Source organism: Vibrio sp. 378 (assembly GCF_033339435.1).
Map to the genome: position 1 here is coordinate 1 of NZ_JAWOUO010000006.1, position 56348 is coordinate 56348.

Here is a 56348-nt window from a genome sequence, read left to right on the forward strand (position 1 = left end):
TGGTGCCGACTACCGGAATCGAACTGGTGACCTACTGATTACAAGTCAGTTGCTCTACCTACTGAGCTAAGTCGGCACACTTTATTCTTTGTGCTTTTGTCCGTGTTATAACATTTCGTTAAGACACCAACAAATCAAATTGTGGTGCCCGGAGGCGGAATCGAACCACCGACACGAGGATTTTCAATCCTCTGCTCTACCGACTGAGCTATCCGGGCAACGGAGCGCTATTAAACGGATTTTCCCGCGTTGCGTCAACCACTTTTTTTAAATAATTTCAAAAAAGTGGTTGTTCGAACGCTTTTTATTCAACTGTCACTACAAAGTTTGCTTCGAGTTAAATTCCTTTTTGAAATTTGTAACTTTTTCTAGGTAGCGACGCGCTTCTGCGTTCGGGTGTTTCTTGGTTAACGCCCAATAAACTTGGTTGGGTTGCAATGAATTAAGATCTTGCATTGCGCGTTTGCGATCACTGCGATGAAATGTGTTTAAAACTCCTCCAGTACCGCCATTGTAAGCTGAAATCATGCTGTACTCGAGAGAGGTAGGGTGGCGGACTTCTCTTAAATAACGATTTTTTAAGATATAGAAATACGCAGTACCAGTATCTATGTTGTTTTCTGGATTAAACAAATATTCAGGGCTTGGTTGGCCCGAGCGCTTTTTCACGAGTTTGAACACATCTCGTCCCGCGGTTTTAGGTACAACTTGCATTAGGCCATATGCATTTGCCCAACTTACCGCGTATGGGTTGAAACTGCTCTCGGTTTTAATAATGGCGTATATCAAGTCTTCTGGAATGTCGTATTTCTTGGAAGCTCGACGCACGATATCGGCGTATTGGTAGCTGCGTGTTGAAAAGTGGTCTTCAACCATGGGAATTTCGACATAATACGCTTTCTTGAAATCTACATTTTTGGTTTTTATTTTATTTGCGATGAGGTATTCCGCAAATCGGTTTGCCCGCCAAGACCATAGAATTGGCTTATTGTCTTGGTCGACAACTTGTTTATACAGGAATGGTTGCCCCTCTAACGTGATACCTTTAGAGGAGAATAAGTCGACGTGCGCGGGATCGTCTGGTGTTAATAAGGTGGTGACAATCGCGTCTTTTAGGTGTTTTTGGGGCTCGGTCGGTGATACGGTCTCTATCGTGATCACGCCTTTGCGAAAGTCGACCTCGGCGCGGCTAAGGTAGTTATCGATGTACTTAACGTAATTACTCTTGCCAGCGTACTTGATTTCTTTTTTACCCCAGCGCTTTTGAATATTGCCTGAAAAGCTATTGATTAAGGCATCTAGCGCCGCAGTATCTTTTTCAAATTGTCCTGGTAGCTCAGCTAAGTTATTGGCAAAACGGTTTGTTGGCTCGTAGTTGACGTCATAAATCTTTTCGACGAATTCACGGCTACAGCCTGCCATTAAAAGTGCGGCAGCAATAAAGACAATTTTTTTCATAAGTATCAGAGTTATTGAAGGTAATAGAAAAATGACACCACAAATGGTTGTGATGTCATTGTTTAACTCAAGCGACTTTATTCGCTCGGAGGTGTGTAACCTTCGATATGAACGTCTTTTCCTTCAAAGAGGAAATTTACCATTTCTGTTTCGATCAGTTTGCGGTGTTCTGGATCCATCATGTTGAGTTTCTTCTCGTTGATCAACATGGTTTGTTTGTGTTGCCACTGAGCCCACGCTTCTTTCGAGATGTTGTCGAAAATGCGTTTACCTAGTTCACCAGGGTAAAGTTGAAAGTCTAGACCTTCGCCTTCTTTCTTTAGTCGAGCACAAAATACAGTGCGGCTCATAATGACTCCTTGTATTCAATTAACGAAGTTCGTGGGGTAGCGTTTCCAGCAATAGTTTTACTGGCGCGGCTAAACCGACTTCTTCAGGTTTAGATAAGTTATACCAAAGACCTTTGTTGCCTTCCATTATCACGTCCGGTTGCTTTGATAAATCAATCAAAATTGGCGTGATATCTAGGTGGTAATGGCTGAATGTATGACGAAAGGTAATCAGTGTTTGCTTCTGTTTGATATTGCTGGCTTGAATGCCGCGTTGATCCAGTAGCAATTCAATGTCGCTTTCTGCATCCACATGTTCGGTTTGTGGGAAGCAGAATAAGCCACCCCAAATGCCTGTTTGTGGTCTTTGCTCCAACCACACCTCATGACCATTTTCGGTGTTGTGGTGAAGCATCACGAAACGAGTTTGCTTGATTGGCTTATCTTTCTTCGGTTTTTTGCCCGGGTAGTCGAGCACATTACCTTGTTGTTTTGCCACACACAGGTCAGCAACAGGGCAGAGGCTACATTTGGGTTTGCTGCGAGTGCAGACCATTGCGCCCATGTCCATCATTGCCTGGTTATACTTATCTACATCCGTTTGTGGGGTATGCGTTTCGGCAATTTCCCACAGCTGGTTTTCAACCTTTTTTTGTCCTGGCCATCCTTCGACTGCGAAACAGCGGGATAGGGTGCGCTTCACGTTACCATCAAGAATCGCGTGTGGTTGTTTATACACAGACGATAAAATGGCGGCAGCAGTAGAGCGACCAATCCCCGGTAGGGCGTTCATTTTCTCTATATCAAGAGGAAACTCACCATTGTATGTAGAGGCGACCTCTTGTGCTGCTTTGTGAAGGTTACGGGCTCGGGCGTAATACCCTAAGCCAGTCCAAAGGTGTAGGACTTCATCTTGCTCAGCATTGGCAAGATCGATCACGGTTGGAAAGCGTCCCAAGAAACGTTGGTAATACGGAATAACCGTAGTGACCTGAGTTTGCTGAAGCATAATTTCAGACAACCAGACACTGTATGCGGTCTTATTTTGTTGCCACGGAAGATCTTTTCTTCCATATGCGTCATACCATTCTAGGATGGCACTGGCGAAAGGTGTCACGACTTGCTCTGTATTCTATTATTGGTTAGGTGCAAAATTGCACCACATAATGGGCAAGAAGTACAACGGATAAACAGTAGGGATATAAAGAGGTGTTTCGTTGCTTTTGGGTTGCCATAGACCAAGAGCTCAACAAATACTTGCACCTAAGTAAATTCTTTGGATAATCCCCGCTTTGATTAATCAATGTGCAGGCAAAATCAATGAGTGAAGTAACCACTAACGAATACAACGAAGACGGAAAGCTGATCCGCAAAATCCGCAGCTTTGTACGCCGTGAAGGGCGTTTGACTAAAGGTCAAGAGAGCGCGATGAATGAATGCTGGCCTACGATGGGTATTGACTTCAAAGCTGAACTTCTCGATTGGAAAGAGGTATTTGGCAACGATAACCCAGTAGTGCTTGAGATCGGTTTTGGTATGGGTGCTTCATTGGTTGAAATGGCAAAGAACGCGCCAGAGAAAAACTTCATCGGTATCGAAGTTCATAGCCCAGGCGTTGGTGCTTGTCTTGCCGATGCTCGCGAAGCGGGAATTACTAACCTGCGTGTAATGTGTCACGATGCGGTAGAAGTATTCGAACACATGATCCCAAATGGCAGCTTATCGACACTACAATTGTTCTTCCCAGACCCTTGGCATAAGAAGCGTCACCACAAGCGTCGTATTGTTCAATTAGGTTTTGCGGAAATGGTGCGTGAGAAGCTTATCCCTAATGAAGGTATTTTCCACATGGCGACCGACTGGGAAAACTACGCAGAGCACATGATTGAAGTGATGAACCAAGCGCCAGGTTTCGAAAACATTGCTAAAGATGGTGATTTCGTTCCTCGTCCAGACGATCGCCCGCTAACGAAGTTTGAAGCTCGTGGTCACCGTCTTGGTCACGGTGTTTGGGATATCAAATATAAGCGTATTGCGTAACCAGAGGAGTTCATGGGATGTACCATTACGCGATATTAGCGAATCCGGGTCATAACCGAATTTACTTTGATAGCGCAATGACCATTGCCTGTTCTGAGCTAAAAGCAATTTTAGCTTCACAAGGTGTGGATGTGACAGAAATTGGTAGTAAAGACGTTGGCTTACCTGCTGCGTTGGTGTTTTCTTGTCAGGAAGCGCTAACCGATGAGCAGGCGCGAAGAATCGCAGCCTCTTCGATTTACTATGCGCTATTTGAAGTGCGCGAAGATGGTTTACTTCGACCAGTTCAATCGCCCGTATTTAACACTTTCCCGGAAAGTATGAGTCAGATTTTGCGCTACACCGGGAAAACAAATGAGCAGTTTACCCGTTTGATGGTGAATATCGGCATTAGTGCGTCCAATACGGGAAGTGAACAACTGACCTTAATGGATCCAATGTGTGGTAAAGGTACAACCTTATTTGAAGGCTTGATCCACGGTTTGAACGTGGTAGGGGTTGAGATCAACGCCAAGTGGGTGCAAGAGATCCAGACCTTTATTGTTAAGTTCATGAAGAATGGCCGCTTTAAGCACAAAGTGAGCAAAGAAAAGCGCACTGCGGGTGGCAAGAAAGTGGCGGATGGTTTCGTGGTTGAAGCTGCAGCAAATAAAGAAGATTACAACCAAGGCAATCTTCAGTTTATGAAGCTGTATTCGGCTGATACTCGTATCGCTGATCAAGTCGTGAAAAAGAACTCAGTTGATGTGATGGTGTCTGACTTGCCTTATGGCGTGCAGCACGGCAGCAAAAATGCCAAGGACAGCAAACTGAACCGTAGTCCACTAGAGCTTTTAAAAGAGGCTCTGCCTGCATGGAAAGTGGTATTGAAAAAGCAAGGTTCAGTGGTGTTGTCTTTCAATGAATTCACATTGAAATGGAAAGATGTCGCGGCATTATTTGAAGAGCAAGGTTGGAAGGTACTTTCAGAAGAGCCTTACATCGGTTATCTTCACCGTGTTGATCAATCTATCAACCGCAATATTATTGTGGCAGTAAAACCATAATCGACTTGAGTCGAACGAACCCTATGGAAAAGCCAACGACACGTTGGCTTTTTTTACCTCTGAGCTCAACGAGTTCTCTTGTAAATAGAAGGTAGAGAATGAAACCGACAGTGGAAATTTTGACAGATATTTTGGCGGAAGTACGCCCTTTAATCGGCCAAGGTAAAGTGGCTGATTACATTCCTGCTCTGGCAAAAGTACCCAGCAACAAGTTAGGTATTGCGGTATACACCAACGAAGGTGAGGTTATTAAGGCGGGTGATGCCGATGAACCTTTCTCTATCCAATCTATTTCAAAAGCATTGAGCTTGACGTTAGCGATGTGCTTGTACAAGCAAGAAGAAATTTGGTCTCGAGTGGGAAAAGAGCCTTCGGGGCAGGCATTTAATTCGCTAATCCAGCTAGAAATGGAGCAAGGTATTCCTCGTAATCCATTTATAAATGCTGGAGCGATAGTAGTGGCAGATTTGTTACAAACTCGCTTATCTGCACCTCGTCAGCGCCTGTTGGAATTTGTGCGTCAGCTTTCTGGTGATACCCATATTGTGTATGACAAAGTCGTTGCGGCATCCGAAATGATGCATGGTGATCGTAATGCGGCGATTGCATATCTCATGCGTTCGTTTGGCAACTTCGAAAATGAAGTGATTCCAGTACTACAAAACTACTTCCACGCTTGTGCGCTGAAGATGAGTTGCGTCGATTTGGCTAAAACGTTTAGCTATTTAGCAAACAAGGGCACATCGGTACAAACGGGTAAGCCTGTAGTTTCTCCTGTGCAAACCAAACAACTTAATGCACTGTTAGCAACGTGTGGCTTGTATGATGGCGCGGGCGAGTTTGCTTATCGCGTTGGAATGCCTGGTAAGTCTGGTGTTGGTGGTGGCATTATCGCGGTAGTACCTGGTGAAATGACCATTTCAGTATGGTCTCCAGAGCTTGATCCTTCAGGTAACTCGCTTGCTGGTACTAAGGCGCTTGAGCTGCTCTCAGAGCGAATTGGCCGTTCAATTTTCTAATGTTGGAAATGTGTCAACCTTATTTAGGACGGCACAGTTTCTAAATAAAAAGCCTCTCAATTGAGAGGCTTTTTTTGTTTTGGGGTTGCGTTACTCTTCGCTTTCTTCGGCCATAAAGGCTTCGAGCAAATCATTAAGGAAGAGCTTCCCTTTTTCAGTAATTTGCCAGTGGGTAGGCGTTTCACTCAGGTAGCCCATTTCTATCGCCCAGCTGATGGTTTCTTGAATCGTACTAAGCGGTAAGCCCGTGGTGTCCACGTAATCTTGCTTCGGACAGGCTTCGATTAAGCGGAATCGGTTCATAAAGAACTCGAATGGACGATCTTCATCCGCGACGACATGTTCTGTATGCAGATAAGGTTTGACCATATTTTGATAAGCCGCTAAATAGCCTCGCGGGTGTTTTACCTTTGTCGTTCGAATAATACGTCCGTCGGTAAAACTGAGTTTGCCATGAGAGCCACAACCGATACCAAGGTAATCACCAAAGCGCCAGTAGTTGAGGTTGTGCTGACACTGATAGCCCGGCTTGCTGTAACCGGAGATTTCATATTGCACATAACCCGCGGCTGCAAGTTTTTGGTGTCCGAGCTCGAAAATATCCCACAAGTCATCATCGTCAGGTAGCGTTGGTGGCTTGTAGTAAAACATGGTGTTTGGTTCGATGGTCAACTGATACCAAGACAAGTGCGGCGGTGCCAACTCAATCGCTTTGTCCAAATCTGCCAAGGCTTGTTCGATGCTTTGATCAGGTAAGCCGTGCATGAGATCGAGGTTAAAGCTGTTCAAACCGATTTGGTGCGCCAGCTTAGCAGCATTGACGGCTTCGTCTTGGCCGTGAATGCGCCCCAAACGCTCAAGCTTCTGCTGCTCAAAGCTTTGTACGCCGATAGAGATACGCGTTACACCAGCTTTGCGGTAGCCAACAAAACGCTCTGCTTCGATGGTGCCTGGATTCGCTTCCATGGTGATTTCGATTTCAGGCTTGAACGGAATACGCGCTTCAATGCCCTTAAGTAGACGCTCGATGCCTTCTGCCGAAATCAAACTCGGCGTACCACCACCAATGAAGATTGAATGCAGTGGGCGTGGCGCTTCGTTAAGGCGGTATTTCTCAATGTCGGTATCCAAATCTTCTAAAAGGGCACTGATGTACTCTTCTTCTGGAATCTCGGTTTTGAGCGCGTGAGAGTTAAAGTCGCAATACGGGCACTTTTGCACACACCACGGGATGTGTACATACAAGCTGAGTGCTGGGGGCGTTAACATGGTCTAATTCGCTCGTGATTACTGAGACACTTGCTCAGACAGTTGAGCAAACAACGACTTGAGCGCTTTACCGCGGTGAGACAGTTGTTTCTTACGTGCAGGTTCAAGTTCGGCTGACGCACAGTTATCTTCAGGAACAAAGAAGATTGGGTCGTAGCCAAAGCCATTTTCACCGTGTGCTTCAGTTAGAATTCGGCCTTCCCATTTACCGTGACAGACGATAGGCGTTGGGTCGTTCTCGTGACGCATGAGGACTAATACGCAGTGGAAACGTGCTGTACGCTCTGCTTCTGGTACGCCTTCCATTGCCGCTAGCAATTTTTCTAGATTCTCTTGATCAGATGCGCTCTCGCCTGCGTAACGTGCAGAGTAAATGCCCGGAGCGCCTTTTAAGAAATCGACTTCTAATCCAGAGTCGTCTGCAATGGCAGGAAGCCCTGTTTCTTGTGCGGCATGGCGAGCTTTAATGATTGCGTTTTCAATGAAAGTTGTACCCGTTTCAGCTACTTCCGATACATTGAATTCACTTTGCGCTAATACTTCAAAGCCGAAGTCAGACAACAAATCTGCCATTTCACGAACTTTGCCTTGGTTACCAGTTGCTAGCACAATTTTTTTCATGGGAATCTCTTTTAATAGTGATAGAGGAGAACAAATCGTTCTCCTCTAGATATTCTTTAACTAATAAGTGGTTTTTAGCCTGCTTAGATCCAAAAGCTTTTGGAACATCACAACCCAATTACTCTTCAACATAAAACTTCTGGGTGAATTTAAGCTTACCTGAGCCTTTGTTTCCAGCTTTTACGTCAATATCGAAAGTAAAAGTTTCTTCGTGGGTAATTGGCAGTTCGGCTAAATAGTATATCGCATTGCCTTCTTTGACTTCACGAAAGGTCAAGGTCTGAGTTTGGCCGATAAGGTTCTTCGCGCGTCCAGCAATTTTTGCTTCTAATGCTGGCTTACCCAATGAAGCTCTATCTAACACGCTAATATTAACCACAGCGAGGTATCCATTACGTTTGATATCGTAGCTACGTGCGACTTTGGGTGTTAGGAATGTTGAGTTAAACGCGACATAGTGTACTTCGATATCTTTCATATTTTTAAACTGATCGGCGAAGCTTGGTAACGACAACAGGCTAATCAGTAATGCGGTAATCCATTTGCTCATTGTTACTTCCTCAAAGCACTTGTTATAAAACAACCATAGCTGCAATTTTACCTTGGTCAGGGGGTAAAAAATGCGTACTCAGTCGTTGGTATTAGTAAGTGTGGTACAAAATCGTAAATAAAAAGCCATCATATGATGGCTTTAATTTCTATCGGTATCTGGGTAGGCGATTCTATCCGAATTTGTTTGTGCCGTCCTAATTCACCTTTTTCTATGTGAACCAAGCCCTTAGCGATTTTAAACTGCTTGGCTAAGAACTTAGTTAGGTGTGCATTAGCTTTGCCATCGACAGGTGGAGCAGTAATGGCGATTTTTAGCTCTTCACCATGCAAGCCAACGATTTTATCGCGGCTAGCTTTAGGTTGAATATAGAGCTTCAGGATGATGTCCTCACCATCTTGCCAAACTGCAGCTGACATTATAGCTGGAACCAAATTGGACCAATGATATCGCCCATTAAGAAGTTCGCGAACTGCAAGCCGATAAATAACACCAGTACGCTTAAATCAAGACCACCAATAGCCGGAAGAATACGACGGATTGGAGCGCACATTGGCTCGGTCAGTTGATGGAATACGTACTCGATAGGGCTGCGGCCTTGGCTTACCCAGCTCAAAATTGCACGGATCAATAGTACCCAGAACAATAGGCCACCTGCGGCTTTGATTAATGATAATAAGCCCAAGAATAAGAAGTCAGCGCTGAAAGAGACGGAACCGTTCGAAGCTATTAGGATAAGCACGACAAATTTAAGCACACACAACACGTAGGCAAACAACACGGTTGCTAGGTCAATATTCCCCACGGAAGGGATAACGCGGCGCAATGGACCAATGACCGGCTGAGTCGCTTTTACTATGAATTGCGAGAATGGGTTGTAGAAGTCTGCGCGCGCAGCTTGCAACCAAATTCGCAAAATTACGACCATGATGTACAGGTCAAATAGGGTTGAGATGAGAAAACTCATTGAATTCATAAGGTACCCTTAACAAGTGATGGATGATACTAAACGGAGTTCATCCAAATAATTAAAACAGTTTTTCCATTTCTTCCGCGCGAGCCACAGCAGCTTGCATGGCTTTAGCGACAATATCTGAAAGTTGATGTTCGTTGAATGTACGCAGTGCTTCTGCCGTTGTCCCACCTTTCGATGTCACGTTCTCACGCAGGGTCGATAGCTCAGTTTCTGGGTTGCTAACCACCATACTGGCCGCGCCCAATGCAGCTTGTTGAACCAATAGTCGAGCAGTCTCTTTATCAAAGCCTTGCGCAATCGCTTCTGCTTGCATCGCTTCCATAAACAGGAAGAAGTATGCTGGAGCACTGCCCGCTGCGGCAATCACATTATTGATGCCAGACTCTTGCTCAACCCAACATACTTTACCGACCGCTTCCATTAACTCTGCGGCAAAAGCTTTGTCGTGCTCGGTTACATGAGTTGGTGCGAATAACCCACTCATACCCAACCCAAGTTGTGATGGCGTATTTGGCATAACACGAACCAAGTTCAATTTGGTGGCTAGCATATCATCCAATCGTGAACAGTTGATGCCTGCGGCAATAGAAATCACCAGTTTATTAGTGAAATCGATCGATTGCAGTGGTTTACAGACATCAGCCATCATTTGCGGTTTTACAGACAATACCACCACATCCGCCTCGGTCGCAGCTTGGATGTTATCGCTGGTGGTACGGATGCCAAAATCTTGTTCTAGCAGAAGGCGGCGAGCCTCTGAAGGAGCCGTCGCGGTAATGTTTTGCGCTGGGTATCCGTTAGCAACCAAGCCTGAAACAATGGCTCTCACCATGTTGCCAGCACCAATGAAGGCGATTTTTTTATGTTCCATTTGTCTGATTTCCATCATGATATTTAGAATTTGTTGTGCGCCCAGGTGTATAATGGCGCCGCTGTTACTTACTGCTCCTATTGGCGAGTAAGATGATTGCGCATTTACGCTCTAACGATTGACGACATAACTTATGTCGCGAGTGAGCGTTTTGTTGATTTAGCTGTAGTCTCGTGCGCCGAAAATAGCGGTTCCAATACGAACCATTGTACTACCAGCTTCGATTGCAGCGGTCATATCACCACTCATTCCCATTGATAATGTATCGATTTCTGGGAACTGTGCTTTGAGTGTTTGCTTCAACGTAGCCAACTTCTGAAATTCACGGAGTTGTGATTCGTAGTCAGACACGTTGGCAGGAATCGACATCAACCCTCTTAAAGTGAGGTTGGGTAGGCGAGAAATCAACTCCGCCAGCTCGAATACTTCCGCTTCAGTGACACCAGACTTAGATGCCTCACCACTGGTGTTAACCTGAATCAGAACTTGTAGCGGTTTAAGTTCGCTTGGACGCTGATCATTCAGGCGTTGAGCAATCTTGGTTCGATCGATGGTGTGAACCCAATCGAAATGTTCGGCAACAAGTCGCGATTTATTCGACTGAATCGGGCCAATGAAGTGCCATTCGATTCGATTATCTGGATAATGCTCGGCAAAGTGCTGAACTTTACTGACGCCCTCTTGGACGTAGTTTTCACCAAAGGCGGTTTGTCCCGCTTGGTAGGCTTCGAGAATTGCCTCGACAGGTTTAGTTTTGCTTACCGCTAGAAGTTGCACTGACTCTGGAGTTCGACCACATTTTTGCTCGTCATATCGAATTTGAGAGGTGATATGTTCAATATTTTGTTGAATACTACTCATAGCTGTACTTTAGACTTAAGGATTTTAAATGGATATCACTGAGTTACTGGATTTTAGTGTAAAACATAATGCCTCGGATCTACATCTTTCTGCAGGTGTCCCACCAATGGTTCGTATTGATGGGGATGTAAGAAAACTAGGCATTCCAGCGTTTACACACCAAGAAGTGCATCGTTTGGTTTTCGAAATCATGAACGATGCCCAGCGCAGTGAGTTCGAAGAAAAACTCGAAGTCGATTTCTCTTTTGAGTTGCATAACGTTGGCCGTTTCCGTGTCAACGCTTTCAACCAATCTCGCGGTTGTGCGGCAGTATTCCGTACCATTCCAAGTAGCATTCCAACTCTGGAAGAGCTAGAAGCGCCAGAGATCTTCAAAAAAATTGCGAACGCTGAAAAAGGCTTAGTTCTGGTCACTGGCCCAACAGGTTCAGGTAAATCGACGACCTTAGCAGCCATTGTTGACTACATTAACCGTAATCACAACAAGCACGTACTCACAATTGAAGATCCGATTGAATTTGTTCACAACAACAATAAATGTTTGATTAACCAGCGTGAAGTTCACCGTGACACCCATAGTTTCCAAAACGCACTGCGCAGCGCATTGCGCGAAGACCCAGACGTTATTCTGGTTGGTGAGATGCGTGACAAAGAAACCATCAGCCTTGCCTTAACGGCGGCAGAAACGGGTCACTTAGTTTTCGGGACGTTGCACACCAGCTCGGCGGCAAAAACCATTGACCGTATTATCGATGTGTTTCCTGGTAGTGATAAAGATATGGTTCGCTCGATGCTATCTGAGTCCCTTCGTTCGGTTATCGCGCAAAAGCTTCTGAAGCGTAATGGTGGTGGCCGTATTGCATGCCATGAAATTATGATGGCAACGCCTGCGATTCGTAACTTGATCCGCGAAGACAAAGTCGCGCAGATGTATTCGATCATTCAAACAGGTGCGGCTCACGGCATGCAAACCATGGAGCAAAATGCTCGTCAGTTAATGGCGCAAGGCATGGTTGCTCGTGAAGAGGTCGATAGTAAGATCGGATTAGAAGTGCAGCAATTCTCGTAACGTTCATACAGATAATGGTGAATACGGAAGATGGATCTAGATAAATTTCTCGAAGGCATGCTGGCGCTGAAAGCGTCGGATCTTTACATCACGGTTGGAGCGCCAATTCTATTTCGTGTGGATGGCGAATTGCGTCCGCAAGGGGAAAAACTCACCGAGAGTGATGTGGCTGCATTACTCGATAGCGCTATGGAACCAGATCGGCGTCAGGAATTTCGTAAAAGTCGCGAGTCGAATTTTGCCATTGTGAGAGATTGTGGTCGCTTCCGTGTGAGTGCCTTTTTTCAACGCGAGTTACCAGGCGCAGTGATTCGTCGTATTGAAACTAATATTCCTACTTTTGAGCAGTTAAAGTTACCGTTAGTGTTGCAAGATTTGGCGATAGCTAAGCGTGGTTTGGTGCTGGTGGTCGGTGCTACTGGATCGGGTAAATCGACCACCATGGCGGCGATGACAGGCTATCGAAACAGCAATAAAACCGGGCACATTTTGACGGTCGAAGATCCGATCGAATTCGTGCATGAACACAAGCGCTGTATCGTGACTCAACGCGAAGTTGGGTTAGATACGGAAAGCTATGAAGTTGCGCTTAAAAACTCGCTGCGCCAAGCACCAGATATGATTTTGATTGGTGAGATCCGTAGCCGTGAAACAATGGAATACGCGATGACCTTCGCCGAAACGGGTCACCTGTGTATGGCAACGTTGCACGCCAATAATGCCAACCAAGCTTTAGAGCGCATTCTTCACTTGGTACCGAAAGATCAAAAAGAACAATTCTTGTTCGATTTGTCGATGAACCTAAAAGGCGTGGTTGGTCAGCAGTTGATCCGAGATAAAAATGGGCAGGGACGTCATGGTGTATTTGAGATCTTGCTAAATAGCCCACGTGTGTCGGATTTGATTCGTCGCGGAGATTTACATGAGTTGAAGTCAACCATGGCTCGCTCAAATGAGTTTGGTATGCTGACGTTCGATCAATCTCTCTATAAGTTAGTGATGCAAGGTAAGATCAGCGAAGAGGATGCACTACATAGTGCCGACTCGGCAAATGATCTGCGCTTGATGTTGAAAACGCAGCGTGGTGAAGCATTCTCTACGGGCAGTTTAGCGAACGTTAAGATCGATATGGATTAATCCAATCCAGAAACAAAAAAGGTTGGCAGGAGCCAACCTTTTTTCATTGTGCTTGAAGTGTTTACTCATCCCAAAGGGCTTCAAACCAGCTTTCTAGAATCACCACTGCTGACTGGCAGTCAACATTACCTTTCGATAGGGCTTTATAGCCGCCCATGCTGAACAACTCCGCACGAGCTTCTGCAGTAGATAAACGCTCATCATGCAGTTCAACAGGCAATCCGTATCGGCCTTGCAGACGCTTAGCAAATTTTCGTGCACGAGGGGTTATGGCCTCAAGGTCTTTACCATGCAGATCGGTCGGTAAACCGACCACTAGCAAATCTGGTTGCCACTCTTTGATTTGCTTTTCGATATCGTCCCAGTTTGGAATACCGTCATTGGCTTTAAAGGCTTTTAATGGGGAAGCTGTACCAGTAATTTCTTGGCCAATAGCGCTACCAATGCTTTTGGTTCCAAAGTCAAAAGCCATAATTGTGCGTGACATAAGGTGTCTCTATCTAATGTAACTGTATATTTGGACTAAGCATGTCCAGAGTCTGCTGAAAGGTGACTTGGGTCGATGCCCAGCTTTTCGACCGCTTTCTTCCAACGCTCGTTGATTGGTGTATTAAAGATAATTTCAGGCGTCGCTTCAATGGTGAGCCAAGAGTTTTCGACCAGCTCACTTTCTAATTGGCCTGCACTCCAACCGGAGTAGCCAAGTGCCACTAAGTAATCACTTGGTTCTGCTTCTGTTCCTAACACCGACAGAATATCACGCGAAGTGGTTACCGCGAGGTCATCGGTCATTTGGACGCTGGACTCGTAGTAATCTTTGGGTTTATGCAAAATAAAGCCACGATCTTCCGAGATTGGGCCGCCATTGTAAACTGGTCTATCTAGACTGGCTTCAAATAGGCGCGGGTGTACTGGCTGAACTTCCACCTGCTTGAGCATGTTGCCGACGGTGATATCAACAGGAGCATTGATCATCAGCCCCATAGCGCCGTCTTCGTTGTGCTCACAAACGTAGATCACGCTGTTTTGAAAGTACGGATCTTTCATCCCAGGCATGGCAACCAAAAAGTGATTTGTGAGATTCATACTCATATTGACCCTTAACTCTCGTAAATGCCCTTAAGCTAACATCATACAATTTACATCTAGGTATGTGCATGAGTTTGCTTAAGTTAATGTACTACGCTCTCTATTAACTGTAATACAGTTTGAGTTATTCGCCTTTTACTCGACGCTCAATCGCATCCATCAGCTTGCCTGTGATTGAGATATCAAAAGCTGCTTCAATTTCGCGAATACAGGTTGGGCTGGTGACGTTGATTTCTGTTAGCTTGTCGCCAATTACGTCAAGGCCAACAAAGATAAGGCCTTTTTCTTTCAGTGTCGGAGCAACGGTTTGCGCAATTTTGAGGTCGGTTTCGCTTAGCGGACGAGCTTCACCAGTACCACCAGCGGCTAGGTTGCCGCGCGTTTCGCCTTTAGCAGGAATGCGTGCTAGACAGTAAGGCATAGGTTCGCCATCTACCACTAGGATACGTTTGTCACCGTTGCTGATGTCTGGCACGAAGGTTTGTGCCATTGCGTAGTTTTGACCGTGGTTAGTCAATGTCTCGATGATCACAGAGACGTTTGGATCGTTTTCTTTCACACGGAAGATGGACGCGCCACCCATACCATCAAGCGGTTTCAGGATGACATCACCATGTTTTTCACGAAATTCTTTAATTTTTTCTGCTTTTCGCGTCACGATCGTTGTAGGTGTCAGCTCTGGGAACCATGCTGTAAACAGCTTTTCGTTACAATCACGTAAGCTTTGAGGCTTGTTAACGATCAGTGCACCTTGTTCTTCTGCACGCTCAAGGATGTAAGTCGCGTAGATGTATTCAGTATCAAACGGAGGATCTTTACGCATTAGCACAGCGTCTAGCTCAGACAGTTCAATAGTTTGCTCTGATTTGAACTCGTACCAACCGTTTGGATCTTCTTTTAGTTCCACCACTTTAGTATCTGCAATGGCAACGCCTTGATCGAGGTGCAGATCATTCATTTCCATGTAGTGGATTTCATAGCCGCGTCGTTGCGCTTCAAGCATCATGGCAAAGCTAGAGTCTTTTTTGATGTTAATGGACGAGATTGGGTCCATTACGATACCGAGTTTGATCATTATTTTTCTCCGTTTAACCAAGATCGCCGAAACGAACTTGTAAGGCTGTAATTGCTGTCAGAGCCGCTGTTTCGGTACGCAGAACGCGAGGGCCGAGTAGCGTTTCTTCAAATTGGTATTCTCGAGTCATCTCGATTTCTTCAGACGATAAACCGCCTTCAGGACCGATCAGTAGGCGCACTTTTTCAACCGGGGTTGGCAAAGTGTTGATTGAGTATTTAGCACGAGGGTGAAGGTTAAGCTTTAAACCATCGTACTCTTCTTTACACCACTCTTCCAAGCTCATAATTGGACGAATTTCGGGCACGACATTACGCCCACATTGCTCACAGGCACTGATGGCGATTTTCTGCCATTGCGCGAGTTTTTTCTCAAAACGCTTTTGGTCAAGCTTGACACCACAACGTTCAGAAATCAGAGGAGTGATGGTATTGACGCCAAGTTCAACAGACTTTTGGATGGTGAACTCCATCTTATCGCCACGTGAAATGACTTGACCAAGGTGCAGATCTAAAGGGGATTCAATACTGTTTTCTACGCGCTCGGTGATGTTAACCAAAACTGATTTCTTGCTGACTTCACTGATAACCGCTGGGAACTCTGCGCCACTGCCGTCAAAAAGGAGAACGTCTTGGCCTTCTTTCATGCGCAAAACACGACCGATATGGCCTGCTGCGTCGTCACTTAAAGCAAGTGAGCCAAGTTGATGAATGGTTTCTGGATGATAAATTCGAGGGGTACGCATGAGATTTCCAGCAAGAGAATAAACTTAAACCCTAACATGGATGCTTTGCACCGAAAAAACAAGGGGCAAGAAGCGTTTCAATATCAGTAATTGAAACGCTTCGAGGTCGGAGGTTACAGTGCGCGGCAGGCTTCTTGAACAAATGGGTTGTGATTGCCCTGTACTTTTGCAATGCGCTCGTCACGCTCACATTCCCATTTATCGACAGGATAGGTTTTGTTCCAAGCACTCATTAATTGCGTTTGCTGCTTCGACAGTTTGAAACCGTACTCTTTGCTCATGTATAGATAGGTGCGAGCAATTGAGCCACGCGCACGGTCTGGTGGCATGACTTTACGCTGCTTAAAGTTCACTTGCATCTCACAGCGACCATAACTCACGCCATCCATACCGTTCCATTGGCTGAAGTTGTAGTTCGAACGGTCACCGTTTACTTCACCAATAGCAGGAGTTAGGTTGTGTAAGTCTGCTTCCATCAAACGAAAAGTTTTGTCTTTTTTCTTACAGTTTTTACGTCCGCCATCTTGCCAGCATTGACGCTGGTGGCCAAATTGCCACGCAGGAACAACGTGCTCCCATTCGATTCGTGCAGCCCGTTTTTCTTGTTTACGGACTTGGTAACCGCAAGAGGCTAAATCGGGTAAGCCTTTCTTGCCTTGCCATTGAATGTTACAGCCACAGTAGAAGCTTGTTGGGTGGTCTTGATAAATTTTGACCGCCTCACGTTTGGCTGCAGAGAATGAGCTCGGTGGCGCGGCAATCGCAGTGCTAGAAAGCGCGATAAGCAACAGAGAGAGTAAGTATTTCATGATAAAAGTCTTTATAAAGTATGACTTTATTCATGATAACACGCATAAAATAGCTTTAGTGATGAGTAAGTTAACAATAGTTGGCGAAGGGAAGGTTTTGATCAACTCGATCTTTATTTTGGGAACGCAAGTAACACTATGAGGTAAGGGCTACGATAATTGAATACCGGTGAAGTTAAGTGGTTGGCGGCATTTTTGACAAGAGTACGTCGCCTCTTTGCGCAGCACTTTATTATGACGGCGAATCGATAGAGGGTAGGTCATACAACCACAACGATACTCAAAGGTTTTACCTTGAACGGATTTTACTTCAAAGCTGTGAGTGGTTTTGGCTGGTACGTTAAATACGGCTTCCATGACGCCTTTCCATTCTTTACCGTGAGGCCTAACTCGCCCGTAAACCTGATAAGTAATCAGGTGTGCTACTTCATGAGGAATGACTTCATCTAAGAATGCTTGGGTGTTTTCGCGAAATAAAACAGGGTTTAGGCGTACTTGATTTAATTGAAGGTAGGCTTTTCCTGCCGCTTTCCCACGGACGTCGAAGGTGATTGTTGGAATCGGGAAAGAACGTTTGAAAGCTTGTTCCGCCATCGCGATACAGCCCGCCATCACTTGCTTGGCTTTATAGCTGAGTTCTATATCCACAATTCACCTCGATAAATCAAATAAAAAAGCCCCCGCATTTGCGAGGGCCAGATCATAGCATCAGTTAATTATGGTGTGTGTTTTTTCTTGATGGTGGCATGGTAAGCGTGCCATGTACCGTAGCCTAGAATTGGCATGGTAAACAACATTCCGATCCCGTAGGTCGCAAAGCCGATAAGAATACCGCCACAGATGATCGCTGCCCAAACAATCATTGCTGGAATGTTGGATTTCACGGCATTAAAGCTGGTAAATACAGCGGTCATCATGTCTACGCGACGCTCCATCATGAGCGGAATAGAAAAGGCTGAAATACTAAACACCACACAAGCCAAAACAAAGCCAACTAAAGAGCCGATGACAAGGAAGGGTAGAAACTCACTTAAAGGTGCCCCTTGAACAGAAGGGTAGAGCGCATGAAGTAGAGCGGCAATGCGCATCCAAAATATCATACACACTGCGAGTAACACGGCGAACGCCCATTGAGATGTTGAGTTACGACCGATCGCTTTCATTGAATGGAACAAGCTTGCTTTGTGTCCGCGCTCTCTCTCCCAACTGGCATCATACAAGCCGAGCGCGAGAAACGGACCGATTAACATGTAAACAATCAAACTGGGCATGACGACCAAGTGTGTGCCTTGCCACTGTACGAGCAAAACAATGCCTATGGCTGCTGCCATAAAACAGATGCCATAGAAAGCACTAATAAGCGGCATTCGCACGAAATCATGCAGACCTAATGCGAGCCAATGAAAAGGTGCAGAAAGATTGACCGTATTGCACGGTATGGTTCTGGCGTATTCATTGTCTGGCACTTCCTTTCGCTTGTTGTGGAAGTCCGATGGATTAACAGTTCGAGGCATAACTCCTCCTTGATTTATTCCCACATTATCCGCTTATACCAACTGACAGCGGTTTTTGTTCAGTCAAACTTGAAGCGACTTTTTCAAGTTTACATCTGAGCATTGGCTTAGTTTGGTATCGGCCATAAAGATGCCTGACTCATGTCTTTACTTAAGTGTGCTTCCACAGTCGCCAGCATCCGACGTCTCTATTTAAATTGGAGTTAACAATATTTTAACTATTGGCGGAGATGGGATAATTTACAAATAATTGCTTAAAATTTATTCGGTATAAAAAATGAGGGAGAAACAGGACTGCTTTGTGGGTCAGGGCGGTATGAGCCGAAATGGCTGGATAAAAGTTGCTGAAAATAAAAAGCCCCCGCCATAGGCGAGGGCTTGATTGATTCTTGCTTGGCTTGATTATTTGATGCCAGCGAAATCGCGTAGAAGTGCAGCTTTGTCTGTCGCTTCCCACGGGAATTCTTCACGACCGAAGTGACCGTATGCCGCTGTCTTCTTGTAGATAGGTTGAAGAAGGTTAAGCATTTCTTGTAGACCGTATGGACGTAGGTCGAAGAATTGACGAACCGCTTCAATGATGATGTCGTGAGGTACTTTCTCAGTACCGAACGTTTCCACCATGATAGACGTTGGATCAGCAACACCGATTGCGTAAGAAAGTTGGATCTCACAACGGTCAGCCATGCCTGCCGCTACGATGTTTTTCGCTACGTAGCGTGCTGCGTATGCTGCACTACGGTCAACTTTTGATGGATCTTTACCAGAAAACGCACCGCCACCGTGACGAGCTGCGCCGCCGTAGGTATCTACGATGATCTTACGACCAGTTAGACCACAGTCACCCATAGGACCACCGATTACGAAGCGACCGGTTGGGTTAATGAAGAAGTTTGTTTCTTTGTTGATCCACTCAGAAGGTAGCACTGGCTTAATGATCTCTTCCATTACCGCTTCACGCAGGTCTGAAGTTGAGATTGAATCACAGTGTTGAGTTGAAAGAACAACCGCGTCGATACCAACGATGTTACCTTGATCGTATTGGAATGTTACCTGAGATTTTGCATCAGGACGCAACCAAGGTAGTGTGCCGTTTTTACGAACTTCTGCTTGCTTTTGAACAAGACGGTGAGAGTAAGTAATTGGCGCTGGCATTAGTACTTCAGTTTCGTTACAAGCGTAACCAAACATGATGCCTTGGTCGCCTGCACCTTGTTCTTTAGGGTCAGCTTTATCAACACCTTGGTTGATATCTGGCGACTGTTTACCGATTGTGTTTAGTACCGCACAAGAATCTGCGTCAAAGCCCATATCTGAATGTACGTAGCCGATTTCACGAACGGTTTCACGAGTTAACTCTTCGATGTCTACCCATGCTGAAGTCGTGATTTCACCACCCACCATTACCATACCGGTTTTAACGTAAGTCTCACATGCAACACGAGCCTTTGGATCTTGCTCTAGAATCGCGTCAAGAACCGCATCAGAAATCTGGTCTGCAATTTTATCTGGATGACCTTCTGATACTGACTCAGAAGTAAACAGGTGCTTAGCCATGTTAGCTCCACTATATCTGGTTTAAAACTGGGGAATGATAAACTCTCCAGCGCAAATTAATACTAATTTTTGTAGGTGTATCTACATCTAGACGTCTATTCTAAATTTGATTGCTCGAATTACAAGCTCTTTTTTGGTTTTTGTTATAACCAAACGTTTGCCTGATTTATTGATAATTTTAAGAACTTCGAACGATTTGGCGCGAAAGGTGCAATATTTGTGAGGTTTTGGATTGGAAAACGTTTGCACACCCAACAGGGCTTTGAGAGAATTATGACCTACTTTTCGTTTCGCTTAATGTACTCAGGAGCAGACATGTCGTCTCGTAAACATCTTGCCAATGCAATTCGTGCTCTAAGCATGGATGGTGTTCAACAAGCTAACTCAGGCCACCCAGGCGCACCAATGGGTATGGCTGATATCGCTGAAGTTCTTTGGCGCTCTCATCTAAACCATAACCCTTCAAACCCAGAGTGGGCCGACCGCGATCGCTTTGTGCTGTCAAACGGTCATGGGTCAATGCTTATTTACTCTCTACTGCACTTAAGCGGTTACGAGCTATCTATTGACGATCTGAAAAACTTCCGTCAATTGCACTCAAAAACCCCAGGTCACCCAGAGTACGGCTACGCGCCTGGTATCGAGACAACAACGGGTCCTCTAGGTCAAGGCATCACTAACGCTGTTGGTATGGCGATCGCAGAGAAAGCACTAGCGGCACAGTTCAACAAAGAAGGTCACGATATCGTTGACCACTTTACGTATGTGTTCATGGGTGACGGCTGTCTAATGGAAGGCATCTCGCATGAAGCATGCTCTCTTGCAGGTACTCTTGGTCTAGGCAAGCTGATTGCATTCTGGGATGACAACGGCATCTCTATCGACGGTCACGTTGAAGGTTGGTTCTCTGACGATACACCTAAGCGTTTTGAAGCGTATGGCTGGCATGTAATCCCAGCAGTCGATGGTCACGACTCAGACGCGATCAACGCAGCAATTGAAGCAGCAAAAGCGGACCCACGTCCTACGCTTATCTGTACCAAAACAATTATCGGTTTCGGTTCTCCTAACAAGTCTGGTTCGCACGACTGTCACGGTGCACCACTAGGTCACGATGAAATCCAAGCGGCTCGCGAATACCTAGGTTGGGAGTACGGCCCATTTGAGATCCCGGCAGATGTTTACGCTGAGTGGGATGCAAAAGAAGCGGGCGCCGCGAAAGAAGCAGCTTGGAATGAAAAATTCGAAGCATACGCTGCAGCTTACCCTGCTGAAGCGGCAGAGCTTAAACGACGTCTAAACGGCGAACTTCCTGCACAGTGGGAAGAAAAAGCGAACCAAATCATTGCCGATCTTCAAGCAAACCCAGCGAACATTGCATCACGTAAAGCATCGCAAAATGCACTAGAAGCGTTTGGTCAAATGCTTCCTGAGTTTATGGGTGGTTCTGCTGACCTAGCGCCTTCTAACCTGACCATGTGGTCTGGTTCTAAGTCTCTAGAAACGGAGGACTTCTCTGGCAACTACATCCACTACGGTGTACGCGAATTCGGTATGACTGCTATCATCAACGGTATCGCATTGCACGGTGGTTTCGTTCCTTACGGCGCAACATTCCTAATGTTCATGGAATACGCTCGTAACGCAATGCGTATGGCTGCGCTGATGAAAATTCAGAACATCCAAGTTTACACGCATGATTCGATCGGTCTTGGCGAAGATGGCCCAACTCACCAACCTGTTGAGCAAATGGCGTCTCTACGTGTAACTCCAAACATGAGCACATGGCGCCCATGTGACCAAGTTGAGTCTGCAGTTGCATGGAAACTAGCGATTGAACGTAAAGATGCACCAACTGCACTTATCTTCTCTCGTCAAAACCTAGCGCAACAAGAGCGTACTGCTGAACAAGTCGCAGACATCGCGAAAGGTGCTTACATCCTGAAAGATAGCGAAGGTAAGCCTGAGCTAATCCTTATCGCAACAGGTTCTGAGGTTGAGCTTGCAGTGAAAGCCGCTGAGCAACTAACTTCAGAAGGCAAGAAAGTACGCGTTGTTTCAATGCCATCAACAGATACGTTCGACAAACAAGACGCCGCTTACCGTGAAGCTGTACTGCCATCAGACGTAACGGCACGTATCGCTATTGAAGCGGGCATTGCTGATTTCTGGTACAAGTACGTTGGCTTCGACGGTCGCATCATCGGTATGACAACATTCGGTGAATCTGCACCTGCTGGTCAGCTATTCGAGATGTTTGGCTTCACGACTGAAAACGTAGTGAACACAGCAAAAGAATTGCTAGCGTAATTGTAGGACCGTCTAAACAGTCGAACGTAAACGACGATTGTTAAACGCTAAAGTTAGAAAGGCCATCATTATGATGGCCTTTTTATTTTTGTCAGGTTTTCCAACCTTGTGGAATGCTTTGGTGAATGCAGTCTAAAAGTACGGATAAGCGCAGTGGTGGTCGTCCTGCTGGTGTATAGCAGTTAATAGAAATAGGCTCAGAAAGCCAACCTTCTAAGCAAGGTGTGATTCGCCCTGGGTGATGTTTCTCATAGCCGCATGCTGTCCAAGTCGGCAGCAGTCCAATACCATGACCATTCGCGATACTGTCTATTTGCATTGCTATGTTGTCGCTGTATAAGCGACTAACAAAGGGTTCTAAAAAGAATTCACCGTGTTGAGGGTGTGCTAGCATCAATCCATTTTCTTGCACTGAACCAAAATCGATCCATGGATGAGCTTCAAGTTCTTTGGGGTGCGGTATAGGCCCATGTTGTTTTAGATAATTTGGAGAGGCAAAAGGCGTATAGCGAAATACCCCCAGCACTTCTTTTCGCCAGTCTAGCTCTTTACGTTCACCGAGCCAGATGAACAAATCTGGGTCATGATGCGCCTCAGAAAAGTCACTGGTAAGTTGAACTCTAACATCGGGATTATCAGCAAGAAAACGATTGAGTACGCCGCCGAGCCAGCTTCTAACTAAGGCAGTGTGACAAACAATATGCAGTGGCCCTGAAACTTGGTTCGTTAAACCTTGAAGTGCATCATAACTCTCTTCACTTAACTCAAGAATCTGGCGGCTGTAGTGGGCAAAGATCTCTCCAGCTCTTGTCAGAACTAATCGATTACCTTGTCTGGCGGTTAGAGCCTGACCGAAGTCTTCTTCTAATTGTGCCAAGCGACGACTTAGCGTTGATTTTGGCTGATTAAGGGCTTTAGCAGCGGCTGTCAAACTTTTATGCTGATTGAGCGCATCAAAGGCTCTAATTGATGCTAAGTCGTGCATATTTCTTTTACTCCTTACTGCGTTATGTACGAGTTCCATAAATGGAAAGAACCGTTCCATAACTCTCACTATGCATCTCATTCTATTTGTGAATAATTCACTTTCGAAAATAATAATCATTATCAATTATGGAGATGTAGATGTCTACTCTTAGACTGCCAGTTATTACCGCAACTGGTATTTTAGCCTTCGTCAGTGTCCCTCATGTTTTTGCCAATGATGCAGTTTCTAAAATGGAAACAGTGGTTGTAACTGCATCAAGCTACGAGCAATCTCAAGCGGACGCGCCTGCAAGTATTAGTGTTATTTCACGTGAGGAGTTGGACTCCCGTTATTACCGCGATGTGACTGATGCACTAAAAAGTGTGCCAGGTGTTGTCGTGACAGGTGGTGGTGATACCACCGACATTAGTATCCGTGGTATGGGTTCTAAATACACTTTGATACTGGTCGACGGTAAACGTCAAAGCACGCGTGAAACTCGTCCAAATAGTGACGGTCCTGGTATCGAACAAGGTTGGTTACCTCCTCTTCAAGCGATTGAGCGAATCGAAGTTATTCGTGGCCCAATGTCGACGCTTTACGGTTCTGATGCGATTGGTGGTGTGATTAACGTCATCACACGAAAAGATGCGCTAGAGTGGACAGGTAATGTTCAACTGGGCACGGTACTACAAGAGAATAGCCGCTCAGGGGGAGAGCAGAGCGCGAACTTTTTCGTTAATGGTCCGTTGGCTGAAAATTTATCTCTCCAAGTATATGGTCAGTACACAACCAGAGAAGAAGATGACATCGAATACGGTTATGAAGATAAAGATATGCAGAGTATCTCTTCAAAACTGACTTACCAGATTAATGAGCGCCATTCGGTGCAATTAGAAGGTGGCACGTCGGCACAAAGTCGTCGTGGCAATGTGGGCCTTTCAGTGCCGACCACAGGGTGTCGTGGTGGGTGTGAAGATTCACTGAATGAATATCGTCGTAATTACGTAACGGTAAGCCACAACGGTGATTGGGATTCGGTCGGAATTTCAGATACTTACTTACAGCGAGAAGAGAGCGAGAACAAATCTCGTGAGATGACGATCACCAACACCACGTTCAAATCGAGCTTGGTGACTGGTATTGGAAACCATACGTTGACGACGGGTGTGGACGCTACTCATGCAGAGCTTGAGGATTTCACCTCCAACAAAGCGTCATCGAAGACTGAAACATCGAATACGCAGTGGGCTGTTTTCATTGAAGATGAATGGAGAATTGCTGATCCGTTTAGCGTTACGCTTGGCGGCCGTCTAGATCATGACGAAAACTATGGCGCGCATTTTAGTCCGCGTGTTTACGGTGTATGGCGAGTTGATCCGTCTTGGACGGTGAAAGGCGGTGTGGCAACAGGTTTCCGTTCTCCACAATTACGTGAAATTACTCCTGGCTGGGCGCAAGTCAGTGGTGGCGGTAATATCTACGGTAACCCAGATCTTGACCCTGAAACGTCGCTAAACAAAGAAATCAGCGTCTTGTATCAAGGTGATTCTGGCTTAGATGTCTCTTTGACAGCGTTCCATAACGAATTCAAAGACAAGATCACACGTGTTGTTTGTCCAGACACTATCTGTACTGATGGTCCAAACCAATGGGGCGCAGATCCAACGTACCGTATTAACGTGGATGAAGCCGTCACACAAGGTATTGAAGCGACCTTAGCATCGCCGTTAACGGAAACCATTTACCTTAGCTCGAGCTACACATTTACCGACTCAGAGCAAAAAACAGGTGAATACAAAGGCATGCCGCTGCAGCAGTTACCAAAGCATCTGTTTAATGTGGATGTGACTTGGCAAACGACAACAGATCTAGAGAGCTGGGCGAAAGTCACGTACCGAGGTAAAGAAATGGATCCGGTTACTGGCCCATCAAGAAACAGTATTGTAGAACCAGCTTATACCTTTGTGGACGCCGGTGTGACATACCAGTTAACCGACAATACTCGTATTAAAGGCGCTATCTATAACTTGCTGGACGAGGAAATCAGTTACGAAGAATATGGATATATTGAAGATGGTCGTCGCTACTGGTTAGGTTTAGACGTCGCATTTTAATTATCTATCGTTGTAATAAGGTCGAGCATAGTCTCGACCTTTTTTAATCCTGCTTTACTTTGATTCAACAGGTGCGTTTGTCAGCCTGATCAGGTAGTATCTGTGACACGAAATTTTTGGTAGGGCGAAGGATAAATGCTAAAGGTTGCGATCAATGGATTTGGACGTATAGGTCGTAATGTTCTGCGAGCGGTGTATGAAAGCGGAAAACACCAGCAGATCAAGGTTGTGGCGGTAAACGAACTAGCACAGCCAGAGGCGATGGCACACCTACTGCAATATGACACCAGTCATGGTCGCTTTGGTAAAAAAATTTCCCATGACCAAGAACATTTGCATGTTCATCATGACAGCGGTGAATATGATTCCATTCGCATTCTCCATCTCTCCGAAATCGAATTACTTCCTTGGCGTGATTTAGAAGTTGATATCGTCTTGGATTGCACTGGCGTATTTGGTTCGCAAGCGGATGGGCAAGCGCATATAGAAGCTGGCGCGAAGAAAGTACTGTTTTCGCACCCGGGTGCAAACGACCTAGATAATACGATTATCTATGGCGTGAACCACGAAACTCTGAAAGACGAGCACCGTGTTGTCTCCAATGGCTCTTGCACCACCAACTGTATCGTTCCCATCATTAAAGTATTAGACGAAGCCTTCGGCATAGAGTCTGGCACCATTACGACAATTCATTCGTCCATGAACGATCAACAAGTAATCGATGCGTATCATAACGACTTACGCCGTACCCGCGCTGCAAGCCAATCTATTATTCCGGTGGACACTAAGTTGCATAAGGGGATTGAAAGAATCTTCCCGAAATTTTCCAACAAATTCGAAGCAATTTCTGTTCGTGTTCCAACGGTTAACGTCACTGCAATGGATTTAAGTGTCACAATTAGTACAAATGTGAAAGTTAATGACGTAAATCAAACCATTGTTAACGCATCTCAGTGTACATTACGTAACATTGTTGACTATACTGAATCGCCACTCGTTTCCATCGACTTTAACCACGACCCCCATAGTGCGATTGTGGATGGAAGCCAGACTAGAGTGAGTAACGGGCAACTCGTAAAAATGCTCGTTTGGTGCGACAACGAATGGGGCTTTGCTAACCGGATGCTGGATACTGCCTTAGCAATGCAAGCTTCTTCGCAAGTGGAACAGTAATGACGAAGAAGTGATGGAGAATTTTTATTTCAAGCCTTGAAATAAATCCATAATATCTCCATATCTATAACCAGTTTGAAGAATTAACAGGCTTGGCAGGGTTGCCGAGTTTTCAAAAACTTTAATTATTAAATATTTGAGAGGACACATCATGTCTGTAATCAAGATGACTGACCTGGATCTTGCAGGTAAACGTGTATTTATCCGTGCTGACCTAAACGTGCCAGTAAAAGACGGTAAAGTAACTTCGGATGCACGTATCATCGCATCTCTTCCAACTATTAAGCACTGCCTAGAAGCAGGCGCTAAAGTAATGGTTACGTCTCACCTAGGTCGCCCAACTGAAGGTGAATACGCTGAAGAGTTCTCTCTACAACCAGTTGTTAACTACCTAAACGACGCACTAGATTGCGAAGTGAAGCTAGCAAAAGACTACCTAGATGGCCTAGAGCTAAATGCGGGTGAACTTGTTGTTCTTGAAAACGTTCGCTTCAACAAAGGCGAAAAGAAAAACGACGAAGAGCTATCTAAGAAATACGCAGCACTATGTGACGTATTCGTAATGGACGCATTCGGTACGGCTCACCGTGCTCAAGCATCTACTCACGGCGTTGGTATGCACGCAGACGTAGCATGTGCTGGTCCTCTACTAGCGAACGAACTAGAAGCGCTAGGCAAAGCAATGGACAAGCCAGCTCGTCCAATGGTTGCTATCGTAGGTGGTTCAAAAGTTTCTACTAAGCTAACTGTTCTTGAGTCTCTATCTAAAATCGCTGACCAACTCGTTGTTGGTGGTGGTATTGCTAACACATTCATCGCAGCTGCTGGCCACAACGTTGGTAAGTCTCTATACGAAGCAGACCTAGTTGAAACAGCTAAGAAGCTAATGGACGAGTGTGCAATTCCAGTAGCAACTGACGTTGCATGTGCGAAAGCATTTGACGAGAACGCAGAAGCTGAAATCAAGCACGTTTCTGAAGTACAAGACGACGACATGATCTTCGACCTTGGTCCAGATTCAACTGCTGAACTAGCTGAAATCCTTAAAAACGCTAAGACTATCCTATGGAACGGTCCAGTAGGCGTATTCGAATTCAAGAACTTCGAAGCAGGTACTAAAGGTATCTCTGAAGCTATCGCAGCTTCTGAAGGCTTCTCTGTTGCTGGTGGTGGTGACACGCTAGCGGCTATCGACAAGTTCGGTATCAAAGCGGATGTATCTTACATCTCTACTGGCGGCGGCGCTTTCCTTGAGTTCGTAGAAGGTAAAGTTCTTCCAGCAGTAGAAATGCTAGAAGCACGCGCTAAGTAATTAAAGCAAAGCGGGGGAGTGATTCTCCCGCTTTCTTGTTTGCTGCAACGTGTGAGGAACTCTGCTAGAATAGCCTCAGTTGTGAGCAAACGTTTGCAAGATTTTCAACTTAACAAGTTTTGTTTAAAAACGACAGATAAATAGGATTACATCCATGTCTAAGATCTTCGACTTCGTAAAACCAGGTGTTATCTCTGGCGATGACGTTCAGAAAGTATTTGAAGTTGCAAAAGAAAACAGCTTTGCACTTCCAGCAGTAAACTGTGTGGGTACTGACTCTGTAAACGCAGTACTTGAAGCAGCTGCAAAAGTTAAAGCTCCAGTTATCGTTCAGTTCTCTAACGGTGGCGCTGCTTTCTTTGCTGGTAAAGGTCTAAAACTTGAAGGTCAAGAAGCTCAAATCCTAGGTGCTGTTGCTGGTGCGAAATACGTTCACGCTGTAGCTGAAGCTTACGGTGTTCCAGTAATCCTACACACTGACCACGCAGCTAAGAAACTACTTCCTTGGATCGACGGTCTACTAGACGCTGGTGAAGAGTACTTCGCGCAAACTGGTAAGCCACTATTCTCTTCTCACATGATCGACCTTTCTGAAGAGTCTCTAGAAGAGAACATCGAAATTTCTGCTAAGTACCTAGAGCGCATGGCTAAAATGAACATGACTCTAGAAATCGAACTAGGTTGTACTGGTGGTGAAGAAGACGGTGTTGACAACTCTGATATGGATGCGTCTGAACTATACACTTCTCCAGAAGACGTTGCATACGCATACGAGAAACTAAGCGCAATCAGCCACCGTTTCACTATCGCAGCATCTTTCGGTAACGTACACGGCGTATACAAGCCAGGTAACGTTGTACTAACTCCAACTATCCTACGTGATTCTCAAGCGCACGTTTCTGAGAAATTCGGTCTTCCAGCGAACTCTCTAAACTTCGTATTCCACGGCGGTTCAGGTTCTTCTCTAGAAGAAATCCGTGAATCTATCGGCTACGGTGTGATCAAAATGAACATCGATACTGATACACAGTGGGCTACTTGGGATGGTATCCGTAAGTTCGAAGCTGAAAACCACGATTACCTACAAGGTCAGATCGGTAACCCAACTGGTGAAGATGCACCAAACAAGAAGTACTACGATCCACGCGTATGGCTACGTGCAGGCCAAGCTTCAATGGTTACTCGTCTAGAGCAAGCATTTGCTGACCTTAACGCAGTTGACGTACTATAATCGTTACTGATTAAGTTACTTAAAAACCCGCTCTTTGAGCGGGTTTTTTTATATCTATCATTTTCTTCCCCTCTGCTTTCTCCCGATATTTTTATGCGTTAGGTTGTATTTGCTAGTGAGATATCTCACCTTTAACGTTTTTTTAAAGAAAACATGGGAATATCAGTCTTAAGAGTGGCGAAATCAGAGTGCATTGCGTAACCTGTAACAAGTCAGTGTCAGAAAGCTCTGATAAAGTCTTGTTTTGCATATCTTTGCGAAACTCTGACTTTGAAAAAAGTCAGAGTTGGGATATTGTGCCAAAAATCTGACACTGTTCAGTGGAGCAATAGGGATGTTGTTTTAGAAAAGAGCCTTTAAAAAACAAGGTTCATAAATTAACGGCAATTGGATTTATATCTCTTTATTTTTGAGGATAAGAATTATGGCAGGTGAATCGGTGGGTATCGATACCACTTTAACGGATGGTCTAACTCAGGCTGAAACTTGGCTGACAAACAATTCAGATCTACTGGTTCAGTACGGTGTGAACATTATCTCTGCGCTGCTTATTCTGTTTATCGGTAATCTTATCGTTAAGGCAGTCGCTGGTAGTGTTTCTAAAGTACTAGAAAAGAAAAACATGGATAAGGCCGTCGTTGAATTTATTCACGGTCTTGTTCGTTACTTGCTATTTGTAATCGTGCTAATCGCGGCTCTTGGTCGATTAGGAGTTCAAACCGCTTCTGTTGTTGCTGTGATTGGTGCGGCAGGTCTTGCTGTTGGTCTTGCACTACAAGGTTCACTATCAAACTTTGCAGCAGGCGTACTTATTGTTGCGTTCCGTCCATTCAAATCAGGCGACTACGTAGAAATCGGTGGTGTAGCGGGTAGTGTTGAAGCAATTCAAATCTTCCAAACCGTTCTAAAAACACCAGACAACAAAATGGTTGTTGTGCCTAACTCTTCAGTTATCGGCGGTGCCATTACTAACTACTCTCGCCATGCGACACGACGTGTCGACCTAGTGATTGGTGTTTCATACAAAGCAGACCTTAAACTAACGAAGAAAGTGATTCGTGAGACGCTAGAGAAAGATCCACGTATCTTGAAAGACCCAGATATCACAATTGGTGTACTTACGTTAGCGGACTCTTCAGTTAACTTTGTGGTTCGTCCATGGGTGAAAACTGCAGATTACTGGGGCGTATACTTTGATGCAATGCAAGGTATTAAAGAAGCATTGGATGAAAATGGTATCGAGATTCCATTCCCACAAATGGATGTTCACCTGAACAAAGTCGACGCTTAATTAAAAGCAGTCGATATTCAAAAGCGAGGCCAATAGGCCTCGCTTTTTTATATTTCGTAAAGGGTGTGATGACCAGCAAGTAAGAGGCGTTTTAGATGTTTACCTGCAAATCCAAATGTGAACTCAGGTAAGCCAGGCGTATAGAGCAACTCTTGATGTTGATAGAGATTGGTATCAACAATGATAGTGATGTATTCCGGTAAGCCTATTGGGCAAACCGCGCCGGGTACGCAACCTAACACTTCGACCATTTCATCGTCATTACAAATAGAGGGACGTTTACCTGTAATCGCTTTAATCTGCTTGGCATCGAGGCGCGAGTCCTTATCTGTCAGATAAACTGCGTAACCTTGTCCTTTGAGTGTTAAAAAGAGGCTTTTGGTATGCGTACCCGTCCAACCAAGCTCTCTCGCAATGCGTATATCTGTCTCAAAGTCTAAGATGGCTTCGTGCTGCCATTCCCGAAAAGGAATAGAGAGCGCGTTGAATCGCTCTCTATTGTTGTTATAAATATGTTTTAGTGACTCCATGTCTTTGCTGCCTTACTACCTGGTGATTACCAATACTTATCAATAAGCTCACTCGCTAAGATATACGCTATTGTGAACATCATCATTGCGATTGCAATGTCGATGGTTTTTTTCACTTTTGGTTGAGAGAGTGTTGGACCTAGTTTGGCTGCTCCTATCGATAAAGTGTAGAACCAAACAAAGGAAGCCATAATCGTACCTAGTGCAAAAGCAATGCGATCATGGCCTTCAAATTGTCCACCGATCGAACCTAGAATAACGACTGTATCTAAATATAAGTGCGGATTAAGCACAGTGACAGCTAACGCACCTAGAATAACCGTTCGACGACCTCGAGCTACGATCTCCCCTTTTGATTCCGATTCACTCTCTGGCTTAAAAGCACTTTTTAGCGAGAGCAGTCCATAGAAGCTCAAGAAAGCAATACCACCAAGTGTCACCGACGTCAGTAAGATTTCATTTTGAGACAGAATTGCACCACCACCAAAGATACCTAGAGAGATGAAAATCATATCTAGCACGCTACAAATAGTGGCGGTTGTTAGGTGGTGGTTACGCTTTATGCCTTGATTCAAAACATACGCATTTTGCGCCCCGATCGGAATGATCATTGATGCTCCTAAACCAAAACCTTGCAATAGAACCCACAAGCTCACACTTCACCTCACTTCAAAATAACAAATACATTTACAGAAAAGGGAAAGATAAAGCGTTTATCTAAATAAGTATAATTAATGATTTTAATCTTACATTAGATAGACTAATTTAACGGGAGGCGTTTGATCTGGAGTGAGAGGGAAGGTATGCGAGGGTTAGATTACAAATGGATTGAGGCATTAGACGCTATAGTTTATCAGGGTAGCTTTGAGCGTGCTGCCGAGCATTTATTTGTTTCTCAATCCGCCATTTCTCAACGTATCAAGCAGTTAGAGAAGTTTCTCGCGCAGCCTGTTTTAATTCGAAGCCAGCCACCTAAGCCAACGCCAATTGGTAAAAAATTGTTGGGTCTTTATCGGCGAGTACGCTTGCTAGAGCATGAAATTCTCCCCGAACTAAAAAATGATACCAGTACGCGACCTGTGCAACTCTCTTTAGCGACTAATGCAGATAGCCTTGCAACATGGCTACTGTCAGCGCTGAAAAATGTTATGAAGCAGCGTCAAGTTGAACTAAAACTGACTATCTATGGTGAATACCGCTCTATTGAAAAACTCAAAAGTGGCGAAGTGACAGGAGCGATCAGCTTGGAGCCCCAGCCAATCCCCGGATGCAGAGCAGACTATTTAGGTCGCATCGATTATGTTTGTGTCGCGAGCCCAGAGTTCTATCAGCGTTATTTTTCTAAAGGCGTAAATAATCAGACATTGGCAAAAGCACCGGCCGTTTCATATGACCAATATGATGATCTACATAAAACATTTCTTACCGAGCATTTTAACGTCAATCCTGACAGCGTTATTCATCACAACATCAGTAGTTCTGAAGCGTTTCTAAAAGTGGCGTTAGCTGGTGTTGCTTATTGCTTGATCCCCCGCTTGCAAATTACCGACGAATTAGACAGAGGTGTGTTGGTTGATGTGACTCCAGGTTTTTTAATGTCCCATCGGATTTATTGGCACCACTGGCAGTTAGAGACTGGGGTATTACAAGAAATCTCACACGCGATAGTGGGGTATGCGCAGCAGCATCTACCTCAATAAGTTTGTCAGAGCTGCATATCGTTAACTTAAGTGTGTTTTGTTTAAAAATTACGCCAATGTTACATAGTCAAAGTTGTGTTAGAAGTCACTATGGGTGCTTGGATAATCGGCGGAAGTTTCTATTATGAAACCACACGCTTTCTCAGCCATGATAGTGATGTTGGAATCTGAGATTAAGTACTTAATTTTGTATGGATGGATTTATTGAATGAAATTGTATTCATTTTTGCTGGCTTCAGCACTCAGCCTTACCAGTGCTTCAGTTTTGGCGAATACGCCAGAGTTTGCTCATGTTACGACAACGGGGTATGGCGAAGTGACGGCCACACCTGATATGGCTACGTTTTCTGTAAAAGTAGTCGATACGACAATGACGGCTGAACAAGCGAAATTGTCCGTAGATAAAACCGTTGAAGAGTTTCTAAAAAGCTTGTCGGATGCCGGCTTGTCAAAAGACAATATTACTAGCTCGAATTTATACCTTGCTCCTCAGTACCATTACCCTAAATCAGGGAAAGCAGAACTTGTTGGGTATCGAGCATCTCGCAGTATTGATGTCACGGTGACGGATCTGAAAAACCTTAACCAATACCTAGATATGGCGTTAGAAGCGGGAATTAATCAGGTTGATAATATTCAACTTAAGGTAAGCAACCAAGCCGAGTATCAGCAAAAGGCACGAATGGCTGCGATTAAGGACGCAAGAGAAAAAGCAGGGTCATTAGCGACTGGTTTTGAGAAAAAGTTGGGCGATGTATGGCAGATCAATTACAGACAGATGCACGTTCAGCCTGTGTTAATGCGTTCAATGGCGATGGATAGTAAAGAAGGAGCGAATAGCTACCAAGATTCAACTATGATCATTCGCGATCAAGTCGATGTCATTTATAAGCTAAAGTAAGGCTTAGCAAACAGTAAAAAGCAAAAGGCAGGGAGTCATAACCCCTGCCTTTGTCGTTTCTGTTTCACTGTTTAGTGAAGGATACGAGCACGGATTGTGCCTTCAATGTTTTTGAGCTTTGTTAGAGCTTCTTCTGAGCGTTCAGTTTCAACGTCGATCACTACGTAGCCTATTTCAGCGGCTGTTTGTAGGTACTGCGCGGCAATGTTAATGCCTTCTTCAGCAAAGATGGTGTTGATCTGAGTTAGGATACCAGGACGGTTCTTGTGGATATGAAGCAGACGAGAGCACTCACCACTGTGTTCTGGTAATGACACTTCAGGGAAGTTTACGCTTGAAAGTGTCGATCCGTTATCAGAGTACTTAGCCAGTTTACCCGCCACTTCTAAGCCGATATTTTCTTGTGCTTCTTGTGTTGAACCACCAACGTGTGGAGTGAGGATGACGTTATCGAATTTTTGTAAAGGAGACTCGAACGGGTCAGCATTCGTTTTTGGTTCAGTTGGGAATACATCAATTGCAGCGCCAGCAAGGTGACCAGCTTCTAAGCTATGGCAAAGTGCAGGAATATCCACAACGGTGCCACGTGCCGCGTTGATAAAGATGGAACCTGGTTTCATTCGAGCAAATTCAGCTTCACCCATCATGTTTTTCGTTTCCGGTGTTTCGGGAACGTGCAAAGAAATTACATCACATTTGTTCAATAGTTCACTCATGGTATGTACTTGCGTCGCATTACCAAGGGACAGTTTGTTCTCAATATCGTAGTAGTAAACGCGCATACCTAAGTTTTCGGCAATAATACCAAGCTGCGTACCAATGTGACCGTATCCGATAATGCCAAGGCACTTACCACGAGCTTCGTAAGAGTTGTCTGCACTTTTCTTCCAAATACCGCGATGTGCAAGTGCATTCTTTTCAGGAATACCACGCACTAGTAAAAGGATTTGCCCAAGTACAAGCTCTGCCACGCTTCGAGTGTTAGAGAATGGTGCATTAAAGACAGGAATACCGCGTTTTGCTGCTGCGTCTAGGTTTACTTGGTTAGTGCCAATACAAAAACAGCCAATTGCAACCAGCTTGTTCGCCGCATTGATTACCTCTTCGGATAGGTTCGTACGGGAGCGGATACCAATGAAGTGCACGTCTTTTACCGCTTCAATTAGTTCTTCTTCCGGAAGGGAACCTTTATGGTATTCAATGTTGGTATAACCAGCTGCTTGAAGAACTTCAACTGAAGAAGGGTGGAGTCCCTCTAACAAGAGGATCTTAATCTTTTCTTTTTCCAGTGAAACTTTGGCCATTTTTTCTCGTCCTTAAAATGGAAAGGTGGGCTAATGTGGCGCACATTGGACAAAACTATTAAAAAGGGGATAATTAACAGTTTTGTAGGAAGACAAACGTTTCCCTGTGCGTCTTCTGTTCAATAAAGTAACAAAAAAAAATTGCTTTGGGTAAGAAAATTACGGAATAAGAGATAATTTTCTTATAGAAAGGAATAAAAAACGGTGCCTTGCAGCACCGTATGTAATGAAATAACAGAAAAGTGAACCAGATAGGTTCATTTTGGGCTGTTATTTATTCTTCAATTTTTGCACCTTCTGGTGTGCCAGTGATCACTACGTCTGCACCACGATGAGCGAAAAGACCCACAGTCACCACACCAGCGATGCCGTTTATTTTGTCTTCCATTTCTTTCGGGTTGGTAATTTGCATATTGTGCACATCCAGAATCACGTTGCCGTTGTCAGTCACAACGCCTTCACGGTAAGCTGGATCACCACCTAGTTTTACCAATTCACGAGCCACGTAAGAGCGTGCCATTGGGATTACTTCAACAGGCAATGGGAACTGGCCAAGTACGTCAACTGCTTTAGTGCCGTCAACGATACATACGAACTTATCAGAGATTGCTGCGACAATTTTCTCACGAGTCAGAGCCGCGCCGCCGCCTTTGATCATTTCACGTGCTGGGTTGATCTCATCTGCGCCATCAACATACACATCCAGCTTCATTACATCGTTACACTCGTATACTTCAATACCAAGCTCTTTAAGGCGCTCAGTTGAAGCGACAGAGCTAGACACTGCACCTTTAATATCATCTTTGATAGTGCCTAGTGCATCGATGAAGTGATTCACGGTAGAGCCAGTACCAACACCGACAATGCTGCCTTTCTCAACATATTTTAGTGCTGCCCAACCAGCCGCTTTTTTCATTTCATCTTGAGTCATGCCAATCTCCTGAATAGATGTTCGTTAACGTTTGCGGGCGTGATTATAGCGGCTTACTTGTCACTTTCCCATTGCCATATTTGGCTTGGGGTCACGATCTTAGGTAATGGAATGTCCCAGCTTTCAATTGGTAAGCGTTCTACATGTTGGCAGTCATGAGCGATACCAACAGGTTTAGCTCCCTCTCCAGTTATAAACCAACGTGACAGAGTACGATCGTAGTACCCTCCGCCCATGCCTAAGCGGTGTCCGATACTGTCGAACCCAACTAAAGGCGTGCAGATTAAATCAAGCTGGCGAACGGGTTTGAGGTGTCTGATATCGAGCTTGGGCTCTAAGATGCCGTACTTGTTGTAGACGAGCTGTTCATCACTTATATACTGAAGAAACAGTAACTGACCTTTAGAAAAGGGATGGATGACGGGCAGATAAACCGATTTTCCCTGTTGCCATAACCATTCAATGAGCGGTTTAGTATCAAGCTCACCGTCTGCAGAAAGGTAGATGGCAATATGTTGCGCCTGATCGATTTCAGGAAGTTGGGAAAATTGAGTAATAAGGTCGATTCCCGCTTGGTATTGCGTATCACTGCACAGAGCGTTGCGCTTTTCTCGAATCAGTTTGCGGAAGTCTTGTCGAGAGAGGTCTGACATAGAGAGAATACCCCAGGGTGCCGTTGAGGATTGTGGCCCTTGAACCAGCTGGTTCAAGGCGGATCAGCAATGACAACCGTAGGCTTCTCGGTGCATGCCGAGCTTGCTCAATAGTTACCAAATACTAACCCTTAGGTATTGCTTATCGGCTCAGGGACTTAAATCCTGCTGACGCACACCCCAGGGTAAATTTTGTATTTACTGCTGTCCTTGCGTAACTTTGCTTAGTGCGTTCTCTAAAGACGCGGTGAGCTTTTCCATTCGCTCAGTAATTTCTTGCTGTTGACCATTGGATTCGTATGACTTGGTGTGCAACTCATAGCAAATATTCAATGCAGCAAAGGTCAGCAGTTGGATTTCATTGGTTACCTTAGTACGTTCGCTCATTTCTTTCAATCGGCGATCCAGATCTTTTGCCGCTGCAACAAGAGACTCTTCTTGTCCTGTCGGACAATTCACTCGTGTAAGTTTGCCTAATATTTCAACGTCGATCGCTTGATTGCTCATGATGAATAAACTCTATATTCGCGCTATCTAAGGTGTTGCTTCATACAACTACCGAGGAGCAAACTATAGGAAAACCGCTATTAAGATTCAAGCATTTCCCATCACAGAAAGAGAAATGATGACGAGATCACACAGGAATTGGGCAAATTGAACAAATGCTGTCCAAAATTGAATTTGATAGCCGTTTCAGACCACTAACCTTGATGGTAGGATATACCAATACATTATTACGCAAGAATGAGCCAAGTTATGAGTGAAATCACCCTTCCTGAATACCAATCTATTGCTGCTGAACTGCAATCGGCAAGCCTAGCAGTGACACCGGCGGAGTTACATGGCTTATTTGTTGGCATGTTAAGTGGTGGATTGGCGATCAATGATCAAACTTGGCAGCCGATTCTTTTTGACTACACCAATGATGGGATGGGGTGGCCCTCGACAGCACTCACTTTTGCTCAGAGCATATTCAACGTTACTGTTAATGAGCTTACTGGCACATCAATGGAGCTGTCTTTACTATTGCCAGATGAGCCGGGCGAAGAAGGCTTATTCGCATTAGCCGACAGTGTGTCCGACTTTGTAAACCACTTTATTTCTGGGTTAGGTCTAGCAGGCGTTGCGCTTAATAAAGCATCTGATGACGCTAAAGAAGCACTGGCTGACCTAGAAGAGATTGCCAAATTAGGCATCGATGAAGATGACGATCTTGGTGAACAAGCGCAATTGCTAGAGCAAGTGATTGAGCACATCAAAGCTTGCGTACTAACGATCCATGCTGAATTTGGTGTTCGTCCTGAAAGCAGCGACAAAAAACCTACTATTCACTAATCGTAGACCGTCCAGAGGTTAGTATGAAGCAATATGATGTAGTCATTGCTGGTGGTGCCATGGCTGGTGCAACGTTAGCATTGGCGATTGACCATTTGTCTCAGGGAAAGCTCCGCATTGCCGTCGTTGAGCCTTTTAAAGCACAATCAGATATGCACCCTGGTTTTGACTCTCGCTCAATCGCATTGTCTTACGGTACTGTCAATCTGTTGCGTCAACTACAGCTCTGGACGTCAGTAGAACCGTTTGTCACCCCCATTGAACATATCCACGTTTCTGACCGTTCTCATGCTGGGATGACGGAGATTACCAAGCAAGAGGTTGGGGTTGAAGCTCTAGGGTATGTTGTAGAATTAGCCGATGTTGGGCGTGTATATCAAGAATTATTAGACAGTAGCGAATCAATTACGCTGTTTTGTCCTGACTCCGTTACCGATATCGAGCGCGAGCAAAACTGTACCCATGTGACGTTGAAAAGTGGTGAGCAACTTGAAGCAAAACTGCTGGTGGCTGCAGATGGTGCTGTTTCGACCTGTTGTCAGAAAATTGGTCTAGAACTTTCTGAGCAAGATTTTGAACAAGTGGCTGTCATTGCCAATATTGTGACTCAAGAACCTCATCAAGGTAGAGCCTTTGAACGTTTTACTGAGAATGGCCCTGTTGCTTTATTGCCAATGAGTGACAATCGAATGTCCTTAGTTTGGTGTTTGCACCCTGAAGAAGCCCAAGCCGTTCTTGAGTTATCTGATCAAGCATTTCTCCAGCGTTTACAGAACGATTTTGGTTGGCGTTTAGGCGCGATGAAAAAAGTGGGGCGCCGTGCAAGTTACCCATTGCTTCTTCGCCATCGAAAGCAAAATATTTCACATCGCTTTGCGATTGTTGGAAATGCGGCGCAAACGCTGCACCCGATAGCTGGACAAGGCTTTAATCTCGGTATTCGCGATGTAGTCTCACTAGCAGAAGAAATTGTGCAGCAAAGTGAGGATGTGGGTCTTTATCAAGGCCTGATGCGCTTTAGTCAACGTAGAGAAGCAGATCGAAGCGAAACTATTTGGCTAACCAGTGCCTTAGTGCATGTTTTTTCAAATGATTTACCCGCGATGCGAATTGGCCGAAATACTGCCTTAGCAGCGATGGATAACCTTTCTATTTTTAAGCAGCCGCTACTACGCCATACACTTGGCTTGGTAAAACGATGAACGGCCGCACTGAATTAGGTAATAAAAAGCAATGATGCAAAGTGTAGATATCGCCATCATCGGCGGAGGGATGGTTGGGTTGGCACTTGCTGCCGCGTTCAAAGACAGTGATCTGCGTGTCGCCGTTATTGAAGGTAAAGTGCCAGATGATTCGTTGAAAGAATTGCCCGATGTTCGTGTGTCTGCGCTGAGCCGCTCTAGTGAGACGATTTTGCGTAAACTTGGTGCTTGGCAGGGCATAGAACAGCGCCGAGCTTCACCTTACCATGGCATGGAAGTATGGGAACAAGATAGCTTTGCCAGTATTGAATTTAATGCACAAAGTATGGCACAACCTGATTTAGGGCACATTGTTGAGAATCGTGTGATTCAACTTGCGCTGCTTGAGCAAGTCCAAAAGCTCGATAACGTCACTATGTTTATGCCTGCACGTTGCGCGACTCTCGCGGTCGGTGAGCAAGAAAGCTGGCTGACGCTCGATAATGGCCAAGCCATGACCGCTAAATTAGTGGTCGGAGCCGATGGGGCGAATTCGTGGCTTCGCCATCAAATGGATATTCCATTAACGCATTGGGACTATGGTCATCATGCTTTGGTCGCGAATGTCAAAACTGCTATGCCACACAACAGCATTGCGCGCCAGATATTTACTCCTCACGGACCGTTGGCATTTTTGCCAATGTCGCAACCAAATATGTGCTCTATTGTTTGGTCCACGGAGCCAAATCGAGCAGAGCAGTTAGTGGCGATGAGTGAACATGATTTCAATAAAGCGTTGACGAGTGAGTTTGATGCTCGACTTGGTCTATGTGAAGTAGTGGGAGAGCGTGCTGCGTTTCCTTTGAAAATGCGCTATGCGCGAGATTTTGTCGTCGAGCGAGTCGCGCTGGTTGGTGATGCGGCCCATACCATTCACCCATTAGCGGGGCAGGGTGTGAATTTGGGTTTATTAGATGCGGCCAGTCTTGCTCAAGAGGTGTTAGCACTTTGGAAGCAGGGACAAGATATCGGTAGTAAACGCAACCTAAGAAGCTACGAGCGTTGGCGAAAAGCGGAAGCGGCAAAGATGATCGCTACTATGCAAGGGTTTCGAGATTTGTTCTCTGGCGAGAACCCAGCTAAGAAGCTCGTTCGTGGCATTGGCTTAAGTTTAGCGGGGCAACTGCCGGGAGCGAAAGATGAGATCATGAAGCGCGCGCTTGGTTTAAAGGGACACTTGCCGGATCTGGCGCGTCAGTAAGTGCAAAGCGAACTTCAAATACACAAAAGGCTGGTTAATCCAGCCTTTGTTTTATCAACATTTTGCTAAGCATATGCGCATCGGAGTTTCATTATTTCTTGATTGATCTCTTTGACCGCTCGGAAATGGCGTTGCTCTGCTTTCTCCGGCAGTATTAACTTACCGTTATCAAACTCGAATCTACCGACCCCGTAAATATAAATTCTTCCTTTAAAAAGACGACTTATATGTTTAGCAATCATACTTGGTGTATAGCGCTTAAACAGTCTCATATTTACTTTCCTTTTATCTAACCTAGCCTAGGTATTCTACGTTCTGGACGCGAAAATTATTGTGACAGCAATAGTATTAAATACAGATGTAGGGTGTTGCGTCAGAGAATTGTGTTGTCTTAGACAATTTGACAGAGTCATCTCTTAAATAGCGTGAGGATTACCCCAAAAGTAACCTCTCTAGAGGAACCCTTACGCCAATACACTCCTTTTTACGTGACGCATTAAGCAATAGTTTTGTTACAGAATTAAGAATAGAACGAAAACGGTTGTTTGCTAGTTGTTTCTATTAAGGTCGTGCTCCGCGTAACACACTTTACGTTCTAACGATTAGAGGAAATGAAAGAGAAAAAGTTCCACGTAAAAAAAAGCCCGCTTCAGCGGGCGAATAGTCACAGATGCATTACACAAAAGTGGATAACTAACTGCATGAATGCTGTCACTCAGCTAGCTGACTCACTTTATATTGGTTAAGTGCTTGTTTGAAACTTAACCAACAAATTCAGCATATACGAGTTTTATCTTTGTGACTATTTATGTTTTATATGTGATTAAAAATTCTCATGTCTATTTTTGTAGATATGAGCGAGATCACGCAGTGATAGAAACACTACGTGTCATTACATTGTTTTTAGACGATTAACGACAGATCTCAGCTACGGTCGGCTGGCACAATTGGATAAGATCTTGAATAGAAAGCGCCAGCCCAGCCATTCGATCGCCACTGCTGATCGTGACTTCCTGTTCTTCTAGTAAGCTGGGGTCGAACACGATTGGCATATGACGTTTGAGTAACAGAGGAGTGACAGTACCAACTTTGTAACCAGTGATGGACTCAACATCGGCTTGATCAACACAAGTCATCCGGCGACATTTCAGTAACGAGCGCACTTTTTTGGGATCAACGCTACGATCACCTGGTGCACAGGCGAGTGCATATTGATTACCCATGTCTCGTAGCAAGATTGCTTTCACCATTTGAGAAGGGCGAATGCCGCGTTGGTGCGCGGCATCCTCAATGGTGGTTGCTGGTCTTTGATGCGATAACAGACGAAACGGAATGTGTTGGTCTGTGAGAAATTGCATCAAAGGAGTATTGATTGTATTACTCATCATCAAGACTGTAAGGCAGTGATTCGATTGTCCATTCACATTCTGGTTGCGCAACTAAACGAAGACGAGTGTCTTCATCGAGATTATTAGGCAGTACGATCAGGCCAATCGCGTGATTGTCACTGAACTGGTAGTGATTTAATAAAGCACCTACTGAACGCCAGTTTTCACCTACGCTGCGTTCGAGCTCAATTGGTTCGTCACTGAATGGAGCAGAAGTTGCACCTTTTACGATATACATCGCACGTTTATTGGTACCGCGATACTTCGCTCGTGCTACCGTTTCTTGTCCCGTGTAGCAGCCCTTTGTGAAGCTTATGCCTCCTAAAGCTTGCACGTTAAGTGCTTGTGGAATGTGAGCATTCTGCGCGGATGCAGAGACAAATGGTAGACCTGCCTCAATATCGAAACGATTCCAAAGCTCATTTGTCGTAAAGACAGCGTCGGTAGTTTCAACGATTTGCTGTGCTTCTGGCGCACTTAATATCAGTAACCAGCGATCTCGTGCAACTTGCACTGCTGTGCCACCGTCAACTGGGCGAACGCTGCCAGTTGTCTTGCTCATTGTTGAAATGAATTCGTCGGCTTTGACGCCAGCAACACCTAAGATAACGTCATCAGAAGCTTCAATCGTTACTTTAGAGAAAATGGCGTATTTCTTTATTTCATTAAGTTCTACGTCAATCGCCGATTTTGGTTGGATCATGCCGTAGCCATCATGATGATGGAAAAGGCGGAACACGCTCCACACTTTGCCTTTTGCATCACAATGTGCGCCCAGTGTTGATTGGTCTTGTTCTAAAGAAACAACATCGCAGGTAACCTGACCTTGTAAGTATGATTTTTTATCGTCACCGATCATGGTGATCATGCCGAAGTTATCCAGCAGTGAGATAGATAACTCTGGAAGTGCGTCTTGAGTTGAGAGAGGTAATGCTGAAAAACGAGTTTGCCATTCCATAATTACAATGCCTTTTGAAGATATTTTTCCGCTATGTTATACCCAAATAACCTTGAGATACTAGGGGAGCGATTTACGAATCAACATTTGTCTGCTTTCACTATCGTATTGTGACCCGCACACTAGTGACGTAGCACATCCCTTGTTACACTCCGCACTAACAACAAGACATCTATGAAGGAATAGTGAATGTACACTCCGGAAGAAAAAGCGCGTATTAAATGGGCTTGTCGTCGAGGCATGCTTGAGCTTGACGTAGTAATTATGCCGTTTTTTGAAGAGTGCTTTGATACTCTGAGTGAACAAGAGCAGCGTGACTTTGTTTCTTTACTTGAATGCGATGATCCTGATCTGTTTACTTGGGTAATGGGGCATGGCCGTAGCGAAAATTTAGGTCATGCAGCAATGGTTGATAAAATTGTCGCCCATAACCTCAGCAAAGTTCGTTAATTTTACTGCTTCTCCCTCTCTGACTGCCCGAGTCCTCAATGTTGTACTTTTCTTATTGATGACTTGGGCTGTTATCCTCTCTAGCATTCCGCTCGTATTATCGACTTATTTGTTATTACTGATTGTTAAGGCTCTCTCAAGCCAAGGCCTTGTTCAACCTACAAGTCATGGGCATTGGTATGTGCACTGCGATGGCTCGGTTAGGTTTGATGCCCTTGAGTATGGCGAATACTCGGAAGATATTGAGTCCGAAAAGGGTCATTTACAGCGAGTCGATACATCGGCATCACCATTCAAGATAACATTCCAATTGCAATCTGGCCGTAGTGTTACGATTTGGCGTGATAGCTGTGACGATGAGCAGTATCGTCAACTATCTTTGGTATTACGCCAATGGGAAATGAAACAGGGAGCTAATGCTCCCTGCTGATGTAATAGTTTAATTGGTAAAGTTAAAGCTGTTTAGCTGGAACCAAAATCGTTGGTCCGCTGTTTTCCAGTTGGTTCGGATAGTCAAGCGTGTAGTGCAAACCTCGACTCTCTTTACGCTGCATCGCACAACGAACCATCAACTCTGCTACTTGTAAAAGGTTACGCAGTTCTAATAAGTTGTTCGACACTCGGAAATTGCTGTAGTACTCGTGTGTTTCTTGTTGCAACAGTTGGATACGGCGTAAGGCGCGCTCTAAACGCTTGTCAGTTCGCACAATGCCCATGTAGTCCCACATAAACAGACGAAGCTCGTGCCAGTTGTGCTGAATGATCACTTCTTCATCACTATTGGTTACTTTACTTTCATCCCAACATGGCACCTGTGAGGGTAGCTCAACGTTAGTGTGATGTTTTAGAATATCTTTTGCCGCAGACCAAGCATAAACCACGCATTCGAGAAGTGAGTTTGATGCCATGCGGTTAGCACCGTGCAGCCCGGTGTAGCTAACTTCACCAATCGCATACAAATTTTTCAGATCGGTGCAGCCATTTCTATCCACCATGACACCGCCACAAGTGTAGTGTGCAGCAGGTACGATTGGGATTGGCTCTTTAGTCATGTCGATGCCCAAATCCATCAAACGTGAATAAATGGTTGGGAAGTGTTTCGTAATAAAGTCAGCAGGCTTATGACTGATGTCGAGATACATACAGTCGGCGCCTAAACGCTTCATTTCGAAGTCGATAGCACGAGCCACGACGTCACGCGGAGCAAGCTCTTTACGTTCATCGAAATCTGGCATAAAGCGAGAACCATCTGGACGACGCAGGTAAGCACCTTCGCCACGTAACGCTTCAGTTAGCAAGAAGTTACGTGCTTCTGGGTGATATAAACACGTCGGATGGAACTGGTTAAATTCCATATTAGCCACACGACACCCTGCACGCCAAGCAATCGCAATACCATCACCAGACGACACATCTGGGTTAGAGGTGTATTGATAAACCTTTGAAGCACCACCTGTAGCGAGAACCACAAATTTGGCTCGCACGGTTTCGACATGCTCTTCGTTGCGGTTCCAAATATAAGCACCGATAACTTTGTTTTTATCACCGCCAATTTTGTCTTCGGTGATTAAGTCCAGAGCATTGTGACGTTCGAGAACATGAATGTTTGGATGGTTATGAGCGTTATCTTGCAGGGAGGTTTGCATCGCCATACCTGTCGCATCTGCCGCGTGAAGAATACGACGACGGCTATGACCACCTTCACGAGTTAAGTGGTAGCGAGGTTCATCGTCAGAGTCATCTTCTTCACGATCAAATGGGACACCACCGTCAATCAACCACTGTACACACTCTTTTGAATGCTCAGCAATGAACCTTACGGTCTCCTCATCGCAAATACCATCCCCGGCGATTTGCGTGTCTTCAACGTGTGAATCAATGGTGTCTGACTCATCAAATACGGCAGCGATACCGCCTTGAGCATAGTATGTCGCCCCTTCGCTGCGTGGTCCTTTACTCAGCACCATCACCTTACAGTGGTTAGCAACGCGCAAAGCCAACGACAAACCTGCCGCGCCACTCCCTACCACTAATACATCACACTCATGTTCACGATTTGTGTTCATATAACTTTTATAATCCCAAGCTAAGGTAACAAAGTTACCTTGTGTATTATTTGCACACCATGTGCATTCCATTATCGCGACATCTGTCGCTAAGGGCTAAGTTGGGAGACCTATCGACGTCCGTGTTACGGCGGTGACTGAGCCACTCTTCTTTTTCATGCAGAGCATGAGCATGCTTCCTAAGTTATAATTTGTAACGCGGTGTTCAGATAGCCATTAGCCATGCAAATGAAAAGTAATAGTTTGTCAATGCCATTGCTTTTCCATGCTCGACCCAGCACAATCTGGGACAGAGATCATTCATTATACCCATTTCCCTCCAAGATGCTCGCTTGTCAAACTTAGACTAAAGTCAGGCAGCGGTGGTCATTTGGGTACAGACATCACACTGTGAAAAAACAATGACAAAAAACTTGAGAAACCATGGAACTTTCTCATTCACGTTAGGGTCACAATAGTGCTCAAGTAAGCAGTGGTGTCAATACTACGTTTTGCATAATTAGTACCCATATCTGAGAAGAGTAGGGGCATAACAAATAGGAGTATCCGCTCGAATGAACGAGCAGCTGACCGATCAAGTATTGATTGAGCGAGTTCAGAATGGCGATAAGCAAGCATTCAACCTGTTGGTAACAAAGTACCAGAATAAGGTATGTAATCTTATTTCCAGATACGTTAGTAATCCTGGCGATGTACCAGATGTAGCACAAGAAGCGTTTATTAAAGCTTACCGAGCTATCCCTAGCTTTCGTGGGGAAAGTGCGTTTTATACGTGGCTGTATCGCATTGCAGTGAATACTGCGAAAAATCACATTGTTGCTCAAGGGCGTAGACCTCCAGCGACAGATGTCGATGCTGAAGATGCTGAATTTTACGAAACAGGTAGTGCACTTAAAGAAATATCGAACCCTGAGAACTTAACGTTGTCCAAAGAATTGCAACGGGTGGTGTTCAGTGCAATCGAAGCTTTACCTGAAGATTTAAAAACCGCAATGACATTACGAGAGCTCGATGGCTTGAGTTATGAAGAAATTGCAGAAGTGATGGATTGCCCGGTAGGAACGGTACGATCGCGTATCTTCCGTGCTCGTGAGGCGGTGGAAAAGAAAATCAGACCTCTTTTGCAACGCTAGTACAAGTAATAACTATGGTGAAAATAATGGCTGACAAAGAAAAACTTTCAGCTCTCATGGATGGAGAATTGGTCGATAAGGCTTTAATTCAAGAGTTAGAGCAAGACCAAGAGAGCCGTGATGCTTGGCAGAACTATCACCTGATTGGTGATGTGATGCGAGGCGAAGCGCCAGCAAAACCTGAGTGGAATATTGCTGAAAGCGTGGCGTTAGCGTTAGAAGATGAACCTGCACACCGTGCGTTTGATTCGCACAGTGCAAATGTTATCTCAATTGCGGATACGCCAAAAGAGTCGCAACCAGAACCGCAAAAAGCAAAACGTCAGTTGCCAGGTTGGTTGACGCAGTTTGGTCAAGTTGCTGTTGCTGCATGTGTATCGCTTGTTGTTATTTTAGGTGTACAGCAGTACGGTGGTAGCGATTCAATGTCGCCGCAAACAGATCAATTACCTGTATTGCAGACGGTTCCGTTTGCTGGCAGCGCAGAACCAGTGAGTTTGACTCGTGAGTCTGTAGAACGTTCTGTAGGCGAGGCAAATATGCAAGAGCAGCGCAAGCGTGTTCATGCTATGCTGCGAGACTACGAATTGCAGTTACGAATTAACAGTGATGCATCTCAACAAGATGCAAATCTGAATCCGGATATTGAATGAAAAAATTTCTGATCAGCGCTTGCGCTCTGTTCAGTATGATGTCTTCTCAAGCCTTTGCTGGTGACAAGCCAGCGGAGGCTTTATTGCATCAAATGAGCGAGGCGAGTAAGAATTTAAGTTACGAACTCTCTTATATCCTTATCAAAAAGAACAGCATTGAGCCGTTGCTGTATCGTCATGCCACGCATGGTGACAATCAATATGCTCATCTTGTCTACTTAAGTGGCCCTGTGCGTGAAGTGATTCGTCGCGGAACTGAAGTAAGTTATATCGAAACGGGTTTAGAACCGTTCACCATCGAGTCAGGTAAAATGGTCGCTCCGACTATGCCTATGCTCAACACCAATATCGATGAGCTAAACTTGTATTACGACTATGTAAAAGTGGGTAGAGCTCGTGAAGCTGGTGTGGCAACACAAGTGCTGCGTATTGTTCCTAAAGACGGTCTGCGCTATTCATACGTACTATGGATCGATGAAAAGAGTAAATTGCCGTTGCGTGCCGACCTTGTGGACCGCGATGGTGAAATGCTTGAACAATATCGCACTATTTCTTACACGGTAAACCCAAAAATCGCAGAGTTAATGAGTGGCCTGCAAGATGTTCAATTACCTGCTGTTCTCACCATGCCAAAAGGCGATATTGGGACAAGTAATTGGCAGGTTGGTTGGATCCCTGAGGGTTTCGAGCCGAACGAGCTCAACCGCTATCGTATGGCCGTTACTAACCAAATGGTGGAGAGCCAGCTGTATTCTGATGGTCTGTTTAGCTTCTCTGTTTACGTAGCAAACAAAGATGAGCATTCGTTAAAAGGGCAGTTGGTTCGCCAAGGCAGAAGAACGCTACACAGTTTTGTGAGCGGTCAACATGAAATCTCTGTTGTAGGAGACATTCCACCGACCACAGCACAGCGTATCGCCCAATCTGTCACATTTAATGTAACAAAGAGTAAATAACAATGATGACCGCGTTGGCTACCGTGACAGACGTGCATCGTCGCGGCAAGCAATTCGAAATTGATTTAAGTTGCGAACAGCAGACCAGTTGCAGTAGTTGCTCTTCACAGAAAAGCTGTGGAACGGGCGTTGTTACTAAAGCCATTGGTAACAAGAGTTTATCTTGGCACCTGCGCACGGATAAATCGGTGAAAATAGGTCAAGTCGTCGAGATTGGTTTTCCTGAGTCGAGCCTAATAAAATCAGCAATGGCGGTTTATTTACTGCCATTGTTTGGTTTGATTATCGGTGCGATGTTTGGTCACTTCCTATTAGCGCCGCTGACAGCCGGCGGGGAAGGCATCATCATATTGGCATCGGTATTGTTTGCCGCTGGTGGAATGTGGATCGCAAAACGTGTTTCTCGTCCGTTAGAAGATGAATCTAAGCGCCAAGTTACCCTCGTTCGGGTACTTGGAGAGCCAATCCAGTAAGTGCTGTCCCCCTCCACTAAAGGTTATTTGGGTATGTACTTTAAATTACGTGCGCCCGTTAACGAAATTCGGTAGAATCTGCCAACTTGATTGAAATGCCGTCAGTAGATGGCGTTTCTTACTGTCCCTATTTGTAAAGAGTTAGTCACCCTAAATCTATGAAGCACATTCGTAACTTTTCGATTATCGCCCACATCGACCATGGTAAGTCGACCCTATCAGACCGTCTAATCCAAGTTTGTGGCGGGTTAACCGATCGTGAAATGGCCGCACAGGTTCTGGATTCTATGGATCTTGAACGTGAGCGTGGCATCACCATCAAATCTCAGAGTGTGACGCTAAACTACACCGCTAAAGACGGTGAGACGTATCAGCTGAACTTCATCGATACTCCGGGGCACGTTGACTTTGCATATGAAGTATCACGTTCTCTAGCGGCTTGTGAAGGTGCGCTATTGGTTGTGGATGCGGGTCAAGGTGTTGAAGCTCAAACACTGGCTAACTGTTACACCGCGATCGAAATGGATCTAGAGGTTGTGCCAATCTTGAACAAGATTGACCTACCAGCAGCCGATCCTGAACGTGTAGCGGAAGAAATTGAAGAAATCGTTGGTATCGATGCAATGGAAGCAACCCGCTGTTCTGCGAAGACAGGCATCGGTGTTGATGACGTTCTAGAGAACATTGTGTCAGCGATTCCAGCACCGGAAGGTGATCCAGATGCGCCACTACAAGCGCTGATCATAGACTCATGGTTTGATAACTACCTTGGCGTTGTTTCTCTAGTGCGTATTAAAAACGGCGAACTGAAGAAGAACGATAAGATCAAAGTGATGAGTACGGGCCAAGTTTGGGGTGTAGACCGCCTTGGTATCTTTACGCCAAAACAAGTGGATACCGATACCCTTCGTACTGGTGAAGTAGGTTGGGTTGTTTGTGGTATCAAAGACATTCTTGGTGCCCCTGTTGGTGATACGCTGACTCTAGCGAAGAATGGTTGTGATAAACCGCTACCAGGCTTTAAGAAAGTTAAACCTCAGGTTTACGCAGGTCTGTTCCCTGTATCTTCTGACGATTACGAGAACTTCCGTGACGCACTAGGCAAACTAAGCCTTAACGACGCATCGCTATTCTACGAGCCAGAAAACTCTGCGGCACTTGGCTTTGGTTTCCGTTGTGGTTTCCTTGGCATGTTGCACATGGAAATCATCCAAGAGCGTCTAGAGCGTGAATACGACTTGGATCTTATTACCACAGCACCAACGGTAGTTTACGAAGTTGAGAAGACGGATGGCGATCTGCTGTATGTTGATAGCCCAGCAAAACTACCAGCGATCAATGATATTGAAGAAATTCGTGAACCGATTGCGCGTTGTAATATCCTTGTGCCTTCAGAGTACCTCGGTAACGTAATCACCCTGTGTGTTGAAAAGCGAGGCAGTCAAGTTGATATGGTTTACCACGGTAACCAAGTCGCTGTGACTTACGATATTCCAATGGCTGAAGTGGTACTGGATTTCTTCGATCGTCTGAAATCAACATCACGCGGTTACGCATCTTTGGATTACAACTTCCAGCGTTTTGAAGCTTCGAACATGGTACGTGTAGACGTTCTTCTTAACGGTGACACTGTTGATGCATTGGCGATGATCACACACAAAGATCAGTCTCAGACTCGCGGTCGTCAGTTGGTAGAGAAGATGAAAGAATTCATCCCTCGCCAAATGTTTGATATCGCAATCCAAGCGGCAATTGGTAACCACATTATCGCTCGTTCAACGGTAAAACAGTTGCGTAAGAACGTTATCGCGAAATGTTACGGTGGTGACGTAAGTCGTAAGAAGAAACTTCTGAAGAAACAGAAAGAAGGTAAGAAACGCATGAAGCAGATCGGTAACGTTGAGCTGCCTCAAGAAGCGTTCCTAGCCATCCTTCACGTAGGTAAAGACTAAAGTTGAACTTTGTCTCACACTTGTCGGTCTTAAGACGTTAGATATTAAAATAAGTGAAAGGGTTTCGGCTCTTTCACTTTCGTATTTTTAGATAAGGGAATTTAATGGCGAATACATTCTCACTGATGTTGGTTATTGCGACTTTGGTAACTGGCGTGGTTTGGCTATTGGAAAAGCTGGTTTTCGCGAAAAAGCGTCAGGAAAAACTGGCTGAGATTCAAGCTCAGACGTCTAATGGTTTGGATGCAGTGACCTTGCAAAAAGTTGAGCGTCAGCCTTGGTGGGTTGAAAATAGCGTCTCTATTTTTCCTGTGATCGCGTTCGTTTTAGTATTACGTTCTTTTATCTACGAACCATTTCAAATCCCATCAGGCTCAATGATGCCTACCTTGCTGGTTGGCGATTTCATTTTAGTTGAGAAGTACGCGTACGGTCTAAAAGACCCAGTATGGCGTACTCAGCTAGTGGAAACTGGTAAGCCTGAGCGTGGTGATATCGTGGTCTTCAAATACCCACCACAACCAAGTGTGGACTACATTAAGCGTGTAGTTGGTTTACCTGGTGATATCGTGCGTTATTCAAGTGATAAGCAGCTTTGCGTGCAAAGCCAAGGCGAATCGACATGTAAGCCAGTTAAACTGAGCAATGTTGAAGAAAGTCAGTTTAGCTCGAACGGTATTCCAATGATCCAACTGGATGAGAAATTGGGTAACGTTGAGCACAATATTTTGGTTAACCCTCTTGTGCGTAACCGCGTGGAGCAATATTTCCCACGCAGCGGCACGACAGAGTGGGTTGTACCACAAGGTCAGTATTTTGTGATGGGTGATAACCGTGACAACAGTGCTGACAGCCGTTACTGGGGCTTTGTTCCAGAAGCAAACTTAGTCGGTAAAGCTGTCGCGATCTGGATCAGCTTCGAGTTTGATCGTGGCGCAGATAGTGTTCTACCTTCATGGATTCCAACTGGTGTGCGTTTTAACCGCATCGGTGGCATTCACTAACCATTCAAATATCGAGAGAGTATGAATTCTCCAATTGATAAACTAGAGAGAAAGCTCGGCTACCAGTTTCAAGATGCCGGGCTTATCAATTTGGCGCTGACGCACCGCAGCGCCAACAGTAAGCACAATGAACGTCTTGAGTTTCTGGGCGATTCAATTTTAAGTTTTGTCATCGCTGATGATCTGTACCATCGTTTCCCAAAAGTGAACGAAGGTGACATGAGCCGCATGCGTGCTACTTTGGTTCGCGGACATACATTGGCGGAACTGGGTCGTGAATTCGATCTAGGAGATTATTTAAAATTAGGTCCAGGTGAATTGAAGAGTGGCGGTTTTCGCCGAGACTCTATTTTAGCCGATGCGGTTGAAGCCATTATTGGCGCAATTTACCTAGACAGTGATCTTGAAGTTGTGCGAGGCATTGTACTGAGTTGGTATCAGTCACGCCTTGAAGCCATTAAACCAGGCGTTTCACAGAAAGATCCGAAAACTCGCCTACAAGAGTTCCTACAAGGCAGAAGAAAACCGCTGCCTGTCTACACAGTGACTAATATTAAAGGTGAAGCGCACAACCAAGAGTTCACGGTTGAGTGCGAAGTAGCAGGTGTGGATAAGCCTGTAATCGGTAAAGGCACCAGCCGCCGCAAGGCAGAACAAGCGGCTGCTGAAACAGCACTTGAGCAATTAACAAATGGCTGATAACGAATTCGATATCGATGCGTTTTTCGCATCACAGGGTGAGCCAAGCTCGCCAGAAAACCAACACTGTGGCTTTATTGCTATTGTTGGTCGTCCAAACGTAGGTAAGTCGACACTTTTGAACAAGATTTTGGGTCAGAAGATTTCGATCACCTCTCGTAAGCCGCAAACGACACGCCACCGTATTATGGGTGTGGATACGGACGGCGATTACCAAGCGATTTACGTCGACACGCCTGGACTTCACATTGAAGAAAAGCGTGCGATCAACCGTTTGATGAACCGTGCAGCTAACTCGTCATTGAGTGATGTAAACCTTGTGTTCTTCTTAGTCGATGGTACGCATTGGACTAAAGACGATGAGATGGTGCTGACCAAACTTCAAAAATCGAACTTCCCAGTTGTGCTTTGTGTAAACAAGGTCGACAACGTACAAGATCGTAACGACGTGATGCTACACATGGCGGAGATGTCGAAGAAGATGGACTTCGTGGATGTTGTGCCAATCTCTGCCAAGCAAGGTAAGAACATTGACGTACTGCGTAAGCACGTGCGTAATCACTTACCTAAAGCAACGCATCACTTCCCAGAAGAATACGTGACTGACCGTTCTCAGCGTTTTATGGCGTCTGAGATTGTGCGTGAAAAGCTGATGCGCTTTACTGGTGAAGAGCTGCCATACTCAGTAACGGTTGAAATTGAACGTTTTGATTACAACCCCGAAACCGACGGTTTCCACATCAATGCCTTGATTCTTGTTGAGCGTAATGGTCAGAAGAAAATGGTGATTGGCAAAGGCGGCGAGAAGATTAAAACCATTGGTCGCGAAGCGCGTTTGGATATGGAAGAATTGTTCGGTCGTAAAGTTTACCTAGAAACCTGGGTAAAAGTGAAATCTGGCTGGGCAGACGACGAACGAGCGTTGCGTTCGTTGGGTTATATAGACGATTTATAATCTTGGCTGCGAAGGTGCTTCGCTCCAACATCGATGAAAAATCAGTATCGATTAAAATAAGGAGCCGCTCGGCTCCTTATTTTTTATTTCACACTTTTTAGGCACAATGACTTAGATGAGTAATCTGTCTTCCGAAGGTTTACAGCGCTGTTTTGTATTGCACCGACGCCCTTACAGTGAATCGAGCTTAATCCTTGATGTATTTAGTGAGGAATATGGCCGAATGACTTTAATGGCTAAAGGCGCGCGCAGTAAGCGTTCGAACTTAAAAGGCGCATTGCAACCTTTTACCCCGCTATTACTTAAATGGTCGGGGAAAGGCTCAATGAAAACTTTGCGTCAAGCCGAGCCGATAAGTCTAGGTTTGCCGTTAACGGGCATTAATCTCTACTCAGCCATGTACGTCAATGAACTGATTGGCCGTATTTTGATGGCTGAAGTGCCGATGCCAGCACTATTTCATGATTATTTGCATGCGTTAACCGAGTTGGCGCACAACGAGAACCCTGAGCCTGCACTGCGTCGTTTTGAGTTAGCCTTGCTGTCTGCGATGGGGTATGGCGTGGATTTTTTGCATTGTGCAGGTACCGGCGAGCCCGTCGATCCAGAAATGACCTATCGTTACCGGGAACAGAAAGGGTTTATTGCTTCGGTTAGGCGCGATAACCTCACGTTTTTAGGGAATGAACTGATTGCTATCAGTGAGCGGCGGTTCGTCACTAAAGAGCAGCTAAAAGCGGCAAAACGCTTTACACGTATAGCCTTAAAGCCGTATCTTGGCGGCAAACCTTTAAAAAGTCGTGAATTTTTCATTCAGACCCCCAGAGCACGGAGTAACGGAAAATGAGCTCAATTTATTTAGGCGTCAATATCGACCATATTGCCACTCTACGTAATGCACGTGGTACAAAATACCCGGATCCTGTTCACGCTGCTGAAATTGCAGAGCGTGCAGGCGCGGACGGTATCACTATCCACTTACGTGAAGACCGTCGCCATATTTTGGATCGTGATGTACGTATTCTGCGTGAAACCATTCAAACGCGTATGAATCTAGAGATGGCAGTGACGGACGAAATGGTTGAGATTGCGCTGCAAACTAAACCAGAGTTTGTGTGTCTAGTGCCTGAAAAGCGTGAAGAACTGACGACGGAAGGTGGCTTAGATGTTGTAGGGCAGCTTGAAAAAATTAAAGCTGCGACGAAAAAGCTGACAGATGCCGGCATTAAAGTTTCGCTCTTTATTGATGCTGACCGTCAACAGATTGAAGCTGCGAAAAAGTGTGGCGCTCCGTTTATTGAGCTACATACTGGCCACTATGCAGATGCGACGACAGAAGACGAACAGCAAGCTGAACTGAAGAAGATTGCTGCTGGTGCGAGTTATGCACATGACCTAGGTATTATTGTTAATGCCGGGCATGGCCTGACTTATCACAATGTCGCACCAATTGCTGCATTACCAGAAATTTACGAACTCAACATTGGTCACTCAATCATTGGTCGCGCAGTATTTGATGGTTTAAATAAAGCGGTTGCTGACATGAAAGCACTGATGATTGAGGCTCGCCAGTCATAGGGCTATCTAGATGGCGATTATAGGGTTAGGGACCGACATTGCAGAAATTGAGCGTATTGAAAAAGCGTTAGCTCGTAGTGGTGAACCTTTTGCTCAGCGGATTCTTTCAGAAGAAGAAATGACCAAATTCTCACAGCTTAAGCTGCAAGGTCGTTATCTTGCTAAGCGCTTTGCAGTTAAAGAAGCGGCCTCAAAAGCATTGGGAACAGGGATCGCAAAAGGGGTCACGTTTCACGACTTTTCCATCTCGAACGATGCGCTTGGAAAACCAGTGCTCGCATTGACGGGCACAGCCAAGCAAATAGCGGATGCGATGGGCGTTAACCACATTCACCTGTCCATTTCCGATGAGCGTCATTACGCTGTGGCGACGGTCATTTTTGAATCCTAGCTTGTAAGTCTTAAACAAAATACTAAAAAGCCAGAGCATTTGCTCTGGCTTTTGTTTCTCTTCAATAGATCACTGTTCAAGGTATAACTTTGCGGTTGTTGTTACTTTAATCATTTCATCTTGCAGCTCGAACATTTCAGGCTCAACTTCCTCAAGACTGATCCCTGAGCGCAGTGCTTGCTCAAGCGTCGCACAGAGTGACTTCAGTCTTGGAACGCCACAATATGAACTACTGCCGTGCAGCTTATGGATGACATGAATTAGGTCATCACGAGAGATATCTTCTTGCTCCAGAGCTTGGTCAACGACTGCTTCTACTTCAGGGATGAACTCAATCAACATGCGCAGCATGTCTTTAGCGAGATCCTCTTTATTCGCGCTCTGTTTTAAGGCAGCTTGCCAATCAATAATCACATCCTGCTGAGGCGAAGAAACGGATTGAGGTGCGCTTCCTTCAGGTTCATCAACGTATGAAGGGGCGACTTTGCCAATGCTCTCTGTACAAGCATTTGGGTTCCAGTGAGCCAAAACCTGTTGTAGCACATGCTCTTCAATAGGTTTGGTCAAGTAGTCATCCATACCTGCTGAGAGCAAGCGGTCTCGTTCCCCTGCCATGGCATGCGCCGTTACCGCAATCACTGGCGTGTCTTTATTTAGCTCCAACTCTTTAATGTGCTTACAAGCGGTCACCCCATCCATTTGTGGCATTTGGATATCCATGAAGATTAAATCGTACTTTTTCTCTGTCGCTAGGTTCACCGCTTGCTGGCCATTGCTACAGGCGGTGACGGTTTCTACTCGTTCGCGGAGCAGTGCAGAGATCAGCTTCAAGTTTGCAGGGTTGTCATCCACTGCTAGTACAGTCAGAGGTAAACGGTCCCCTTCGCTTGGCGTAATTGGAGCGCTTAATACCGGTGGCGATTCTACATGTTCGCTAATCAGGCTTTGTAGCAACTTACGGCGAGACAATGGCTTCGTCAGGCACTGGACATGATGCTCAGTCATTATTTGGTCCGCAAGCGCTAATTCGGTACTCGGTGTCCCTAGGAGAACACTCGGAGCCATGCGTTTCGCTTGTTCTATCCAAGGTGTAATAACTTCCGCATCGTGAGTCTGGTTGGCCGCTAAATTCAACAATACATAATCATATTGTTCTTCGTTGTTTGGTAGCGCAGAGCGGTAGGTTACTAAAATACCCTCCTGACTTAGAATCTGTTGGGTTACGGATGCGGCTTGCATGTTTGGTTCAATCAGCAGTAACTGCTTCCCAGTCAGAAGTTCCACTTCAATCAGTTCGCTCATTGGCATCTCGGTTGAGTGCAAGCGCACCGTAAACCAGAAGGTTGAACCTTGGTGTAGACGGCTGGTTAAACTGATTTCGCCGCCCATCTGGCTCACCAGTTTCTGAGTGATAACCAGACCAAGGCCAGTACCGCCGTAACGACGTGAAATACTTGCAT

At 45.2% G+C, this 56348-nt stretch carries 59 protein-coding genes, 2 tRNA genes and 1 other RNA gene (1 of these 62 running past the window's edge); 29 read left to right on the top strand and 33 right to left on the bottom strand.

Annotated elements, in window-relative coordinates; all coding sequences use genetic code 11:
- The 5 genes from R7Q48_RS12400 to mutY form a co-directional block, all read right to left on the bottom strand.
- Window positions 1-76 (bottom strand) — tRNA-Thr (locus R7Q48_RS12400).
- Between the two features lie 66 nt (window positions 77-142).
- Window positions 143-218, bottom strand: a tRNA-Phe gene (locus tag R7Q48_RS12405).
- A gap of 100 nt (window positions 219-318) precedes the next feature.
- Window positions 319-1458, bottom strand: a complete 1140-nt coding sequence (mltC, locus tag R7Q48_RS12410) for a membrane-bound lytic murein transglycosylase MltC (RefSeq protein ID WP_256902991.1) — start codon at window positions 1456-1458, stop codon at window positions 319-321.
- Window positions 1459-1535: 77 nt separating this feature from the next.
- Window positions 1536-1808 carry an oxidative damage protection protein gene (locus R7Q48_RS12415; RefSeq protein WP_005381002.1) on the bottom strand — a complete coding sequence of 91 codons (273 nt, stop codon included), beginning with the start codon at window positions 1806-1808 and terminating at the stop codon, window positions 1536-1538.
- Window positions 1809-1827: 19 nt separating this feature from the next.
- On the bottom strand, window positions 1828-2904 hold the full coding sequence (gene mutY, locus R7Q48_RS12420) for an A/G-specific adenine glycosylase (RefSeq protein ID WP_318132318.1): 1077 nt from the start codon (window positions 2902-2904) through the stop codon (window positions 1828-1830).
- A gap of 203 nt (window positions 2905-3107) precedes the next feature.
- Between mutY and trmB the strand changes: the two genes are divergently transcribed.
- The 3 genes from trmB to glsB all read left to right on the top strand — a co-directional run bounded on the left by trmB (window position 3108) and on the right by glsB (window position 5892).
- The gene (trmB, locus tag R7Q48_RS12425) at window positions 3108-3827 is read left to right on the top strand and encodes a tRNA (guanosine(46)-N7)-methyltransferase TrmB (RefSeq protein WP_005384506.1); all 720 of its coding nucleotides are present in this window, start codon (window positions 3108-3110) and stop codon (window positions 3825-3827) included.
- 17 nt (window positions 3828-3844) lie between these two features.
- Window positions 3845-4873 (top strand): TRM11 family SAM-dependent methyltransferase, encoded by a 1029-nt coding sequence (locus R7Q48_RS12430; RefSeq protein ID WP_053304146.1) that lies wholly within the window; start codon window positions 3845-3847, stop codon window positions 4871-4873.
- Window positions 4874-4971: 98 nt separating this feature from the next.
- The gene (gene glsB, locus R7Q48_RS12435) at window positions 4972-5892 is read left to right on the top strand and encodes a glutaminase B (protein ID WP_005381007.1); all 921 of its coding nucleotides are present in this window, start codon (window positions 4972-4974) and stop codon (window positions 5890-5892) included.
- A 90-nt stretch (window positions 5893-5982) separates the two neighbouring features.
- On the opposite strand, the gene hemW is transcribed toward glsB, so the two are convergent.
- The 7 genes from hemW to R7Q48_RS12470 form a co-directional block, all read right to left on the bottom strand.
- Window positions 5983-7161, bottom strand: a complete 1179-nt coding sequence (hemW, locus tag R7Q48_RS12440; RefSeq protein ID WP_017635577.1) for a radical SAM family heme chaperone HemW — start codon at window positions 7159-7161, stop codon at window positions 5983-5985.
- 18 nt (window positions 7162-7179) lie between these two features.
- Window positions 7180-7782: an XTP/dITP diphosphatase gene (locus R7Q48_RS12445; protein ID WP_005381009.1), complete on the bottom strand. Its 603-nt coding sequence runs from the start codon at window positions 7780-7782 to the stop codon at window positions 7180-7182.
- A gap of 118 nt (window positions 7783-7900) precedes the next feature.
- Complete coding sequence (locus tag R7Q48_RS12450) at window positions 7901-8332, bottom strand: DUF4426 domain-containing protein (RefSeq protein ID WP_005381010.1); 432 nt, start codon at window positions 8330-8332, stop codon at window positions 7901-7903.
- A gap of 128 nt (window positions 8333-8460) precedes the next feature.
- Complete coding sequence (gene yggU / locus R7Q48_RS12455) at window positions 8461-8751, bottom strand: DUF167 family protein YggU (protein WP_054577162.1); 291 nt, start codon at window positions 8749-8751, stop codon at window positions 8461-8463.
- Window positions 8751-9308, bottom strand: coding sequence for a YggT family protein (locus tag R7Q48_RS12460; RefSeq protein WP_005381012.1), 558 nt, complete (start codon window positions 9306-9308; stop codon window positions 8751-8753). Before R7Q48_RS12460 ends, yggU begins: the two co-directional genes overlap by 1 nt.
- 52 nt (window positions 9309-9360) lie before the next feature.
- Complete coding sequence (proC, locus tag R7Q48_RS12465; RefSeq protein WP_005381013.1) at window positions 9361-10179, bottom strand: pyrroline-5-carboxylate reductase; 819 nt, start codon at window positions 10177-10179, stop codon at window positions 9361-9363.
- A 159-nt stretch (window positions 10180-10338) separates the two neighbouring features.
- Window positions 10339-11040, bottom strand: a complete 702-nt coding sequence (locus R7Q48_RS12470; RefSeq protein WP_154205023.1) for a YggS family pyridoxal phosphate-dependent enzyme — start codon at window positions 11038-11040, stop codon at window positions 10339-10341.
- 28 nt (window positions 11041-11068) lie between these two features.
- On the opposite strand from R7Q48_RS12470, the gene R7Q48_RS12475 reads away from it, so the two are divergent.
- A complete protein-coding gene (locus R7Q48_RS12475) occupies window positions 11069-12109 on the top strand; it encodes a type IV pilus twitching motility protein PilT (protein ID WP_005381015.1) in 1041 nt (346 codons plus the stop codon).
- Between the two features lie 30 nt (window positions 12110-12139).
- Window positions 12140-13246 (top strand): PilT/PilU family type 4a pilus ATPase, encoded by a 1107-nt coding sequence (locus tag R7Q48_RS12480; protein ID WP_005381016.1) that lies wholly within the window; start codon window positions 12140-12142, stop codon window positions 13244-13246.
- Window positions 13247-13307: 61 nt separating this feature from the next.
- On the opposite strand, the gene ruvX is transcribed toward R7Q48_RS12480, so the two are convergent.
- The 8 genes from ruvX to metK all read right to left on the bottom strand — a co-directional run bounded on the left by ruvX (window position 13308) and on the right by metK (window position 20035).
- Complete coding sequence (gene ruvX, locus R7Q48_RS12485) at window positions 13308-13733, bottom strand: Holliday junction resolvase RuvX (RefSeq protein WP_213912217.1); 426 nt, start codon at window positions 13731-13733, stop codon at window positions 13308-13310.
- 35 nt (window positions 13734-13768) lie between these two features.
- Window positions 13769-14332, bottom strand: coding sequence for a YqgE/AlgH family protein (locus tag R7Q48_RS12490; protein WP_005381020.1), 564 nt, complete (start codon window positions 14330-14332; stop codon window positions 13769-13771).
- A gap of 127 nt (window positions 14333-14459) precedes the next feature.
- Window positions 14460-15410, bottom strand: a complete 951-nt coding sequence (gene gshB / locus R7Q48_RS12495; RefSeq protein WP_005381021.1) for a glutathione synthase — start codon at window positions 15408-15410, stop codon at window positions 14460-14462.
- 13 nt (window positions 15411-15423) lie between these two features.
- Entirely contained in the window at window positions 15424-16155 is a 732-nt protein-coding gene (gene rsmE, locus R7Q48_RS12500; RefSeq protein ID WP_025768830.1) for a 16S rRNA (uracil(1498)-N(3))-methyltransferase, read from the bottom strand.
- 113 nt (window positions 16156-16268) lie between these two features.
- On the bottom strand, window positions 16269-16964 hold the full coding sequence (gene endA / locus R7Q48_RS12505) for a deoxyribonuclease I (protein ID WP_053306786.1): 696 nt from the start codon (window positions 16962-16964) through the stop codon (window positions 16269-16271).
- A gap of 150 nt (window positions 16965-17114) precedes the next feature.
- Entirely contained in the window at window positions 17115-17612 is a 498-nt protein-coding gene (locus R7Q48_RS12510) for a SprT family zinc-dependent metalloprotease (protein WP_005381025.1), read from the bottom strand.
- A 68-nt stretch (window positions 17613-17680) separates the two neighbouring features.
- Complete coding sequence (locus tag R7Q48_RS12515; protein WP_005381026.1) at window positions 17681-18478, bottom strand: DUF2189 domain-containing protein; 798 nt, start codon at window positions 18476-18478, stop codon at window positions 17681-17683.
- Window positions 18479-18880: 402 nt separating this feature from the next.
- Window positions 18881-20035 (bottom strand): methionine adenosyltransferase, encoded by a 1155-nt coding sequence (gene metK / locus R7Q48_RS12520; protein WP_005384541.1) that lies wholly within the window; start codon window positions 20033-20035, stop codon window positions 18881-18883.
- Between the two features lie 315 nt (window positions 20036-20350).
- Here metK and tkt point away from each other — a divergent pair, with 315 nt between their 5' ends.
- Window positions 20351-22345, top strand: coding sequence for a transketolase (tkt, locus tag R7Q48_RS12525; RefSeq protein ID WP_033907453.1), 1995 nt, complete (start codon window positions 20351-20353; stop codon window positions 22343-22345).
- Between the two features lie 91 nt (window positions 22346-22436).
- On the opposite strand, the gene R7Q48_RS12530 is transcribed toward tkt, so the two are convergent.
- Window positions 22437-23330, bottom strand: coding sequence for a LysR family transcriptional regulator (locus tag R7Q48_RS12530; RefSeq protein WP_017633561.1), 894 nt, complete (start codon window positions 23328-23330; stop codon window positions 22437-22439).
- Between the two features lie 140 nt (window positions 23331-23470).
- Between R7Q48_RS12530 and R7Q48_RS12535 the strand changes: the two genes are divergently transcribed.
- From R7Q48_RS12535 to mscS, 5 genes are all read left to right on the top strand, one after another.
- On the top strand, window positions 23471-25429 hold the full coding sequence (locus R7Q48_RS12535; RefSeq protein WP_065274858.1) for a ligand-gated channel protein: 1959 nt from the start codon (window positions 23471-23473) through the stop codon (window positions 25427-25429).
- A 135-nt stretch (window positions 25430-25564) separates the two neighbouring features.
- Window positions 25565-26602 carry an erythrose-4-phosphate dehydrogenase gene (epd, locus tag R7Q48_RS12540; RefSeq protein ID WP_005384545.1) on the top strand — a complete coding sequence of 346 codons (1038 nt, stop codon included), beginning with the start codon at window positions 25565-25567 and terminating at the stop codon, window positions 26600-26602.
- A 151-nt stretch (window positions 26603-26753) separates the two neighbouring features.
- Window positions 26754-27914, top strand: a complete 1161-nt coding sequence (locus tag R7Q48_RS12545; protein WP_005384547.1) for a phosphoglycerate kinase — start codon at window positions 26754-26756, stop codon at window positions 27912-27914.
- Between the two features lie 154 nt (window positions 27915-28068).
- The gene (fbaA, locus tag R7Q48_RS12550) at window positions 28069-29145 is read left to right on the top strand and encodes a class II fructose-bisphosphate aldolase (protein ID WP_005380996.1); all 1077 of its coding nucleotides are present in this window, start codon (window positions 28069-28071) and stop codon (window positions 29143-29145) included.
- 424 nt (window positions 29146-29569) lie between these two features.
- Entirely contained in the window at window positions 29570-30436 is an 867-nt protein-coding gene (gene mscS / locus R7Q48_RS12555; RefSeq protein WP_005380995.1) for a small-conductance mechanosensitive channel MscS, read from the top strand.
- 47 nt (window positions 30437-30483) lie between these two features.
- Here the strand turns inward: mscS and R7Q48_RS12560 are convergent, their stop codons facing one another.
- Window positions 30484-30966 (bottom strand): YbaK/EbsC family protein, encoded by a 483-nt coding sequence (locus R7Q48_RS12560; protein WP_042521288.1) that lies wholly within the window; start codon window positions 30964-30966, stop codon window positions 30484-30486.
- Between the two features lie 26 nt (window positions 30967-30992).
- Window positions 30993-31622: a LysE/ArgO family amino acid transporter gene (locus R7Q48_RS12565; RefSeq protein WP_031780897.1), complete on the bottom strand. Its 630-nt coding sequence runs from the start codon at window positions 31620-31622 to the stop codon at window positions 30993-30995.
- Window positions 31623-31769: 147 nt separating this feature from the next.
- Between R7Q48_RS12565 and R7Q48_RS12570 the strand changes: the two genes are divergently transcribed.
- Both R7Q48_RS12570 and R7Q48_RS12575 read left to right on the top strand, forming a co-directional pair.
- Window positions 31770-32666, top strand: coding sequence for a LysR family transcriptional regulator ArgP (locus R7Q48_RS12570; RefSeq protein ID WP_213965823.1), 897 nt, complete (start codon window positions 31770-31772; stop codon window positions 32664-32666).
- 208 nt (window positions 32667-32874) lie between these two features.
- Window positions 32875-33567 carry an oxidative stress defense protein gene (locus R7Q48_RS12575; protein ID WP_005384550.1) on the top strand — a complete coding sequence of 231 codons (693 nt, stop codon included), beginning with the start codon at window positions 32875-32877 and terminating at the stop codon, window positions 33565-33567.
- 71 nt (window positions 33568-33638) lie between these two features.
- On the opposite strand, the gene serA is transcribed toward R7Q48_RS12575, so the two are convergent.
- From serA to R7Q48_RS12600, 5 genes are all read right to left on the bottom strand, one after another.
- A complete protein-coding gene (gene serA / locus R7Q48_RS12580; protein ID WP_005384551.1) occupies window positions 33639-34871 on the bottom strand; it encodes a phosphoglycerate dehydrogenase in 1233 nt (410 codons plus the stop codon).
- A 274-nt stretch (window positions 34872-35145) separates the two neighbouring features.
- Window positions 35146-35802 (bottom strand): ribose-5-phosphate isomerase RpiA, encoded by a 657-nt coding sequence (rpiA, locus tag R7Q48_RS12585; RefSeq protein ID WP_005380982.1) that lies wholly within the window; start codon window positions 35800-35802, stop codon window positions 35146-35148.
- A 53-nt stretch (window positions 35803-35855) separates the two neighbouring features.
- Entirely contained in the window at window positions 35856-36455 is a 600-nt protein-coding gene (locus R7Q48_RS12590; RefSeq protein WP_005384552.1) for a 5-formyltetrahydrofolate cyclo-ligase, read from the bottom strand.
- A gap of 5 nt (window positions 36456-36460) precedes the next feature.
- Window positions 36461-36645: non-coding RNA, 6S RNA (ssrS, locus tag R7Q48_RS12595), on the bottom strand.
- Window positions 36646-36653: 8 nt separating this feature from the next.
- Entirely contained in the window at window positions 36654-36962 is a 309-nt protein-coding gene (locus R7Q48_RS12600; protein ID WP_005384553.1) for a cell division protein ZapA, read from the bottom strand.
- 249 nt (window positions 36963-37211) lie between these two features.
- On the opposite strand from R7Q48_RS12600, the gene R7Q48_RS12605 reads away from it, so the two are divergent.
- The 3 genes from R7Q48_RS12605 to R7Q48_RS12615 are packed head-to-tail and all read left to right on the top strand — an operon-like array spanning window position 37212 to window position 40232.
- Window positions 37212-37790, top strand: a complete 579-nt coding sequence (locus R7Q48_RS12605) for a YecA family protein (protein WP_005380976.1) — start codon at window positions 37212-37214, stop codon at window positions 37788-37790.
- A 23-nt stretch (window positions 37791-37813) separates the two neighbouring features.
- Window positions 37814-38992, top strand: a complete 1179-nt coding sequence (gene ubiH, locus R7Q48_RS12610) for a 2-octaprenyl-6-methoxyphenyl hydroxylase (RefSeq protein WP_005380974.1) — start codon at window positions 37814-37816, stop codon at window positions 38990-38992.
- A 31-nt stretch (window positions 38993-39023) separates the two neighbouring features.
- The gene (locus R7Q48_RS12615; protein WP_017633554.1) at window positions 39024-40232 is read left to right on the top strand and encodes an FAD-dependent 2-octaprenylphenol hydroxylase; all 1209 of its coding nucleotides are present in this window, start codon (window positions 39024-39026) and stop codon (window positions 40230-40232) included.
- 65 nt (window positions 40233-40297) lie between these two features.
- Here the strand turns inward: R7Q48_RS12615 and R7Q48_RS12620 are convergent, their stop codons facing one another.
- The 3 genes from R7Q48_RS12620 to ygfZ form a co-directional block, all read right to left on the bottom strand.
- On the bottom strand, window positions 40298-40504 hold the full coding sequence (locus R7Q48_RS12620) for a DUF1107 domain-containing protein (RefSeq protein ID WP_005380970.1): 207 nt from the start codon (window positions 40502-40504) through the stop codon (window positions 40298-40300).
- A gap of 639 nt (window positions 40505-41143) precedes the next feature.
- Window positions 41144-41617, bottom strand: coding sequence for an aminoacyl-tRNA deacylase (locus R7Q48_RS12625; protein ID WP_256903041.1), 474 nt, complete (start codon window positions 41615-41617; stop codon window positions 41144-41146).
- Window positions 41610-42578 carry a tRNA-modifying protein YgfZ gene (ygfZ, locus tag R7Q48_RS12630; protein ID WP_053306778.1) on the bottom strand — a complete coding sequence of 323 codons (969 nt, stop codon included), beginning with the start codon at window positions 42576-42578 and terminating at the stop codon, window positions 41610-41612. The genes R7Q48_RS12625 and ygfZ overlap by 8 nt, the downstream gene beginning before the upstream one ends.
- Before the next feature lie 189 nt (window positions 42579-42767).
- Here ygfZ and R7Q48_RS12635 point away from each other — a divergent pair, with 189 nt between their 5' ends.
- Together R7Q48_RS12635 and R7Q48_RS12640 are read left to right on the top strand one after the other, a co-directional pair.
- Window positions 42768-43028, top strand: coding sequence for a succinate dehydrogenase assembly factor 2 (locus R7Q48_RS12635; protein ID WP_005380951.1), 261 nt, complete (start codon window positions 42768-42770; stop codon window positions 43026-43028).
- The gene (locus R7Q48_RS12640) at window positions 42997-43458 is read left to right on the top strand and encodes a protein YgfX (protein ID WP_224721353.1); all 462 of its coding nucleotides are present in this window, start codon (window positions 42997-42999) and stop codon (window positions 43456-43458) included. Before R7Q48_RS12635 ends, R7Q48_RS12640 begins: the two co-directional genes overlap by 32 nt.
- A gap of 22 nt (window positions 43459-43480) precedes the next feature.
- On the opposite strand, the gene nadB is transcribed toward R7Q48_RS12640, so the two are convergent.
- Window positions 43481-45094: an L-aspartate oxidase gene (gene nadB / locus R7Q48_RS12645; RefSeq protein WP_005380947.1), complete on the bottom strand. Its 1614-nt coding sequence runs from the start codon at window positions 45092-45094 to the stop codon at window positions 43481-43483.
- A gap of 554 nt (window positions 45095-45648) precedes the next feature.
- Here nadB and rpoE point away from each other — a divergent pair.
- The 11 genes from rpoE (at window position 45649) to acpS (ending at window position 54888) form a co-directional block, all read left to right on the top strand.
- Window positions 45649-46227: an RNA polymerase sigma factor RpoE gene (rpoE, locus tag R7Q48_RS12650; RefSeq protein ID WP_005380946.1), complete on the top strand. Its 579-nt coding sequence runs from the start codon at window positions 45649-45651 to the stop codon at window positions 46225-46227.
- A 26-nt stretch (window positions 46228-46253) separates the two neighbouring features.
- The gene (locus R7Q48_RS12655) at window positions 46254-46880 is read left to right on the top strand and encodes a sigma-E factor negative regulatory protein (RefSeq protein WP_005380944.1); all 627 of its coding nucleotides are present in this window, start codon (window positions 46254-46256) and stop codon (window positions 46878-46880) included.
- Window positions 46877-47836: a sigma-E factor regulatory protein RseB gene (rseB, locus tag R7Q48_RS12660; protein WP_256902996.1), complete on the top strand. Its 960-nt coding sequence runs from the start codon at window positions 46877-46879 to the stop codon at window positions 47834-47836. The genes R7Q48_RS12655 and rseB overlap by 4 nt, the downstream gene beginning before the upstream one ends.
- Window positions 47837-47838: 2 nt before the next feature.
- On the top strand, window positions 47839-48309 hold the full coding sequence (locus R7Q48_RS12665; protein ID WP_005380936.1) for a SoxR reducing system RseC family protein: 471 nt from the start codon (window positions 47839-47841) through the stop codon (window positions 48307-48309).
- A gap of 158 nt (window positions 48310-48467) precedes the next feature.
- Window positions 48468-50261, top strand: a complete 1794-nt coding sequence (gene lepA / locus R7Q48_RS12670) for a translation elongation factor 4 (protein WP_005380934.1) — start codon at window positions 48468-48470, stop codon at window positions 50259-50261.
- A gap of 104 nt (window positions 50262-50365) precedes the next feature.
- The gene (lepB, locus tag R7Q48_RS12675; protein ID WP_256902998.1) at window positions 50366-51265 is read left to right on the top strand and encodes a signal peptidase I; all 900 of its coding nucleotides are present in this window, start codon (window positions 50366-50368) and stop codon (window positions 51263-51265) included.
- A 21-nt stretch (window positions 51266-51286) separates the two neighbouring features.
- Window positions 51287-51964, top strand: a complete 678-nt coding sequence (rnc, locus tag R7Q48_RS12680; RefSeq protein ID WP_005380932.1) for a ribonuclease III — start codon at window positions 51287-51289, stop codon at window positions 51962-51964.
- Complete coding sequence (gene era / locus R7Q48_RS12685) at window positions 51957-52919, top strand: GTPase Era (protein ID WP_005380931.1); 963 nt, start codon at window positions 51957-51959, stop codon at window positions 52917-52919. The genes rnc and era overlap by 8 nt, the downstream gene beginning before the upstream one ends.
- 115 nt (window positions 52920-53034) lie before the next feature.
- Entirely contained in the window at window positions 53035-53766 is a 732-nt protein-coding gene (gene recO, locus R7Q48_RS12690) for a DNA repair protein RecO (RefSeq protein ID WP_005384578.1), read from the top strand.
- Entirely contained in the window at window positions 53763-54497 is a 735-nt protein-coding gene (pdxJ, locus tag R7Q48_RS12695) for a pyridoxine 5'-phosphate synthase (RefSeq protein ID WP_005384579.1), read from the top strand. The genes recO and pdxJ overlap by 4 nt, the downstream gene beginning before the upstream one ends.
- Before the next feature lie 10 nt (window positions 54498-54507).
- Window positions 54508-54888 carry a holo-ACP synthase gene (acpS, locus tag R7Q48_RS12700; RefSeq protein ID WP_213877713.1) on the top strand — a complete coding sequence of 127 codons (381 nt, stop codon included), beginning with the start codon at window positions 54508-54510 and terminating at the stop codon, window positions 54886-54888.
- Between the two features lie 69 nt (window positions 54889-54957).
- On the opposite strand, the gene barA is transcribed toward acpS, so the two are convergent.
- On the bottom strand, window positions 54958-56348 hold the 3' portion of the coding sequence (gene barA / locus R7Q48_RS12705) for a two-component sensor histidine kinase BarA (RefSeq protein WP_213877715.1). The gene runs 1408 nt beyond the window's last position; 1391 of the gene's 2799 nt are visible here — the last part of the coding sequence; the start codon falls outside the window, past its right edge; its stop codon occupies window positions 54958-54960.

Excerpts from the sequence above, each read along its gene's own strand:
- ygfZ (WP_053306778.1), bottom strand. The coding sequence starts at position 42,578 with ATGGAATGGCAAACTCGTTTTTCAGCATTACCTCTCTCAACTCAAGAC.
- R7Q48_RS12535 (WP_065274858.1), top strand. The coding sequence starts at position 23,471 with ATGTCTACTCTTAGACTGCCAGTTATTACCGCAACTGGTATTTTAGCC.
- gshB (WP_005381021.1), bottom strand. The coding sequence starts at position 15,410 with ATGATCAAACTCGGTATCGTAATGGACCCAATCTCGTCCATTAACATC.
- R7Q48_RS12515 (WP_005381026.1), bottom strand. The coding sequence starts at position 18,478 with ATGCCTCGAACTGTTAATCCATCGGACTTCCACAACAAGCGAAAGGAA.
- R7Q48_RS12655 (WP_005380944.1), top strand. The coding sequence starts at position 46,254 with ATGGCTGACAAAGAAAAACTTTCAGCTCTCATGGATGGAGAATTGGTC.
- R7Q48_RS12490 (WP_005381020.1), bottom strand. The coding sequence starts at position 14,332 with ATGAATCTCACAAATCACTTTTTGGTTGCCATGCCTGGGATGAAAGAT.
- lepA (WP_005380934.1), top strand. The coding sequence starts at position 48,468 with ATGAAGCACATTCGTAACTTTTCGATTATCGCCCACATCGACCATGGT.
- R7Q48_RS12590 (WP_005384552.1), bottom strand. The coding sequence starts at position 36,455 with ATGTCAGACCTCTCTCGACAAGACTTCCGCAAACTGATTCGAGAAAAG.
- rseB (WP_256902996.1), top strand. The coding sequence starts at position 46,877 with ATGAAAAAATTTCTGATCAGCGCTTGCGCTCTGTTCAGTATGATGTCT.
- R7Q48_RS12415 (WP_005381002.1), bottom strand. The coding sequence starts at position 1,808 with ATGAGCCGCACTGTATTTTGTGCTCGACTAAAGAAAGAAGGCGAAGGT.
- R7Q48_RS12470 (WP_154205023.1), bottom strand. The coding sequence starts at position 11,040 with ATGAGTAGTATTCAACAAAATATTGAACATATCACCTCTCAAATTCGA.
- R7Q48_RS12620 (WP_005380970.1), bottom strand. The coding sequence starts at position 40,504 with ATGAGACTGTTTAAGCGCTATACACCAAGTATGATTGCTAAACATATA.
- R7Q48_RS12605 (WP_005380976.1), top strand. The coding sequence starts at position 37,212 with ATGAGTGAAATCACCCTTCCTGAATACCAATCTATTGCTGCTGAACTG.
- mscS (WP_005380995.1), top strand. The coding sequence starts at position 29,570 with ATGGCAGGTGAATCGGTGGGTATCGATACCACTTTAACGGATGGTCTA.
- yggU (WP_054577162.1), bottom strand. The coding sequence starts at position 8,751 with ATGTCAGCTGCAGTTTGGCAAGATGGTGAGGACATCATCCTGAAGCTC.
- serA (WP_005384551.1), bottom strand. The coding sequence starts at position 34,871 with ATGGCCAAAGTTTCACTGGAAAAAGAAAAGATTAAGATCCTCTTGTTA.
- R7Q48_RS12545 (WP_005384547.1), top strand. The coding sequence starts at position 26,754 with ATGTCTGTAATCAAGATGACTGACCTGGATCTTGCAGGTAAACGTGTA.
- tkt (WP_033907453.1), top strand. The coding sequence starts at position 20,351 with ATGTCGTCTCGTAAACATCTTGCCAATGCAATTCGTGCTCTAAGCATG.
- rnc (WP_005380932.1), top strand. The coding sequence starts at position 51,287 with ATGAATTCTCCAATTGATAAACTAGAGAGAAAGCTCGGCTACCAGTTT.
- R7Q48_RS12665 (WP_005380936.1), top strand. The coding sequence starts at position 47,839 with ATGATGACCGCGTTGGCTACCGTGACAGACGTGCATCGTCGCGGCAAG.
- R7Q48_RS12530 (WP_017633561.1), bottom strand. The coding sequence starts at position 23,330 with ATGCACGACTTAGCATCAATTAGAGCCTTTGATGCGCTCAATCAGCAT.
- R7Q48_RS12475 (WP_005381015.1), top strand. The coding sequence starts at position 11,069 with ATGGATATCACTGAGTTACTGGATTTTAGTGTAAAACATAATGCCTCG.
- R7Q48_RS12560 (WP_042521288.1), bottom strand. The coding sequence starts at position 30,966 with ATGGAGTCACTAAAACATATTTATAACAACAATAGAGAGCGATTCAAC.
- trmB (WP_005384506.1), top strand. The coding sequence starts at position 3,108 with ATGAGTGAAGTAACCACTAACGAATACAACGAAGACGGAAAGCTGATC.
- R7Q48_RS12445 (WP_005381009.1), bottom strand. The coding sequence starts at position 7,782 with ATGAAAAAAATTGTGCTAGCAACTGGTAACCAAGGCAAAGTTCGTGAA.
- recO (WP_005384578.1), top strand. The coding sequence starts at position 53,035 with ATGAGTAATCTGTCTTCCGAAGGTTTACAGCGCTGTTTTGTATTGCAC.
- era (WP_005380931.1), top strand. The coding sequence starts at position 51,957 with ATGGCTGATAACGAATTCGATATCGATGCGTTTTTCGCATCACAGGGT.
- mltC (WP_256902991.1), bottom strand. The coding sequence starts at position 1,458 with ATGAAAAAAATTGTCTTTATTGCTGCCGCACTTTTAATGGCAGGCTGT.
- proC (WP_005381013.1), bottom strand. The coding sequence starts at position 10,179 with ATGGAACATAAAAAAATCGCCTTCATTGGTGCTGGCAACATGGTGAGA.
- R7Q48_RS12625 (WP_256903041.1), bottom strand. The coding sequence starts at position 41,617 with ATGAGTAATACAATCAATACTCCTTTGATGCAATTTCTCACAGACCAA.
- R7Q48_RS12570 (WP_213965823.1), top strand. The coding sequence starts at position 31,770 with ATGCGAGGGTTAGATTACAAATGGATTGAGGCATTAGACGCTATAGTT.
- R7Q48_RS12635 (WP_005380951.1), top strand. The coding sequence starts at position 42,768 with ATGTACACTCCGGAAGAAAAAGCGCGTATTAAATGGGCTTGTCGTCGA.
- R7Q48_RS12480 (WP_005381016.1), top strand. The coding sequence starts at position 12,140 with ATGGATCTAGATAAATTTCTCGAAGGCATGCTGGCGCTGAAAGCGTCG.
- fbaA (WP_005380996.1), top strand. The coding sequence starts at position 28,069 with ATGTCTAAGATCTTCGACTTCGTAAAACCAGGTGTTATCTCTGGCGAT.
- R7Q48_RS12460 (WP_005381012.1), bottom strand. The coding sequence starts at position 9,308 with ATGAATTCAATGAGTTTTCTCATCTCAACCCTATTTGACCTGTACATC.
- R7Q48_RS12450 (WP_005381010.1), bottom strand. The coding sequence starts at position 8,332 with ATGAGCAAATGGATTACCGCATTACTGATTAGCCTGTTGTCGTTACCA.
- R7Q48_RS12430 (WP_053304146.1), top strand. The coding sequence starts at position 3,845 with ATGTACCATTACGCGATATTAGCGAATCCGGGTCATAACCGAATTTAC.
- endA (WP_053306786.1), bottom strand. The coding sequence starts at position 16,964 with ATGAAATACTTACTCTCTCTGTTGCTTATCGCGCTTTCTAGCACTGCG.
- R7Q48_RS12600 (WP_005384553.1), bottom strand. The coding sequence starts at position 36,962 with ATGAGCAATCAAGCGATCGACGTTGAAATATTAGGCAAACTTACACGA.
- rsmE (WP_025768830.1), bottom strand. The coding sequence starts at position 16,155 with ATGCGTACCCCTCGAATTTATCATCCAGAAACCATTCATCAACTTGGC.
- hemW (WP_017635577.1), bottom strand. The coding sequence starts at position 7,161 with ATGTTAACGCCCCCAGCACTCAGCTTGTATGTACACATCCCGTGGTGT.
- glsB (WP_005381007.1), top strand. The coding sequence starts at position 4,972 with ATGAAACCGACAGTGGAAATTTTGACAGATATTTTGGCGGAAGTACGC.
- metK (WP_005384541.1), bottom strand. The coding sequence starts at position 20,035 with ATGGCTAAGCACCTGTTTACTTCTGAGTCAGTATCAGAAGGTCATCCA.
- ubiH (WP_005380974.1), top strand. The coding sequence starts at position 37,814 with ATGAAGCAATATGATGTAGTCATTGCTGGTGGTGCCATGGCTGGTGCA.
- acpS (WP_213877713.1), top strand. The coding sequence starts at position 54,508 with ATGGCGATTATAGGGTTAGGGACCGACATTGCAGAAATTGAGCGTATT.
- nadB (WP_005380947.1), bottom strand. The coding sequence starts at position 45,094 with ATGAACACAAATCGTGAACATGAGTGTGATGTATTAGTGGTAGGGAGT.
- epd (WP_005384545.1), top strand. The coding sequence starts at position 25,565 with ATGCTAAAGGTTGCGATCAATGGATTTGGACGTATAGGTCGTAATGTT.
- rpiA (WP_005380982.1), bottom strand. The coding sequence starts at position 35,802 with ATGACTCAAGATGAAATGAAAAAAGCGGCTGGTTGGGCAGCACTAAAA.
- rpoE (WP_005380946.1), top strand. The coding sequence starts at position 45,649 with ATGAACGAGCAGCTGACCGATCAAGTATTGATTGAGCGAGTTCAGAAT.
- lepB (WP_256902998.1), top strand. The coding sequence starts at position 50,366 with ATGGCGAATACATTCTCACTGATGTTGGTTATTGCGACTTTGGTAACT.
- pdxJ (WP_005384579.1), top strand. The coding sequence starts at position 53,763 with ATGAGCTCAATTTATTTAGGCGTCAATATCGACCATATTGCCACTCTA.
- ruvX (WP_213912217.1), bottom strand. The coding sequence starts at position 13,733 with ATGTCACGCACAATTATGGCTTTTGACTTTGGAACCAAAAGCATTGGT.
- R7Q48_RS12575 (WP_005384550.1), top strand. The coding sequence starts at position 32,875 with ATGAAATTGTATTCATTTTTGCTGGCTTCAGCACTCAGCCTTACCAGT.
- R7Q48_RS12615 (WP_017633554.1), top strand. The coding sequence starts at position 39,024 with ATGATGCAAAGTGTAGATATCGCCATCATCGGCGGAGGGATGGTTGGG.